This window comes from Stutzerimonas nitrititolerans (assembly GCF_003696285.1).
GTDB classification, from domain to species: domain Bacteria; phylum Pseudomonadota; class Gammaproteobacteria; order Pseudomonadales; family Pseudomonadaceae; genus Stutzerimonas; species Stutzerimonas nitrititolerans.
In genome coordinates, this window is sequence record NZ_RFFL01000001.1 from 336,708 (window position 1) to 392,515 (window position 55,808).

54 protein-coding genes (2 of these 54 cut by a window edge) are annotated in these 55,808 nt (G+C 64.8%); 31 read left to right on the forward strand and 23 right to left on the reverse strand.

What is annotated here, in order from left to right; all coding sequences use genetic code 11:
• Together ilvA and EA795_RS01565 are read left to right on the forward strand one after the other, a co-directional pair.
• On the forward strand, positions 1–38 hold the 3' end of the coding sequence (gene ilvA, locus EA795_RS01560; protein ID WP_376749613.1) for a threonine ammonia-lyase, biosynthetic. The gene continues 1,549 nt to the left of window position 1, outside the view; only the last 38 of its 1,587 coding nucleotides appear in the window; the start codon falls outside the window, past its left edge; the stop codon is at positions 36–38.
• 19 nt (positions 39–57) lie between these two features.
• Positions 58–498: a DUF2269 family protein gene (locus EA795_RS01565; RefSeq protein WP_014854364.1), complete on the forward strand. Its 441-nt coding sequence runs from the start codon at positions 58–60 to the stop codon at positions 496–498.
• A gap of 20 nt (positions 499–518) precedes the next feature.
• Here EA795_RS01565 and EA795_RS01570 read toward each other — a convergent pair whose 3' ends face one another.
• Both EA795_RS01570 and EA795_RS01575 read right to left on the reverse strand, forming a co-directional pair.
• Complete coding sequence (locus tag EA795_RS01570; RefSeq protein WP_122075159.1) at positions 519–1,745, reverse strand: MFS transporter; 1,227 nt, start codon at positions 1,743–1,745, stop codon at positions 519–521.
• A 15-nt stretch (positions 1,746–1,760) separates the two neighbouring features.
• A complete protein-coding gene (locus EA795_RS01575; RefSeq protein WP_014854362.1) occupies positions 1,761–2,414 on the reverse strand; it encodes a histidinol-phosphatase in 654 nt (217 codons plus the stop codon).
• Between the two features lie 179 nt (positions 2,415–2,593).
• Between EA795_RS01575 and EA795_RS01580 the strand changes: the two genes are divergently transcribed.
• Positions 2,594–3,073: an RNA pyrophosphohydrolase gene (locus tag EA795_RS01580; RefSeq protein ID WP_014854361.1), complete on the forward strand. Its 480-nt coding sequence runs from the start codon at positions 2,594–2,596 to the stop codon at positions 3,071–3,073.
• Between the two features lie 19 nt (positions 3,074–3,092).
• Positions 3,093–5,372: a phosphoenolpyruvate--protein phosphotransferase gene (ptsP, locus tag EA795_RS01585; RefSeq protein ID WP_058077898.1), complete on the forward strand. Its 2,280-nt coding sequence runs from the start codon at positions 3,093–3,095 to the stop codon at positions 5,370–5,372.
• 124 nt (positions 5,373–5,496) lie between these two features.
• Here ptsP and EA795_RS01590 read toward each other — a convergent pair whose 3' ends face one another.
• On the reverse strand, positions 5,497–6,258 hold the full coding sequence (locus EA795_RS01590) for an NRDE family protein (RefSeq protein ID WP_115028431.1): 762 nt from the start codon (positions 6,256–6,258) through the stop codon (positions 5,497–5,499).
• Positions 6,259–6,428: 170 nt separating this feature from the next.
• Between EA795_RS01590 and EA795_RS01595 the strand changes: the two genes are divergently transcribed.
• From EA795_RS01595 to EA795_RS01610, 4 genes are all read left to right on the forward strand, one after another.
• Entirely contained in the window at positions 6,429–7,211 is a 783-nt protein-coding gene (locus EA795_RS01595; RefSeq protein WP_014854359.1) for a sulfite exporter TauE/SafE family protein, read from the forward strand.
• Positions 7,212–7,221: 10 nt separating this feature from the next.
• On the forward strand, positions 7,222–8,022 hold the full coding sequence (gene lgt / locus EA795_RS01600; RefSeq protein ID WP_115028430.1) for a prolipoprotein diacylglyceryl transferase: 801 nt from the start codon (positions 7,222–7,224) through the stop codon (positions 8,020–8,022).
• A gap of 103 nt (positions 8,023–8,125) precedes the next feature.
• Complete coding sequence (locus EA795_RS01605) at positions 8,126–8,920, forward strand: thymidylate synthase (RefSeq protein ID WP_115028429.1); 795 nt, start codon at positions 8,126–8,128, stop codon at positions 8,918–8,920.
• A gap of 90 nt (positions 8,921–9,010) precedes the next feature.
• Positions 9,011–9,784 carry a ParA family protein gene (locus tag EA795_RS01610; protein ID WP_122075161.1) on the forward strand — a complete coding sequence of 258 codons (774 nt, stop codon included), beginning with the start codon at positions 9,011–9,013 and terminating at the stop codon, positions 9,782–9,784.
• 171 nt (positions 9,785–9,955) lie between these two features.
• Here the strand turns inward: EA795_RS01610 and EA795_RS01615 are convergent, their stop codons facing one another.
• From EA795_RS01615 to EA795_RS01640, 6 genes are all read right to left on the reverse strand, one after another.
• Positions 9,956–10,945: a branched-chain amino acid ABC transporter permease gene (locus tag EA795_RS01615; protein WP_065984439.1), complete on the reverse strand. Its 990-nt coding sequence runs from the start codon at positions 10,943–10,945 to the stop codon at positions 9,956–9,958.
• Positions 10,945–11,832: a branched-chain amino acid ABC transporter permease gene (locus tag EA795_RS01620; protein WP_065984438.1), complete on the reverse strand. Its 888-nt coding sequence runs from the start codon at positions 11,830–11,832 to the stop codon at positions 10,945–10,947. The genes EA795_RS01615 and EA795_RS01620 overlap by 1 nt, the downstream gene beginning before the upstream one ends.
• Positions 11,832–12,542 carry an ABC transporter ATP-binding protein gene (locus EA795_RS01625; protein ID WP_058077892.1) on the reverse strand — a complete coding sequence of 237 codons (711 nt, stop codon included), beginning with the start codon at positions 12,540–12,542 and terminating at the stop codon, positions 11,832–11,834. Before EA795_RS01625 ends, EA795_RS01620 begins: the two co-directional genes overlap by 1 nt.
• Entirely contained in the window at positions 12,535–13,344 is an 810-nt protein-coding gene (locus EA795_RS01630) for an ABC transporter ATP-binding protein (protein ID WP_205891462.1), read from the reverse strand. The genes EA795_RS01625 and EA795_RS01630 overlap by 8 nt, the downstream gene beginning before the upstream one ends.
• A 2-nt stretch (positions 13,345–13,346) precedes the next feature.
• On the reverse strand, positions 13,347–14,552 hold the full coding sequence (locus EA795_RS01635; protein WP_014854351.1) for an ABC transporter substrate-binding protein: 1,206 nt from the start codon (positions 14,550–14,552) through the stop codon (positions 13,347–13,349).
• A gap of 406 nt (positions 14,553–14,958) precedes the next feature.
• Positions 14,959–15,756, reverse strand: coding sequence for a universal stress protein (locus EA795_RS01640; RefSeq protein ID WP_058073936.1), 798 nt, complete (start codon positions 15,754–15,756; stop codon positions 14,959–14,961).
• A gap of 209 nt (positions 15,757–15,965) precedes the next feature.
• On the opposite strand from EA795_RS01640, the gene EA795_RS01645 reads away from it, so the two are divergent.
• Together EA795_RS01645 and EA795_RS01650 are read left to right on the forward strand one after the other, a co-directional pair.
• Positions 15,966–16,880, forward strand: a complete 915-nt coding sequence (locus EA795_RS01645; protein ID WP_122075163.1) for a response regulator — start codon at positions 15,966–15,968, stop codon at positions 16,878–16,880.
• A gap of 135 nt (positions 16,881–17,015) precedes the next feature.
• Entirely contained in the window at positions 17,016–17,912 is an 897-nt protein-coding gene (locus EA795_RS01650) for a peptidoglycan DD-metalloendopeptidase family protein (RefSeq protein ID WP_014854348.1), read from the forward strand.
• Positions 17,913–18,037: 125 nt separating this feature from the next.
• Here the strand turns inward: EA795_RS01650 and EA795_RS01655 are convergent, their stop codons facing one another.
• The 4 genes from EA795_RS01655 to rlmE form a co-directional block, all read right to left on the reverse strand.
• Positions 18,038–19,378 carry a hemolysin family protein gene (locus tag EA795_RS01655; protein WP_014854347.1) on the reverse strand — a complete coding sequence of 447 codons (1,341 nt, stop codon included), beginning with the start codon at positions 19,376–19,378 and terminating at the stop codon, positions 18,038–18,040.
• A 99-nt stretch (positions 19,379–19,477) separates the two neighbouring features.
• Complete coding sequence (phoR, locus tag EA795_RS01660) at positions 19,478–20,779, reverse strand: phosphate regulon sensor histidine kinase PhoR (RefSeq protein ID WP_058077888.1); 1,302 nt, start codon at positions 20,777–20,779, stop codon at positions 19,478–19,480.
• 70 nt (positions 20,780–20,849) lie between these two features.
• Entirely contained in the window at positions 20,850–21,539 is a 690-nt protein-coding gene (phoB, locus tag EA795_RS01665) for a phosphate regulon transcriptional regulator PhoB (protein ID WP_014854345.1), read from the reverse strand.
• 125 nt (positions 21,540–21,664) lie between these two features.
• On the reverse strand, positions 21,665–22,285 hold the full coding sequence (gene rlmE / locus EA795_RS01670) for a 23S rRNA (uridine(2552)-2'-O)-methyltransferase RlmE (RefSeq protein WP_014854344.1): 621 nt from the start codon (positions 22,283–22,285) through the stop codon (positions 21,665–21,667).
• Positions 22,286–22,671: 386 nt separating this feature from the next.
• Between rlmE and EA795_RS01675 the strand changes: the two genes are divergently transcribed.
• Together EA795_RS01675 and EA795_RS01680 are read left to right on the forward strand one after the other, a co-directional pair.
• Positions 22,672–24,288, forward strand: a complete 1,617-nt coding sequence (locus EA795_RS01675) for an NAD(P)/FAD-dependent oxidoreductase (protein ID WP_122075165.1) — start codon at positions 22,672–22,674, stop codon at positions 24,286–24,288.
• 11 nt (positions 24,289–24,299) lie between these two features.
• Positions 24,300–25,025, forward strand: a complete 726-nt coding sequence (locus tag EA795_RS01680) for a TrmH family RNA methyltransferase (protein WP_014854342.1) — start codon at positions 24,300–24,302, stop codon at positions 25,023–25,025.
• Positions 25,026–25,614: 589 nt separating this feature from the next.
• Here the strand turns inward: EA795_RS01680 and ubiA are convergent.
• From ubiA to glcC, 3 genes are all read right to left on the reverse strand, one after another.
• A complete protein-coding gene (ubiA, locus tag EA795_RS01685; RefSeq protein ID WP_014854341.1) occupies positions 25,615–26,511 on the reverse strand; it encodes a 4-hydroxybenzoate octaprenyltransferase in 897 nt (298 codons plus the stop codon).
• Positions 26,512–26,551: 40 nt separating this feature from the next.
• Entirely contained in the window at positions 26,552–27,091 is a 540-nt protein-coding gene (locus EA795_RS01690; RefSeq protein ID WP_122075167.1) for a chorismate--pyruvate lyase family protein, read from the reverse strand.
• A 195-nt stretch (positions 27,092–27,286) separates the two neighbouring features.
• Positions 27,287–28,057 (reverse strand): transcriptional regulator GlcC, encoded by a 771-nt coding sequence (glcC, locus tag EA795_RS01695; RefSeq protein WP_122075169.1) that lies wholly within the window; start codon positions 28,055–28,057, stop codon positions 27,287–27,289.
• 233 nt (positions 28,058–28,290) lie between these two features.
• Between glcC and glcD the strand changes: the two genes are divergently transcribed.
• The 10 genes from glcD to EA795_RS01745 all read left to right on the forward strand — a co-directional run bounded on the left by glcD (position 28,291) and on the right by EA795_RS01745 (position 39,298).
• Positions 28,291–29,790, forward strand: a complete 1,500-nt coding sequence (gene glcD, locus EA795_RS01700) for a glycolate oxidase subunit GlcD (protein WP_014854338.1) — start codon at positions 28,291–28,293, stop codon at positions 29,788–29,790.
• A complete protein-coding gene (gene glcE, locus EA795_RS01705; protein ID WP_115028426.1) occupies positions 29,790–30,848 on the forward strand; it encodes a glycolate oxidase subunit GlcE in 1,059 nt (352 codons plus the stop codon). The genes glcD and glcE overlap by 1 nt, the downstream gene beginning before the upstream one ends.
• 3 nt (positions 30,849–30,851) lie before the next feature.
• On the forward strand, positions 30,852–32,069 hold the full coding sequence (glcF, locus tag EA795_RS01710) for a glycolate oxidase subunit GlcF (RefSeq protein ID WP_122075171.1): 1,218 nt from the start codon (positions 30,852–30,854) through the stop codon (positions 32,067–32,069).
• Positions 32,070–32,241: 172 nt separating this feature from the next.
• A complete protein-coding gene (locus EA795_RS01715) occupies positions 32,242–32,646 on the forward strand; it encodes a heme-binding protein (RefSeq protein ID WP_122075173.1) in 405 nt (134 codons plus the stop codon).
• Positions 32,647–32,770: 124 nt separating this feature from the next.
• Positions 32,771–34,954, forward strand: coding sequence for a malate synthase G (locus tag EA795_RS01720; protein ID WP_122075175.1), 2,184 nt, complete (start codon positions 32,771–32,773; stop codon positions 34,952–34,954).
• Positions 34,955–35,154: 200 nt separating this feature from the next.
• Entirely contained in the window at positions 35,155–36,858 is a 1,704-nt protein-coding gene (locus tag EA795_RS01725) for an L-lactate permease (RefSeq protein WP_014854333.1), read from the forward strand.
• Between the two features lie 107 nt (positions 36,859–36,965).
• Entirely contained in the window at positions 36,966–37,133 is a 168-nt protein-coding gene (locus EA795_RS01730; protein WP_058073947.1) for a rubredoxin, read from the forward strand.
• 36 nt (positions 37,134–37,169) lie between these two features.
• On the forward strand, positions 37,170–38,354 hold the full coding sequence (locus EA795_RS01735; protein ID WP_014854331.1) for an NAD(P)/FAD-dependent oxidoreductase: 1,185 nt from the start codon (positions 37,170–37,172) through the stop codon (positions 38,352–38,354).
• 146 nt (positions 38,355–38,500) lie between these two features.
• Complete coding sequence (locus EA795_RS01740) at positions 38,501–38,773, forward strand: HU family DNA-binding protein (RefSeq protein WP_014854330.1); 273 nt, start codon at positions 38,501–38,503, stop codon at positions 38,771–38,773.
• Between the two features lie 150 nt (positions 38,774–38,923).
• A complete protein-coding gene (locus EA795_RS01745) occupies positions 38,924–39,298 on the forward strand; it encodes a helicase (protein ID WP_014854329.1) in 375 nt (124 codons plus the stop codon).
• Positions 39,299–39,806: 508 nt separating this feature from the next.
• Here the strand turns inward: EA795_RS01745 and EA795_RS01750 are convergent.
• Positions 39,807–40,715, reverse strand: a complete 909-nt coding sequence (locus EA795_RS01750; RefSeq protein WP_122075296.1) for a LysR family transcriptional regulator — start codon at positions 40,713–40,715, stop codon at positions 39,807–39,809.
• 173 nt (positions 40,716–40,888) lie between these two features.
• Here EA795_RS01750 and EA795_RS01755 point away from each other — a divergent pair, with 173 nt between their 5' ends.
• From EA795_RS01755 to EA795_RS01775, 5 genes are all read left to right on the forward strand, one after another.
• On the forward strand, positions 40,889–42,070 hold the full coding sequence (locus EA795_RS01755; RefSeq protein WP_014854327.1) for an acyl-CoA dehydrogenase: 1,182 nt from the start codon (positions 40,889–40,891) through the stop codon (positions 42,068–42,070).
• Positions 42,071–42,164: 94 nt separating this feature from the next.
• Entirely contained in the window at positions 42,165–43,385 is a 1,221-nt protein-coding gene (locus EA795_RS01760) for a CaiB/BaiF CoA transferase family protein (protein WP_122075177.1), read from the forward strand.
• A 191-nt stretch (positions 43,386–43,576) separates the two neighbouring features.
• Positions 43,577–44,185, forward strand: coding sequence for a LemA family protein (locus tag EA795_RS01765; RefSeq protein ID WP_058073952.1), 609 nt, complete (start codon positions 43,577–43,579; stop codon positions 44,183–44,185).
• Entirely contained in the window at positions 44,182–44,937 is a 756-nt protein-coding gene (locus EA795_RS01770) for a TPM domain-containing protein (RefSeq protein ID WP_122075179.1), read from the forward strand. Before EA795_RS01765 ends, EA795_RS01770 begins: the two co-directional genes overlap by 4 nt.
• 18 nt (positions 44,938–44,955) lie before the next feature.
• Positions 44,956–45,570, forward strand: a complete 615-nt coding sequence (locus EA795_RS01775; protein ID WP_065984423.1) for a TPM domain-containing protein — start codon at positions 44,956–44,958, stop codon at positions 45,568–45,570.
• Positions 45,571–45,785: 215 nt separating this feature from the next.
• On the opposite strand, the gene EA795_RS01785 is transcribed toward EA795_RS01775, so the two are convergent.
• A complete protein-coding gene (locus EA795_RS01785; protein ID WP_122075181.1) occupies positions 45,786–47,750 on the reverse strand; it encodes an AAA family ATPase in 1,965 nt (654 codons plus the stop codon).
• A 775-nt stretch (positions 47,751–48,525) separates the two neighbouring features.
• Here EA795_RS01785 and EA795_RS01790 point away from each other — a divergent pair.
• From EA795_RS01790 to EA795_RS01800, 3 genes are all read left to right on the forward strand, one after another.
• A complete protein-coding gene (locus EA795_RS01790) occupies positions 48,526–49,284 on the forward strand; it encodes a substrate-binding periplasmic protein (RefSeq protein WP_122075183.1) in 759 nt (252 codons plus the stop codon).
• A gap of 209 nt (positions 49,285–49,493) precedes the next feature.
• Positions 49,494–49,955 carry a FecR domain-containing protein gene (locus tag EA795_RS01795; protein WP_122075185.1) on the forward strand — a complete coding sequence of 154 codons (462 nt, stop codon included), beginning with the start codon at positions 49,494–49,496 and terminating at the stop codon, positions 49,953–49,955.
• Positions 49,952–50,536: an OmpA family protein gene (locus EA795_RS01800; protein ID WP_205891463.1), complete on the forward strand. Its 585-nt coding sequence runs from the start codon at positions 49,952–49,954 to the stop codon at positions 50,534–50,536. The genes EA795_RS01795 and EA795_RS01800 overlap by 4 nt, the downstream gene beginning before the upstream one ends.
• Positions 50,537–50,582: 46 nt before the next feature.
• Here the strand turns inward: EA795_RS01800 and EA795_RS01805 are convergent, their stop codons facing one another.
• The 5 genes from EA795_RS01805 to EA795_RS01825 all read right to left on the reverse strand — a co-directional run bounded on the left by EA795_RS01805 (position 50,583) and on the right by EA795_RS01825 (position 55,157).
• Positions 50,583–50,963, reverse strand: a complete 381-nt coding sequence (locus EA795_RS01805) for a RidA family protein (protein WP_122075187.1) — start codon at positions 50,961–50,963, stop codon at positions 50,583–50,585.
• Positions 50,964–51,064: 101 nt separating this feature from the next.
• Positions 51,065–53,173 (reverse strand): bifunctional GTP diphosphokinase/guanosine-3',5'-bis pyrophosphate 3'-pyrophosphohydrolase, encoded by a 2,109-nt coding sequence (spoT, locus tag EA795_RS01810; RefSeq protein WP_058074674.1) that lies wholly within the window; start codon positions 53,171–53,173, stop codon positions 51,065–51,067.
• Positions 53,174–53,234: 61 nt separating this feature from the next.
• A complete protein-coding gene (rpoZ, locus tag EA795_RS01815) occupies positions 53,235–53,498 on the reverse strand; it encodes a DNA-directed RNA polymerase subunit omega (RefSeq protein WP_014854314.1) in 264 nt (87 codons plus the stop codon).
• A gap of 122 nt (positions 53,499–53,620) precedes the next feature.
• Positions 53,621–54,241 carry a guanylate kinase gene (gene gmk / locus EA795_RS01820; RefSeq protein ID WP_014854313.1) on the reverse strand — a complete coding sequence of 207 codons (621 nt, stop codon included), beginning with the start codon at positions 54,239–54,241 and terminating at the stop codon, positions 53,621–53,623.
• A 52-nt stretch (positions 54,242–54,293) separates the two neighbouring features.
• Positions 54,294–55,157: a YicC/YloC family endoribonuclease gene (locus EA795_RS01825; protein WP_122075189.1), complete on the reverse strand. Its 864-nt coding sequence runs from the start codon at positions 55,155–55,157 to the stop codon at positions 54,294–54,296.
• Between the two features lie 216 nt (positions 55,158–55,373).
• On the opposite strand from EA795_RS01825, the gene rph reads away from it, so the two are divergent.
• Positions 55,374–55,808, forward strand: partial view of a ribonuclease PH gene (rph, locus tag EA795_RS01830; RefSeq protein WP_014854311.1) — the 5' portion only. 288 nt of this gene lie beyond the right edge of the window; only the first 435 of its 723 coding nucleotides appear in the window; its start codon is at positions 55,374–55,376; its stop codon lies off the right edge, out of view.

Here is a 55,808-nt window from a genome sequence, read left to right on the forward strand (position 1 = left end):
AGACGGACAATCCGGCCTACCGGCTGTTTCTCGGCTGAACCGGCCGCGCGAGGATCAATGGAACACTATCAGCTGCTGAACATTACCCATGCTGCGCTGGCGATATTGCTGACCCTCGGGCTGATCGCCCACATCGTCATCCTGTGGAAGGCCTGGCGCCGCGCCGATGCCGCGGTGTTGCAGCAGAAACTGCGCCGTACCCGGATGATTTCCCTGCCGCTGCTGGCATTGCTCGCCCTGCTGTTGCCGCTCAGCGGCTGGTGGCTGGCGCATCTGGCCGGCTGGCCGCTGGGCCAGCTGTGGTTGCTGGCCAGTTCCGTGCTCTTTCTGGTGCTGGTGCCGCTGGGCCTGCTGCTCGGCGGGCGGCTGCGTGCCTGGCAGGGATTGGGCGAGGCGCCTGCGCCGGCCCGGTTACCGCGCTTCGCGCTGGCCTATGCCGGGCTGATCCTGCTGATACTGGTGGTCATCATGGGCCTGATGGGGGCCAAGCCGGTCTGAATGGCGCCTGCTGGATTCGCTCAGCCAAGCAGCCGGACGGTGCGCGCTCTGCGCCACCAGTAAAGCGCCAGCGCCCCCAGCAGCAAGCTGCCGCCGGCGTAGAGCCAGCCGAAACCGCCCGTCAGGCTCAGCAGCAGATAGGCCAGCAACGGGCCGCATGCAGCGCCCAGATCCTGGCCGATGGAATAGCGAGTCATGAAACGCACCGCGCCGATCCGCCTGGCGGTATCGGCAGCCAGCGCATCTCCCAGCGTAGTCAGCGCGGTCGAGGTCAACAGCGCGACCAGGGTGATCACCAGCCATATCGGCAGGGGCAGACCCATCGCCATTGGCAAGAAGCTCGATGCGCCGAGTAGCAGAAAACCGACCAGCAAGGGCAGCCGCCCACGTGGCCCATCCGACCAGCGACCCATCCGGCTGGCCAGCCAGGGTTCCCAGGCCCAGCGCGCCGACGACAGCAAGCCGGAAAGCGCGGTGGCGCTGAGCAGCACGCCGAGCAGTTCGACTGTCGAGCCGTAATAGCGCTCGATCAGGGCGCTCAAGGTCGAGGCCATGATTCCCTGTATCAACAGTGCGATGCACGAGCCCGTGAGCAGTACCACCCAGGGGGCGTGAGCGGTTGCTTCGCATGCCTCCGGGGCGGTGTTTTGCCGATGCTCGGGCTCGGCAGTGGTGGGAAGATGAAAGCCGAACGCCAGCAGTGGCAAGCCCAGCAGCGACAGCAAGCCGAAGGCCCAGGCCAGTGCAGGTAAGCCATGGAAGGCCACCAGCAGGCCGCCGAGCAACATGCCGAACAGGCTGCCAAGCCGGTAAAGGCCGTTGTACATGCCCATGGCCTGGCCCTGGCCACTGCTCTCGGCGCAGCGCACCACAGCGGTCAGCCCGCCGATGCGAAACAGTGACCAGGCGACGCCCCACAGCGCACGCAGCAGCATCCAGGCCACGAACCCCTGCGCCCAGCCGTAGCCGCAGGTGCTGATGGCACCCAGCACGACGGCGATCAGCAGGCCGGTCTTGAGCGAAATGCGTTGGTAGAGAAGGCCGATCAGCGGATTGATCGGCAGGCGCACCAGGCGGTTGATCGCCAGTAGCGCACCGACTTGCCACAGTGAGTCGAGCCCCGCTTCGCGCCAATGCACGGGCAGGGCGATATACAACATCGAATCGCCCAGCAGGCTCAGCGCCGTGGCCAGGGAAATCACCACTACCGGCCGTATGTCGGCCTTGCTTGCGCCTTCCCTCGCCAACAGCGTGCTCCTTTCCTAGCGCAGGCTGAGAATCTTCCAGCCGCGGGCCTGGGCGATCTCTCGCAGGATCGGATCGGGATCCACCGCCACCGGATGGCTGACGCGCTCCAGCAGCGGCAGGTCGTTGCGCGAGTCGCTGTAGAAGTAGCTGTCATCCAGGCTCTGTCCGGTTTCCGCGAGCCAGCGTTCGATCCGCGTGACCTTGCCTTCCTGGAAGCAGGGGATGTCGGTCAGGCGGCCGGTGTAGCGACCGTCGAGCATCTCGCATTCGGTGGCCAACAGGGTGTCGACGCCCAATCGCGTGGCGATCGGCCCGGTGATGAAGCGGTTGGTGGCGGTGATGATCACCACGCGATCACCCGCTTCGTGATGCTGGCGCACCAGCGCCTCGCCCTTGGCGAGCACGATGGGCTCGATGAATTCGGCCATGAACTGCCGGTGCCATTCTTCCAGCTGCGCCATTTCGCTGCGCCCGAGCAGTTCCTGACAGAAGTTCTGGTAGGCCAGCACGTCCAGCTGACCGGCCAGGTAGTCCTGGTAGAAGGCATCGTTGCGTGCCCGGTAGCGGGTGGCGTCGACGATGCCGCGGCGGCAGAGGAATTCGCCCCAGGCGTGATCGCTGTCACCGGCCAGCAGCGTATTGTCGAGATCGAATAGAGCCAGGCGCACGCAGGAATCCTCACGATGGAAAAACGCGCAGCATAGCGGGAATCGCCATTCCCGACAGCCCGCAGGCAACGCTCGGGCGAGTCTGCGGCACCGGTCTAGAGCCTTCGAACATCCGGCTTTCGGCACCGCGCCTTTTTGTGGAACAATGCGGCGCACATGCGTCTGCGAGGTTGTATGCCGTGATCGACCCCGATGGTTTTCGCCCCAACGTCGGCATCATCCTGACCAATGATGCCGGGCAGGTCCTATGGGCGCGCCGGATCAATCAGAATGCCTGGCAGTTTCCCCAGGGCGGCATCAATTCGAACGAAACACCGGAGCAGGCCCTGTATCGCGAGCTCAACGAGGAAGTCGGGCTCGAGCAGCAGGATGTGAAGATTCTGGCCTGTACCCGCGGCTGGTTGCGCTATCGCCTGCCGCAGCGCCTGGTGCGTACCCATAGCCAGCCGCTGTGCATCGGCCAGAAGCAGAAGTGGTTCCTGCTGCGGCTGGTCTCCGATGAGCAGCGAGTGCGCATGGATGTCACCGGCAAGCCCGAATTCGATGGCTGGCGCTGGGTCAGCTACTGGTACCCGCTGGGCCAGGTCGTCACCTTCAAGCGCGAGGTTTACCGTCGCGCCTTAAAAGAACTCGCCCCGCGCCTGATGGCGCGGGACTGACGGGAGAAAGCCTCTGAGCATGCTCGGCACGCTGCGCAAGATTGTCCAGGAAGTGAACTCCGCCAAGGACCTCAAGGCGGCGTTGGGCATCATTGTGCTGAGGGTTCGGGAGGCCATGGCCAGCCAGGTCTGCTCGGTCTACCTGCTCGATCCGGAATCGGATCGCTTCGTCCTGATGGCCACCGAAGGCCTGAACAAGAAGGCCATCGGCAAGGTCAGCATGGCCCCCAACGAGGGCCTGGTCGGCCTGGTGGGCTCGCGCGAGGAGCCGCTCAACCTCGAGCATGCCTCCGAACATCCGCGCTACCGCTACTTCGCCGAGACGGGCGAAGAACGCTATGCCTCCTTCCTCGGTGCACCGATCATTCACCATCGGCGGGTGATGGGCGTGCTGGTCATCCAGCAGAAGGAGCGCCGCCAGTTCGACGAGGGCGAGGAAGCCTTCCTGGTGACCATGAGCGCGCAACTGGCCGGGGTCATCGCCCATGCCGAGGCGACCGGCTCGATCCGCGGCCTCGGCCGCCAGGGCAAGGGCATCCAGGAAACCCGCTTCATCGGCATTCCCGGCGCGCCCGGCGCGGCCGTCGGCACGGCAGTGGTGGTGCTGCCGCCAGCGGATCTGGACGTAGTGCCCGACAAATCGATCGAAAAGTCCGAGATCGAGGCCGAGCTGGCGCTTTTCGAGTCGGCGCTGCAGGCAGTGCGCGCCGACATGCGCGCCCTGTCCGAGCGGCTTGCCAGCCAGATGCGCAAGGAAGAGCGGGCGCTGTTCGACGTCTACCTGATGATGCTCGAGGATTCCGCGCTGGGCGGCGAGGTCACCCGGCTCATTCGCACCGGCCAGTGGGCGCAGGGCGCGCTGCGCCAGGTAGTCAGCGACCATGTCGTGCGCTTCGAGATGATGGACGATGCCTACCTCAGCGAGCGCGCCTCCGACGTCAAGGACATCGGTCGGCGCCTGCTCGGCTATCTGCAGGAAGCGCGCAAGCAGACCCTGACCTACCCCGAAAAAACCATTCTGGTCAGCGAAGAGCTGTCCCCGGCGATGCTCGGCGAGGTGCCGGAAGGCCGGCTGGCGGGGATGGTCTCGGTGCTGGGTTCGAGCAACTCCCACGTCGCCATCCTTGCTCGTGCCATGGGTATTCCCACGGTAATGGGCGCGGTGGATCTGCCGTATTCGAAGGTCGATGGTATCGAGCTGATCATCGACGGTACCCGCGGCGAGATCATCACCAACCCGGCCAAGGTGCTGCGCGAACAGTACCTGCAACTGGCCGAGCAGGAGCGTCAGCTCTCGGCGGGGCTCGACGTGCTGCGCGAGCTGCCCTGCGTGACCACCGATGGCCACCGTATTCCGTTGTGGGTCAATACCGGGCTGCTCGCCGATGTGGTGCGCGCCCAGGAGCGAGGCGCCGAAGGCGTGGGGCTGTATCGCACCGAAGTGCCCTTCATGATCAAGGAACGCTTCCCCAGCGAGAAGGAGCAGATGGCGATCTATCGCGAACAGCTCGAAGCCTTCCATCCGCTGCCGGTGACCATGCGAACCCTGGATATCGGCGGCGACAAGAGCCTGCCGTATTTTCCCATCAAGGAAGAAAATCCCTTCCTCGGCTGGCGCGGCATCCGGGTGACGCTCGACCACCCGGAAATCTTCCTGCTGCAGACCCGCGCCATGCTCAAGGCCAGCGTCGGGCTGAACAATCTGCGCATCCTGCTGCCGATGATTTCGGGTATTCGCGAGCTGGAAGAGTCTCTGCACCTGATTCACCGTGCCTGGGGCGAGGTACGCGACGAAGGCATGGACGTCGAGATGCCGCCGATCGGCGTCATGATCGAAGTGCCGGCAGCGGTCTATCTGACCCGCGAACTTGCCAGCCAGGTGGACTTCATCTCGGTGGGCTCGAACGACCTGACCCAGTATCTGCTGGCGGTTGATCGCAACAACCCGCGCGTCGCCGACCTGTACGACTATCTGCATCCGGCGGTGCTCGAAGCGCTGCAGCGGATCGTCAAGGAAGCCCATGAAGAGGGCAAACCGGTGAGCATCTGCGGCGAGATGGCGGGCGATCCCGCGGCGGCCGTACTGCTGCTGGCGATGGGCTTCGACAGCCTGTCGATGAACGCCACCAACCTGCCCAAGGTGAAATGGTTGCTGCGCCAGATCAGCATGCAGACCGCCCGGGAGCTGCTGGCCAAGGTCATGCGCATCGACAGCCCCGAGGTCACCCACGCCACCGTGCAGCTGGCGTTGCGCAACCTGGGCCTGAACAAGTTGATCAATCCGTCGGCGGCAGTCTGAGTTCGCGCGCGGCCTTTGCGGTCCATGGCCGAATGAATTCGGCTCTAAGGGCTGACCGCCAGGGCTGTGAACATCTCTTAGCCGGCAACGTGTAGGGCCGAACTTGTTCGGCCTTCGTCTCTCGCTACAGGTCAGGTGTTGCTGGGTGCAGGAACTGAACGTCGCCCAGGCAGCCTTCAGGACCGAAGCTGCGCTCGCGTATTTCCAGTGAACCGTCGCTGCGGCGAATCAGCGCCGTGCTGGCGCGGGTGCCATAGTCGCGGCTGGCGATGAATACGCTCGACAGCAACTGCTCGAGCTCCGGCGCCACACCGGTATTCGGTAGTTCGTGCCCGGTGGCCTGCTGGTCATCGGCCAGCAGTTGCAGCAAGGTTTCGGTGCAGAGGGTTTCGAGATGGCTGGAAAGCATCGTCCGAGCACGAACGAGTTTCGGCCAGGGCGTATCCAGTGAGGCATTGGAGAGCCCGTAGACGCCTTCCGTGAGCCTGCGCGGTATCCCTTCATGGGAGTTCAGGTGCCAGAGCGCCCGGTTGTCGCCCACCAGCAGGTTGAAACCCGAATATTCCCGGCGTTGCGCTGCCAGTCTGTCCAGGTATTCCTCGGGCGGCATGTCGGCGCGCAGGTAGCGTTCCGGCAACTCGCCACGGGAGCGACTGCCAAGTGGCTCACCCGGCGCGCGGATGTTGGTCAGTGCGGCGAAGCGGCCGGCCGGGGTGATCCCCATCCAGGTGCCGCCGGCCTGCAGATCACGCCCGGCGAACAACCCGGGCGCGTCTTCCCAGGGCGCCAGCGGCAGCGTCGGGCGGGCGTGGAATTCGTCACGATTGGCCGCGACTACCAGGGGCACGGCGTGCGATGGCCGCCAGGCGAAAACGATCAGGCACATAGGCGTCGAAAAAGGCGATGGAGGCTGGAGGCTAGACGAAAAGGCAGCTCGGGTCACGCCCTGTCGGCTGAGCAGAGGGCTCGCGAGTAATACCGGGTGACTCTGCCTCACCTCCAGCCTCCAGCCCGCTTTTCAGCTACCATGCCGCTTTGTTTTTCAGGATGACTCCGATGGAGTTCGTGCTTTATCTCGGTCTTGGCGCGCTTGCCGGTGTGCTGGCCGGGCTGTTCGGCGTTGGTGGCGGTCTGGTGATCGTGCCGGTGCTGGTGTTCAGTTTTACCCTGCATGGTTTCGCGCCCGAGATTCTGACTCACCTGGCTATCGGAACTTCGTTGGCGACCATCGTCTTCACCTCTTTCAATTCGATCCTCGCGCACCATCGCAAGGGAGCGGTGCGCTGGCCGCTGGTGCTCTGGATGACCGCGGGCATCGTCGTCGGCGCCGCGCTCGGCAGCCTGACCGCCGAGGCGATTCAGGGGCCTCAGCTGCAGAAGATCATCGGCGTGTTCGCCATTCTCATGGCCGTACAGATGGGCTTCGACTTTCTGCCCAAAGCCAGCGGCGACGTGCCGGGCAAGCCGGGGCTGTCCGTTGCCGGTGTGGTAATTGGCTGGGCTTCGGCGATCTTCGGCATCGGTGGCGGCTCGCTGACGGTGCCTTTTCTCTGCTGGCGCAGCGTGCCTATACAGCAGGCGATTGGTACATCCGCTGCCTGTGGGCTGCCGATCGCCATCGCCGGTGCGCTGAGTTTCATGGTGGTTGGCTGGCAGAATGAACAGTTGCCGGAATGGAGCCTGGGTTTCGTCTACCTGCCGGCCATGGTCGGCATCGCCGCGACCAGCATGCTCTTTGCGCGGCTGGGCGCTAATCTGGCGCACCGGTTGTCGCCGACGCTGCTCAAGCGGCTGTTCGCGTTGCTGCTGGTGACCGTCGGTATCAATTTTCTGATTTGAGGAGCGCTGGATGCTGCCTTATCCGCAAATAGACCCCGTGGCCGTTTCCCTCGGCCCGTTGCAGATTCACTGGTATGGCCTGATGTACCTGATCGGCATCGGTGGTGCCTGGTGGCTGTCGTCGCGCCGGGTGCAGCGCTTCGCCCCGGAGTGGAACAAGGACAAGCTGTCCGACCTGGTGTTCTGGGTGGCCATGGGGGTGATCGTCGGAGGGCGTCTGGGCTACGTGCTGTTCTACGACCTGGCGTCCTACCTCAACGACCCGAGCCTGATCCTGCAGGTGTGGAAGGGCGGCATGTCCTTTCATGGCGGCCTGATCGGGGTGCTGCTGTGCACCTGGATCTTCGCCCGGCGCAACGGCAAGCGGTTCTTCGAGCTGATGGACTTCATCGCGCCCTTCGTACCGATCGGGCTGGGCGCCGGGCGCATCGGCAACTTCATCAACGCCGAACTCTGGGGCAAGGCGACCGACGTGCCCTGGGCGATGGTTTTCCCCACCGATCCGCAGCAACTGGCGCGTCACCCTTCGCAGCTCTACCAGTTCGCCCTGGAGGGCGTCGCGCTGTTCCTGATCCTCTGGTTCTATTCGCGCAAACCGCGACCGACCATGGCGGTGTCCGGGCTGTTCGCCGTGTGCTACGGCATCTTCCGCTTCATCGTCGAGTTCGTCCGCGTTCCGGATGCACAGCTCGGCTACCTGGCGTTCGGCTGGCTGACCATGGGCCAGGTGCTCTGCGTGCCGATGGTGTTGCTCGGCGCCGGGATGATCGCCTGGGCCTATCGGCGCGAGGGCGCCAGCGCTTCAGCCTGATTGGTCCGTCCGGCTCGTCGCGCCAGCGAGACAAGCCGGGCCTGTGCTTTTACTATTCGCGCAGCCTTTTCACTTGCGCCTCGGCGCCCGCTTCGAGTCCATCATGAAACAGTACCTCGACCTGATGCGCCACGTGCGCGAGAACGGCACCTTCAAGAGCGACCGCACCGGTACCGGTACCTACAGCGTGTTCGGCTACCAGATGCGCTTCGACCTGGCCGACGGCTTTCCGCTGGTGACCACCAAGAAGTGCCATCTCAAATCCATCATCCACGAGCTGCTGTGGTTTCTGCAGGGCGATACCAACGTGCGCTATCTGCAGGAGAACGGCGTGCGCATCTGGGACGAATGGGCCGACGAGAACGGCGAGCTGGGGCCGGTGTACGGCTACCAGTGGCGCAACTGGCCGGCGCCCAATGGCGAATCGGTCGACCAGATCGCCAAGCTGGTGGAGATGATCAAAAGCAATCCGGATTCACGTCGCCTGATCGTCTCGGCCTGGAACCCCGCACTGGTCGATCAGATGGCGTTGCCGCCGTGCCACGCGCTGTTCCAGTTCTACGTCGCCGACGGCAAGCTCAGTTGCCAGCTCTACCAGCGCTCGGCGGACATCTTCCTCGGCGTGCCCTTCAATATCGCCAGCTATGCCTTGCTGACGCTGATGATGGCGCAGGTCTGCGACCTCGAACCCGGCGAGTTCATCTGGAGCGGCGGCGACTGCCATCTGTATGCCAACCATCTGGAGCAGGCCGACCTGCAACTGACCCGCGAGCCGCTGCCGTTGCCGACGATGAAGCTCAACCCGCAGGTGAAGGACCTGTTCGGCTTCCGCTTCGAGGATTTCGAGCTGGTCGGCTACGAGGCGCATCCGCACATCAAGGCGGCGGTAGCGGTCTGATCGAACTTTGGTCGAAAGGCGGCGTGTATTTAATCGCGCTGTCACATTTGCCCTATAGACTCGACCGCCAGGGTTTCGAGGAGGTGGGGCATGCGCAGGGTGGTGTTCAATCAGAAGGGCGGCGTCGGCAAGTCCAGCATCGCCTGTAACCTGGCCGCCGTCAGTGCCTCGCAGGGCTACCGCACGCTGCTGGTCGATCTCGACGCCCAGGCCAATTCCAGCCACTACCTCAGCGGTTGCACGGGCCCGGATATTCCCACCGGCATCGCCGATTTCTTCAAGCAGATACTGGCGGGCGGCGCGGCCGGCAAGAAGGCGCGCCCGCCGATTCATGAAACCCCGTTCGACAACCTGCACCTGATCACCGCGACGCCCGAACTGGCCGACCTGCAGCCCAAGCTCGAGGCCAAGCACAAGATCAACAAGCTCAGGAAGCTGCTCGATGGCCTGTCCTCGGAATATGAGCGGATCTACCTGGATACCCCGCCGGCGCTGAACTTCTTCACGGTGTCCGCGCTGATCGCGGCGGACCGTTGCCTGATTCCCTTCGACTGCGACAGCTTCTCCCGCCAGGCGCTCTACGGTCTGCTCGACGAAATTGCCGAGCTGCAGGAGGACCACAACGAGCATCTGATGGTGGAAGGCATCGTGGTCAACCAGTTCCAGCCGCGTGCTGCGCTGCCCCAGCAGATGATCGCCGAGCTGCTCGCCGAGGGGCTGCCGGTATTGCCGTCCTACCTGATGAGCTCGGTCAGGATGCGTGAATCGCACGAGGCGTGCACGCCGCTGATCTACTTCGACCCGCGACACAAGCTGAGCCAGCAATTCGTCGAGCTGCATGACCTGCTCGAAGGGCGGGGTTGAGTAGGGCAACTGAAACCGGAAGCTTGAAGGCTCTGCCTTTGCTCGCAGCTCGCTTCAAGCCTTTGGCAGTCCTTCGGCCTGCATCGCCGTGAGGGCGCGCCTCCTACAGGAAAGTTTGTGCAGGCTGCTTTTGTGGAAGTCCCGATCTCGCGGCGATGCTTTTGATCACCCTCAATCCTCTGCACGCCGTTCTAGCTTCTTGCCCAGCCGCGACGCATAGAGCTCTCCGATCATCCCGCGGCGGAACACCAGCACGCAGACCATGAAGATGACGCCCGTCACCAGCGTGACCGGCAGCTCGGACGTGGCGAAGTAATTGCCCAGCGTGGTGACCAGGGCAGCGCCGAACACCGGGCCGACCAGCGTGCCGATGCCGCCCAGGAGCGTCATCAGCACCACCTCGCCGGACATCTGCCAGCTGACGTCGGTCAGCGTGGCGAACTGGAACACCAGCGCCTTCAGCCCGCCGGCCAGCCCGGCCAGCGCGGCGGACATGACGAAGGCGCCGAGCTTGTAGCGCGACACGCTGTAGCCCAGCGAGATCGCGCGGTTCTCGTTCTCGCGAATCGAGCGCAGGATCATGCCGAAAGGTGAATGAATCACGCGCCAGATCACCAGCATGCCGGCGAGAAATACCCCCAGCACGAAGAAATACATGTACAGCGGATTCTCCAGGTCGATCAGGCCGAACAGTCGCCCGCGCGGAATCCCCTGGATGCCGTCCTCGCCGTGGGTGAAGGCGGCCTGCAGGCAAAAGAAGAAGAACATCTGCGCCAGTGCCAGGGTGATCATCGTCGAGTAGATGCCCTGCCGGCGTATCGCCAGGAAGCCGATCACCAGCCCCAGCAGCGCCGCGCCGGCGACGCCGACGAGAATCCCCAGCTCCGGCGACAGCCCCCATTCCTTCACCGCATGGGCTGTGAAATAGGCCGCACCGCCGAAGAATGCCGCATGCCCGAAGGAAAGGATGCCGGCATAGCCCAACAACAAGTTGAAGGCGCAGGCGAACAGCGCGAAACAGAGCACCTTCATGATGAAGATCGGATAGAAGTAGAAGGGCGCCAGTACCAGCGCGGCGACGCCGAGCAGGATCAGTACGGTTTCCAGGCGTATCAGTGGGCGTCGGGTAGAGGTGATGGTGCCGCTGGCTTGGCTGTTCATCAGGTATCTCTCCCCATCAGGCCGGCCGGGCGCACCAGCAGCACTATTGCCATGACCACGAAGATCACGATGTTCGAGGCCTCGGGGTAGAACACCTTGGTCAGTCCCTCGAGAACACCCAGCAGATAGCCGGTGATGATCGCGCCGAGAATCGAGCCCATGCCGCCGACCACCACCACGGCGAACACCACGATGATCAGGTTCGAGCCCATCAGTGGGCTGACCTGGTAGATGGGCGCGGCGAGCATGCCGGCCAGCCCGGCCAGCGCAGCGCCCATGCCGTAGGTGAAGGTCAGTAGCAGCGGCACGTTGATACCGAAGGTGCGTACCAGCGTCGGGTTCTCCGTGGCGGCGCGCAGGTAGGCGCCGAGCTTGGTCTTCTCGATCAGCAGCCAGCTGCCCAGGCAGATCACCAGCGAAGCCAGCACCACCCAGGCACGGTACTTGGGCAGGAACATGAAGCCCAGGTTGTAGCCGCCGGCCAGCTCCTTGGGTACCGCGTAGGGTTGCCCGGAAGATCCGTAGAAATAGCGGAAGGTGCCTTCCAGGGCCAGCGCCAGGCCGAAGGTGAAGAGCAGGCCATAGAGGTGGTCGAGGTTGTACAGCCGCGACAGCGCCAGCCGCTCGATCGCCGCGCTGGCGAGGCCGACGATCAGCGGTGCGAGGATTAGCGCCGGCCAGTAGCCGATGCCGAAGGTGGCCAGCAGCAGGTAACCGGCGAAGGCGCCGATCATGTACTGCGCGCCGTGGGCGAAGTTGATGATCTTCAGCATGCCGAAGATGATCGCCAGCCCCAGACTGAGCAGCGCATAGAAGGAGCCGTTGATCAGGCCGATCAGCAACTGGCCGAGGAACGCCTGGATGGGTATGTCGAAGATCGTCGTCATCAGACCCCCAGGGCTTCGTTGAGCCGGCTCATGCGGCCGGGCAGTTCCGCGGCGGCGAAACTGTCGGTGATCCTGCCGTGGTCGACCACGTAGAAGCGGTCGGCGACCTTGCTGGCGAAGCGGAAATTCTGTTCCACCAGCAGGATGGTCATGCCGCGCTGCTTGAGCGTCACCAGCACTTCGCCGATGCGCTGGACGATCACCGGCGCCAGGCCTTCGGTGGGCTCGTCGAGCAGCAGCAGGCGCGCGCCGGTGCGCAGGATGCGCGCCATCGCCAGCATCTGCTGCTCGCCGCCGGAGAGCTTGGTACCCGGACTGCTGCGGCGCTCCTCGAGGTTGGGGAACAGCGCGTAGATTTCCTTCAGGCTCATGCCGCCCTTGGCGATGACCGGCGGCAGGGTGAGATTTTCTTCCACCGTCAGGCTGGAGAAGATCCCGCGCTCCTCCGGCACGTAGCCGATGCCATGGCGCGCGGTGCGGTGCAGCGGTACGCGCAGCATGTCCTTGCCATCCACGCGGATGCTGCCGCTGCGTTTGCGGATGATGCCGACGATGGCTCGCAGCGCGGTGGTCTTGCCCACGCCGTTGCGCCCGAGCAGCGTCACCGTTTCGCCTTCGTGCACGTCCAGGTCGATGCCGTGCAGCGCATGGCTTTCGCCATACCAGGCGTTGAGTTCGCGTACCGCCAGTAGTGCCGTGCTTTCAGTCATCTTCGGTTCCCATGTAGGCGGTGCGCACACGTTCGTCCTGGCTGACGCTGCGGTAGTCGCCGCTGGTGAGGATTTCCCCGCGCTGCAGCACCGTCACCTCATGGCAGAGGTCGGCGACCACCTTGAGGTTGTGCTCGACCATCAGCACCGCGCGCTCGGTCGCCACCGCCCGGATGAGCTCGGCGACCACCGCCACATCCTCGTGGCCCATGCCGGCCATGGGCTCGTCGAGCAGCAGCACCTTCGGTTCCAGCGCCAGGGTGGTGGCCAGTTCCAGCACCCGCTTGCGGCCGTAGGACAGGTCGGCGGCGGCGTCGTGGCGCCTGTCCTGCAGACCGACCGACTCCAGCAGCTGCATGGCGCGCTCGTTCAGCCGGTCGAGCGAGCGCTTCGGCAGCCAGCATTGCCAGGCCAGGCCGGCCGGTCGTTGCAACGCCACGCGCACGTTGTCTAGCACGCTCAGGTGAGGAAACACCGCGGAGATCTGGAACGAGCGCACCAGCCCCATGCGCGCCACCTTGGCCGGCGCGGTGCGGGTGATGTCCTGGTCGAGCAGGCGGATGCTGCCGCTGGTGGGCTGTAGGAATTTGGTCAGCAGGTTGAACACCGTGGTCTTGCCGGCGCCGTTGGGGCCGATCAGGGCATGCACACGGGCGTGGCGCACGTCCAGATCGACATCGTTGACGGCTACGAAGCCGCCGAATTCACGGCGCAGGCCACGGGCCGAGAGCAGCACGGGCCAGTCCTGGCTGGCGGCCGAGGAACCGTGCCCTGCTGGCGTGCCGCCGGTCGTGGCCGCCATGCTCATTGCCCGGCCAGGTCGCAGCCGCTTTCGCTCGGGTCGATGTAGGCCTCGTCGCCCGGCACGGTGGCCAGCACCTTGTAGTAGTCCCAGGCGCGCTTGCTCTCTTCGGGTTTCTTCACCTCCATCAGGTAGACGTCGCTGATCAGCCGGCCGTTGGCGCCGACCTTGGCGTTGCGGGCGAAGACATCGTCCACCGGCATTTCGTGCATGGCCTTGGCCACCGGCTCGGTGGCGTCGGTACCGGCTTTCTCGATGGCCTTGAGGTACTGCAGCACACCGGAGTAGGTGCCGGCATGGATCATGTTCGGCATGCGCCCGGTACGCTCGAAGAAGCGCTCGCCGAATTCGCGCGACTGGTCGTCGCGATCCCAGTAGAAGCTTTCGGTCAGGCTCAGGCCCTGCGCGGCATCGAGGCCCAGGCCATGGACTTCGGCGAGGGTGAACAGCAGCGCGGCCAGGCGCTGGCCGCCGGCGACGATGCCGAATTCGGCGGCCTGCTTGATGCTGTTGGCGGTATCCAGCCCGGCGTTGGCCAGGCCGATGACCTTGGCCCCCGAGGACTGCGCCTGCAGCAGGAACGACGAATAGTCGGTGGTCGCCAGGGGATGGCGCACCGCGCCCTTGACCTCGCCGCCCTTGGATTTGACGAACTTGCCGGTCTGCTCTTCCAGTGAATAGCCGAAGGCATAGTCGGCGGTGAGGAAGTACCAGCTGTCGCCACCCTGAGATACCAGTGCGCCACCGGTGCCGACGGCCAGGGCGTGGGTGTCGTAGGCCCAGTGGAAGCCGTAAGGCGAACACTGTTTGCCGGTCAGCTCGGTGGTGGCGGCGCCGGTGACCAGGTTGATCTTCTTCTTGCTCTTGGAGAGCCCCTGGACGGCGAGCGCCACGGAGGAGGTGGTCAGCTCCATGATCGCGTCGACCTGCTCGCGGTCGTACCACTGGCGGGCGATGTTGGAGGCGATGTCCGGTTTGTTCTGGTGGTCGGCGGTGACGATCTCGATTGGTGCGTCCAGTACCTTGCCGCCGAAATCCTCGGCCGCCATCTTCGCCGCTTCGAACGACCATTTGCCGCCGAAATCGGCATAGACGCCGGACTGGTCGTTGAGGATGCCGATCTTCACCTTCCCGTCGGAAACCTCGGCCGAGGCGGGAGCGGCGATCGCCGCTGTCAGGGTTGCCGCTGCAATTGCTGAAAGCTTCATGCTTGTCTCTCCTGGCACGTTTGCTCGTCCGCCGCCCGCCCGAAGGCCTTCGCGGCTGACGCGGGGGTTTAGGCTGGCGGTTCGGCGCGAAAGCCATGTGTGCGATGAATTACCTGCGAACAGGCCTGCAGGGAAGAATTCGGGCGGGGCGGACGGCGATGGGGCGAGCTGAAGTCCATGTTTTCTTCGTCTTATTTATTGTTGTTCTTGGCCCAGAGCCTGTGCCGTCATCACCGCAACGTTGCGGTGAAATGACGCAGGCCACAGGAAATAAACGTAGCAGGGGATTCGGCGGAAGCAACGTCGCCTGGGCAAGAGGTTGCCAGCGGCCGATGGAGAGCGGTCGAGGAAGGGATATCACGCGGCGCCGCTCAGGGCGCTCGCAAGGACAGAGGTCAGGTGTGAATCAGCGTGCTACCAGCACGTCGCATGGTGGCTGTTCGAGAAACTGGCGAGTCAGGCTGCCGAGCAGTGCGCTGCTCAGCTCGCCGCGGCTGTGCCCGCCGAGCGCCAGCAATTGCGGGCGCATCTCGCGGATGGCCGAATCCAGGCAATTGCCGCGTTCACCCTGGCGCAGGCTGTAGCTCAGCTGCACGTCCTTCTCCGGCAGCCGGACCTGGATGTCTTCGACGAGTTGGTCGAACAGCTCCTGTTGCAGGGCCAGGTCTTCCGGGTCGGGGGCGTGGATCTCGGCCACCTCATGCACGTTCAGCGCATGCAGTTCTGCCCCGTCCGGCAGCAGTGCCCAGGCGCATTGCATGGCGCGGCTGGCACAGGGAGAGAAGTCCAGTGCCGCCAGTGCCTGGTCGTAGGGTGCATGCGTTTCGCCGATCACCAGCAGCAACGGCGCGGGCGTGGCGAGCAGGATGCGCTCCAGGGTGGTGCCGGCGAATCCCAGCGGCGATTGCCGATGGTGCTGACCGAGCACCAGCAGGTCGACCTCGAGCCCGCGTGCCTGGGTCAGCACCTCTTCGGCCGGCTGACCCCGGCGGATCCAGGGTTCCAGCGCGTCGTAGCCGCACGCCTGCAGGCGCTCCTGCAGATGATCGCGGGCCCGCTGTTCCCCGATGGGGCCGGCCTCCTTGGCGAGCACGTGCAGCAGGCTCAGCCGCGCCTGGCGCTGTCGAGCCAACTGGGCGGCCCGGTGCAGGGCCAGGTCGGCTTCGGGGCTGAGGTCGTGGGCGACGAGAATATGCTGAACCATGGTGATCTCGAACGGGAAACTGAGGCGAAGTATGCCGCGCCGGCCGCGGCTTGTCCCGCAGGCGTGCCCCGGCCATCAGGCCGCGAATGCCGCACCTCGCGGGTGCGCCGTGGCCGGCGCGGCTCAGACTTTCGGTCATCGGCGCACGCTCGCGCTTTTTTCGATCGTGTCCTGCCGCTATGCTGGCCGCCATCAAGCAGGAGCGAGCAATGAGCAAGGTCAATGTACTGGTGGTGGACGATGCGCCCTTTATCCGCGATCTGGTGAAGAAGGGACTGCGCAGCCACTTTCCCGGCATTCGCATCGAGGAAGCGGTCAATGGACGCAAGGCCCAGCAACTGCTCGAGCGGGAGCGATTCGACCTGATTCTCTGCGACTGGGAAATGCCCGAGATGTCCGGCCTGGAGCTGCTCACCTGGTGCCGTGGGCAGGAAAGGCTCAAGGTCGTCCCGTTCATCATGGTCACCAGCCGTGGCGACAAGGAGAATGTCGTCCAGGCCATCCAGTCCGGTGTGTCCGATTTCATCGGCAAGCCGTTTTCCAACGAGCAGCTGACCAGCAAGGTGCGCAAGGCGCTGGGCCGGGCCGGCAAGCTCGATGCCCTGGCGGCCAGCGCGCCCCAGCGCAGCACGACGACCGGCATGGCCAACGATTCGCTGGCTGCCTTGACCGGCGGCCGGGCGGAAGTGGTCAAGCCGGCTGCCAGCGCCGCGACGGTTGCGGCCGCTACCCAGCAGGCGCCGGCACCGGCGGCGATGCGGGTCGAAAAGCCGACGGCATCCAGCAGTGCTCGCAGCCAGGGCCAGTTGCGCCTGGGATCGGGCAGCCTCGCATGCGTGATCAAGGCCCTGAGCCTCAAGGAGGCCGCGCTGGTGGTCAGGCGCGGCGAGGTACTGCCGCAGGTACTGGAAGGCGCGGTACTCGATCTGGAGCAAGGCGAGGGCGGTGAAGTGGCACGGTTGAATGGCTACCTGCATTCGGTGGCGGCCTTCGAACCCAAGCCCGACAGCGAATGGCTGCAGTTGATCTTCCGCTTCGTCGACCGCGATCCGCAGAAGCTCGACTACCTGTCCCGGCTGATCGCTCGCGGCACTGCGCAGCGGCATTTCACCCCCGGCGCGTGATTTCCGAGGACCGTCGGTCGCCCGTGATACAGACCGAAAATGATGCGCTTCACACCCCGACGGTCGGTGGCTCGCGCAGACTGAGTGGCGCTGCTAGGCTGCGATCCTCTGCACATGTCCATGAAATCGGCCGTTATGTTAGGGCGCATTCTCTTCCTGCTCGGATTATCATCGCTGGCGCTGCCGGCGATGGCGCTGACCATCTACAAGTACACCGATGCCAACGGCGTGGTCACCTACAGCGATCAGGCCGCGCCCGGCGCCCAGGTGTTCGTGTTCAACGACCGTATGGTCGAGAAGCTCGATAACCGGGTGAAGCTGGAAACGCGAAAGCATGCCGGCGGTGAAACGCTGTTGGTGCGCAACGACCTCTACGCGCCGGTGGACGTCGAGCTGAAGTTCGAAGGCGTGCAGAATGCGGTCGGCGTGCCGGACAAGCCGATCCGCTGGGTACTGCCGCCGCGCAGCCAGATCCGGCTCGCCACCCTCGCACCGCGTGATCCCGCCCAACCGCTGCGCTACACCCCTCGACTGCGCCATGCGTTGGGTGATCCGCGTCTGCTGCCCAAACCCTATCGTTATCCGCTGCCCTGGCGTGGCGGCCCGTTCCGGCTGACCCAGGGCGCCAACGGCAAGTACAGCCACTTCACGCCCAAAGGGCGTTACGCGGTGGATATCGCCATGCCCGAGGGTACGCCGATCGTCGCTGCGCGTGGCGGCATGGTGGTGCGGGTGGAAAACGACCAGAGCGGGCGTGGCGACAACCCCTCCGGCAACTTCGTCCGCATCCTGCACGACGACGGCACCATGGGCGTCTACCTGCACCTGATGAAGGGCTCGGTGGCCGTGCGCGAAGGCCAGCGGATCGACGCCGGCAGCCGTATCGCGCGCTCGGGGAACACCGGCAACAGCACCGGCCCGCACCTGCATTTCGTGGTTCAGCGCAACGTCGGCCTGACGGTCGAATCGATTCCCTTCGAGTTTTCCCAGCCGGTGGGCAGCCTGCCGAATTTCGCGGTCGGAGGGGAGTGAGAGCAGCTGGAAGCCCTAAGCTAGAAGCTTGAAGTAAAAGCGGAAAGTACTTGACCGTACTTTGGTATCAGCCCGCTACTGATTGCTTCCAGCTTCCAGCTTCCAGCTTCCAGCTTCCAGCTGCTTTATTCCTGCTTCAACACCTTGGCCAGGATGATCTTCGGCCCGCGCATCTTCTTGATGACGATCTGCAGCCCTTCGACCTGCAGTTCCTCGTTCTCTTCCGGCACCCGTTTGAGGGTCTCGTAGATCAGGCCGGCGAGGGTGTCGGCCTCGATGTGGTCGAGGTCGACGTCGAGTAGCCGTTCCACCTTGAACAGCGGTGTATCGCCTCGTACCAGCAGCTTGCCCGGCTGGTAGGTGAGAATGCCGCGTTCGGTCTTGCGGTGTTCGTCCTGGATGTCGCCGACCAGCACTTCCAGCACGTCCTCCATGGTGAGGAAACCCACCACCTTGCGATCGCCTTCCTCGACCAGCACGAAGTGCGCGCCGCCCTGGCGGAACTGCTCCAGCAGGTCGCTCAGCGGCAGGTGCTTGGAGACCCGCTCCAGCGGGCGCAGCAGTTCATCGAGACGAAAGTCGTCCGCCAGGTTCTGATCGCTGGCCAGGGCCAGCAGCAGGTCCTTGATATGCAGCAGGCCGGTGTATTCGCCCTGATCCCGGTCGTAGACCGGATAGCGGCTGTACTTGTGGAAGCGAATCACGTCGAGGATCTGCGCCAGCGGTGCGTCGTGATCCAGCTGCAGGAGGTCTTCGCGGGAGTTCGCCCAGTCGGCGACTTCCAGCTCGCTCATCTCGACCGCCGAGGCGAGCACCTGGATCTGCGAGTTGGTGGGGTCCAGCGCGCGGTTGGAGTGCAGGATCAGCTTCAGCTCCTCGCGGCTGTAATGGTGCTCGTGCTGTGCGCCGGGCTCGCCCTGGCCGGCGATGCGCAGGATGGCGTTGGCGCTGGCGTTGAGCAGGTAGATCGCCGGGTACATCAGCCAGTAGAACAGGTACAGCGGCACCGCCGTCCACAGCGACAGCAGCTCGGGCTTGCGGATCGCCCAGGATTTCGGCGCCAGTTCGCCCACCACGATGTGCAGGTAGGAAATGATGAAGAAGGCGGTGAAGAAAGCGATGCCGTGGACCAGCGCCGGCGTGTCGATGCCGGCCATGGCCAGCAGCGGTTCGAGCAGGTGCGCGAATGCCGGCTCGCCGACCCAGCCAAGCCCCAGCGAGGCCAGGGTGATGCCCAGCTGGCAGGCGGACAGGTAGGCATCCAGTTGTTCGTGCACGGTGCGCAGGATCTTGCCGCGCCAGCCATGCTGGCTGGCGATAGCCTCGACCTTGGTCGCGCGCAGCTTGACCATGGCGAATTCGGCCGCGACGAAGAATCCGTTGAGCAGTACCAGCAGCAGGGCAAAGAGAATCAGGCCGAAATCGGCGAAATAGGACGGGGCGTTATAAGCGGGGGAGGGGTCCATGAGGGTTTCGTGAGGCTTCTGATCGCCACAGGATGGGGACCGGATCGGTGCTTTTCAAGAGCGCCTGCCTGCTTCGCGACGAAAGAAGGCGGTTAGCCGCTAGCGGCTTTCCGTCAGGGAAAGCGGAAAACTGCAGACGAACGTGCTGCCCTTGCCGAGGCTGCTGTCGATATCCAGGCGTCCCTGATGGCGCAGCAGCACGTGCTTGACGATGGCCAGGCCGAGCCCGGTGCCGCCGGTGCTGCTGGCGCGGCTGGAGTCGACCCGGTAGAAGCGCTCGGTCAGACGCGGCAGGTGCTTGGCTTCGATGCCGATGCCCGAGTCCTGCACGGCGAGGTGCGCGCCATACTCGTCTCGCCACCAGCGCAGCCGGATCTGCCCGCCGGCGGGCGTGTACTTGACGGCATTGAACACCAGGTTGGAAAAGGCGCTACGCAATTCGGACTCGCTGCCACGCAGCGCCAGGCGCCGGTCGACGTCCAGTTCGATGCCGTGCTGCCGCTCGGCGGACAGCGCGAGCGCATCGTTGCTGATCGACTGCAGCAGGGCCGCCACGTCCACCGGTTCGGCCGTCGCCGGCGGGGTGGTGGCTTCGAGCTTGGCCAGCAGCAGGAGGTCGTTGAGCAGGTGCTGCATGCGTCCCGCCTGCTGGTTCATCTGCTGCAGCGGCCGCGACCAGCGGGGATTCAGCTCTTCGCTGTGTTCGAGCATGGTTTCCAGGTAGCCGGCGATCACGGTCAGCGGAGTTCGCAGCTCGTGGGATACGTTGGCGACGAAATCCTTGCGCATCTGTTCCAGCTGGTGGAGACGGGTGATGTCGCGGACCACCATCAGGTGTTCGGCGTTGCCGTAACGGGTGATGTTGTATTGCAGCCAGAGACGGTCGTTGGTCGGCGAAGGCAGCTCCAGCGGTTCTTCGTGCCGACCGCTGTCGAAGTAGTCCTTGAAGGCCGGGTGACGAACCAGGTTGGTGACCAGGTGACCGGTATCCTGCGGCTTCTTCAGGCCCAGCAGCCGCTCGGCGGCCGGGTTCCACCACTCCAGATTGCCTTCGCTGTCGAGCATGACCACCGCTTCCTTGAGCGCGGAAGTGGAGCCCTGCACGCGATCGATGACGGTCTGTAGCTGGGCGCGCAGGCGCAGGTCCCGGCGCTGCAGATGGTAGAGGCTGTCGAAGATGTCGCCCCAGATGCCATGGCTGTCCGGCGGTGGTGCATCGGTCTCGCTGCTCTTGAGCCATTGCTGAAGACGCCAGAGCTGCCGGAGCGTCCAGCCGAGATAGCCGGCCAGCCCCAGTACCAGCGCCCAGGCGTATTCGCCGGAAATCAGCCCGAGCAGCAGGCAACCGCCCAACAGTAGCAAGAGACGACGTATCAAGGTGCCTAGCCAGTCCTGATTCACCCGCCGATGCTCCTGGGGTTGGTTGATGTGTTTCGGTCTGCCGCGTCACCGCGGCGGATGGCCTGGCCGTTCAGCTCTTGGTGGAGAAACGATAGCCGGTGCCGCGCACGGTCTGCACCAGGTTCTCGTAGGTTTCGCCCAGCGCCTTGCGCAGCCGGCGGATGTGCACGTCCACGGTGCGCTCCTCGACGTACACGTTGCCGCCCCAGACCTGATCGAGCAATTGCCCGCGCGTGTAGGCGCGCTCCTGGTGGGTCATGAAGAACTGCAACAGGCGGTACTCGGTGGGGCCCATCTCGGCCGGGGTGCCGTCGATGGTGACGCGATGGCTGACGGGGTCCAGCAGCAGGCCGCCGATCTCGATCGGCGTCTCGTTGTCGCTGGGCGCGGCGCGGCGCAATACCGCCTTCAGGCGGGCCACCAGCTCGCGGGGGGAGAAGGGCTTGGTGATGTAGTCGTCGGCGCCGACTTCCAGGCCCTGGATCTTGTTGTCCTCGGCATCCTTGGCGGTAAGCATGATGATCGGCGTGTCGGCCGTCATCTCGTCGCGCTTGAGGCGCCGCGCCAGCTCGATGCCGGATGTGCCGGGCAGCATCCAGTCGAGCAGAATCAGATCCGGTTGCCGGTCGACGATCAGCGAATGCGCCTGCTGCGCATTTTCCGCTTCCAGGCACTCGTAGCCGGCCATCTCCAGGGCCACCACGATCATCTCTCTGATCGGCGCTTCGTCATCGACGATCAATATGCATCTGCCGTTCATGTCCGCTCTCGGTCCGCTCTTGGTCGTTCGGCATTAGATAACGGAAATATTGCAGGGATGTTACAGGGCGCAGCGAGTGGAGGCGCGAGGAAAGCGGCACGCCCGCGCTTCAGCGCTGCGGGCCTTTACTCCTTGAAGCCTTTCCCCACCAGATAGACTTCCCTCGAGCGCGGGCGCGAGGCCTCCGGCTTGCGTATCACCACCTTCTCGAACGAGGTGCGAACGTCTTTCAGGAACTGATCCGAGCCTTCGCCCTGGAACACCTTGACCACATAGTTGCCACCGGGCTTGAGCACCTGGCGGACCATGTCGAGGGTGAGTTCGACCAGGTACATCGAGGACGCCTGATCGGCGGCGGCGATGCCGCTGATGTTGGGGGCGATATCGGAGACGATCAGGTCGGGCTGCCTGCCGTCGAGCCTGGCGAGAATCTGCTGGAACACGGCGTCGTCGGTGAAGTCGCCCTGGATGAAGTCGACGTTATCCAGTGGGTCCATCGGCAGAATGTCGGTGGCGATGACCCGCCCCTTCTCGCCGACCAGCCCCCCGGCCACCTGCGACCAGCCACCGGGCGCGGAGCCGAGGTCCATGACCAGCATGCCGGGGCGTATCAGCTTGTCCTTCTCGTTGAGCTCGACCAGCTTGTAGCTGGAGCGAGAGCGCAAGCCGTCCTTCTGCGCCTTCTTGACGTAGGGATCGTTGACGTGTTCATCCAGCCAGCGGCGGCTGCTTTTGGATCGTTTCATGGGAGGAGGTGACCATGGAGAATCAGGTGAGGACCAACGGAGGCGGTTGGACGCAAAATGGCGGCAATTATAGGCCGATAATGCGGCGCAGGTTAAATCGGCGGGACCGGGACGATCGCCGCACCTTCCGGAGTGCCATCCGGTCCGGCCTGACAGCGGCGCGTGGTGCCGGGTACAATTCGCCCCTCACTTCCCCTCTCTAGCAGGCCATTGAAAAACTACCTACGTTGCCATTGCTGCGTTAAAAACAGGCTCAAAATGCTCATTTAGAACGCCTAAACTGCGCTTTTTCGCCTGTTTCTGCCTTGCACTGGCTGCCTCGCCTACATTTTTCAACGGCCTGCTAGTTGCTTCCTTTGCCGGAGTCACCGGCCAGGACTACCGCCATGATTCGCATCAACGAACTGTCTCTGCCCCTCGATCACACCGCCGACGAATTGCGCGCGGCCATCGTCAAGCGCCTGGGTATCGGCGACGCCGATCTGCTCGATTTCAGCGTGTTCAAGCGCAGCTACGATGCGCGCAAGAAGAACAGCGTCATCCTGTTCATCTACATCATCGATCTGCAGGCCCGGGGCGAAGGAGCGATCCTGGCGCGCTTCGCCGATGACAACAACGTCCGCCCGGCGCCGGACACCCGCTACCACCCGGTGGGGCAGGCGCCCGCCGATCTGAGCGAGCGGCCGCTGGTCGTGGGCTTCGGCCCCTGTGGATTGTTCGCGGCGCTGTTGCTCGCGCAGATGGGCTTCAGGCCCATAGTGCTTGAGCGCGGCAAGGACGTGCGCAGCCGCACCAAGGACACCTGGGCACTGTGGCGCAAGAAGGTCCTGACGCCGGAATCCAACGTGCAGTTCGGCGAGGGCGGGGCCGGCCTGTTCTCCGATGGCAAGCTCTACAGCCAGATCAAGGATCCCAGGTTCTACGCACGCAAGGTGGTGCAGGAGTTCGTTCGCGCCGGTGCGCCGGAAGAGATCACCTACGTGAGCAAGCCGCACATCGGTACCTTCCGCCTCACTGGCGTGGTCGCCGCCATGCGCGAGGAGATCATCGCCCTCGGCGGCGAGGTGCGCTTCGAAAGCAAGGTGACCGATCTGCTGGTCGCCGACGGCCAGCTCGAAGGCGTGGTGCTGGCCAATGGCGAAACGATCCGCAGTCGCCATGTGGTTCTGGCGCTGGGCCACAGTGCCCGCGATACCTTCCGCATGCTGCACCGTCAGGGCGTATTCATGGAGGCCAAGCCCTTTGCCGTGGGTTTTCGCATCGAGCATCCGCAAGGCATGATCGACCAGGCCCGGCTGGGCAAGTACGCCGGCCATCCGGAACTCGGCGCCGCCGACTACAAGCTGGTGTATCACGCCAGCAATGGTCGCGCCGTCTACAGCTTCTGCATGTGCCCCGGCGGCACCGTGGTGGCGGCCACGTCAGAGCCGGAGCGCGTGGTGACCAATGGCATGAGCCAGTACTCGCGCAACGAACGCAATGCCAACGCCGGCATCGTCGTGGGCATCAATCCGGAGCAGGACTTCCCCGGCGGTCCGCTGGCCGGCGTGGAGTTCCAGGAGCGCCTGGAGTCCCGCGCCTATGAACTGGGCGGCAGCGACTATTGCGCACCCGCGCAACTGGTCGGTGACTTCATTCGCGGCGTGCCCTCGAGCGCGTTCGGCGAGGTGGAACCCTCCTACAAGCCCGGCGTGCGCCTGGGTGATCTGGCGCCTTCGCTGCCGGAGTACGCGATCGAGGCCATCCGCGAGGCACTGCCGGCGTTCGGCAAGCAGATCCGCGGTTTCGATCGCGCGGACGCGGTGCTCACCGGCATCGAAACCCGCACGTCCTCCCCAGTGCGTATCACCCGCGATGCCGAGACCTTGCAGAGCCTCAACCTGCGCGGCCTGTATCCGGCCGGTGAGGGCGCTGGTTATGCGGGGGGCATTCTCTCGGCGGGCGTGGACGGCATCAAGGTCGCCGAGGCGGTGGCCAAGTCGCTGCTGTCCGGGACCCACTGAGTGCCGCGCCGATGAAACTCGACGACATCAAGAAACTTCACCAGAAGAAATACCGGGCCGAGTTCGGCCACTTTCTGGTGGAAGGCGAACACCTGTTGCTGGAGCTGCAGAAAGCGGCCTTGCAGAATCCGCTGCTGCAGCGCAGCGAGCTGTACGTGACCGCCGCCTACGCGCACTGGCAGAGCCCATTCAGGACCCATGTGGTCAGCGACCGCCAGATGGCGCAGATCGCCGATACCAAGGCGCCGCAGGGCATCGTGGCCGTGGTGCCGATGCCGGCGACCGTCGCACCGGCAGCCGAACCTGGCGAGCGAGCCATCTACCTGCACGAGATCCAGGACCCCGGCAACCTCGGCACCATCCTGCGCACCCTGGCCTGGTTCGGCAATTTCCGCTGCCTGCTCAGCCCCGGCAGTGTCGACCCCTACAACCCCAAGGTCGTGCGCTCCAGCATGGGCGCCATTTTCCACGCGCCGATGGAGCTGGATGTGGAACTGGACGCCTTGCGCACGCGCTTCGAGCGCATCGCCTGTCTGGACATGAATGGCGACAGCCTGCAGTCGGCCGGCTTCAGAACCTTCGATTGCTACCTGTTCGGCAACGAGGCCCGCGGCGTGCCCCGCGAGCAACTGGCCGCCCTCGACGCGCGGCCTTTCACGATTCCTGGCTGTGGTGCCATCGAATCGCTGAACCTGGCGGCGACAGTCAACATCTGCGCGTACGAATTGAACCGCTAGCGATTGCTGCTGTGGGCTAGGGTCTGTTGCCGTTTCGTCCGCGGCCGCGCCGGCGCCTGTTTTTACGCGAGGCAAGGCACGAGAAGCGAAGTTTGGTATTCCAAATAAGCGACGAGTAACGCCGCATCGCGTAAAAACAGGCCCGGCCCGAAGGGTTTGTGCGGGAAATGGCGCCAGCTGTCGTTGTAGGACTTGGTAAGGGAATGACGCGGCCGGCCGAGGCCATTACCTGCGTCCTACGCCTAACCTGGCGCCATTTCTCGCAGCAACGCGGCTCGCGACGAAACGGCAACAGACCCTAGGGTCTGTTGACGTTTCGCTCGCGGACACGCCGGAGCCTGTTTTTGCGCGGAGCAAGGCATGAGGAGAGAAGTTTGGTCATTCCAAATGAACGACGAATAACGCCGCGCCGCGCAAAAACAGTCCCGGCCCTTCGGGTGGGGCCGCCTAGGTTGCGCGGCAAATATCGCCATGCGGCGTTGCGGGACTTGGCAAGGGAATGACCATTGCCTGTGTCCCGCGCCTTGCCTGGCGATATTTGGCGCAGCAACGTGGCTCGCGACGAAACGTCAACAGACCCTAGGTACGGTCAGCTCGCTTTCGTCGCGTAATCGAGCACGATTCCCACCAGTATCGCCAGGCCGGCCCAGTGGTTATGCAGGAAGGCCTTGAAGCAGATCTGCGGCTTGCGCGAGCGGGTGCTCCAGAACTCCCAGGCGAAGCAGACAGCGGCGATGAACAGGCCGAAGTGGAACCACTGGCCCAGTTCGAAGCGCACTCCGGCCAGAATCAGGCAGAACAGCGCCAGGCCCTGCAGCGTGAGAATGATGATGCGGTCGGCTTCGCCAAACAGCACGGCGGTGGACTTGATGCCAATCTTCAGGTCGTCCTCGCGATCGGCCATGGCGTAGTAGGTGTCGTAGCCGACGGTCCAGACCAGGTTGGCGATAAACAGCAGCCAGGCTTCCGGTGGCAGGGCGCCGGTCTCGGCGGTGAAGGCCATCGGGATGCCCCAGGAAAAGGCGGCGCCCAGCACCACCTGGGGGTAATAGGTGTAGCGCTTCATGAAGGGGTAGAGCGAGGCGACGGCCAGCGCGCCGAAGGACAGCCAGAAGGTCGGCGCGTTGGTCAGCAATACCAGCACGAAACTGATGGCGACCAGCACCGCGAACAGTATCCAGGCTTCCTTGACGGTCACCTTGCCGGTGGCCAGCGGGCGGCTGCGGGTGCGGCTGACGTGCCCGTCGAAATTGCGATCGGCGAAATCGTTGATCACGCAGCCGGCGGCGCGCATCAGGATCACGCCGAGGACGAAGATGACCAGGTTCTTGAGGCTGGGCGCGCCTTCGCCGGCGATCCACAGGGCCCAGAGCGTCGGCCAGAGCAGCAGGTAGGTGCCGATCGGGCGGTCCAGGCGCATCAGCTGGATGAAGTCCCAGGCGCGCGGGTGCAGGCGATTGCTCGATTGCAGAAGCTTCTGATACATCGGCGGGTCTCCAGAAAGATGCGCGATTATAAGCGGGCGGCTACTGATCGATCCGGGCCGCGCGCCATAGGGCCGGCAGGAAGATTTCGGCCACCAGCACGTCCAGGCTGCCCTGGCTGAAGCAGGAGCGCCGCGCCCAGAGCCCATCCTGGCGGGCCTCCTCGGGCAGCCAGGCAGCGGGATAGTGCCTGGCTTCGAGCGGGCCGCGGGCGAAGGCGCGGTCGCTGAACAGCAGCTCGCCCAGGGAGCGGCTCCCGAGGTGCTGCAGGTCCAGCGACGAATCTTCCAGCGCCTGGCGCGCCGCCACGCTGCGGGCGAACACCCAGGGTTGCCGATGACCGCACAGGTAGACCTCGCGAACCCAGCCCTGACTGCCGGTTGCTACGCCCAGCGCGGTGCACTCGTCGTCGCGCAGTCGCTGCCAGCCTTGTTGCAGCGGCGTCACGCTGAAAGCGCCTTCGGCCAGCGCGGTCAGGCGGCGAGTCAGCGAGCCTTTGTCGACGAACAGCCAGTCATGCAGCAGGGGATCGAGCGGGGCGGGGACTTGGTTGGCGGTGAGCCATTCAGGGAAATCGAGCACGAGAGTAGCCGGGCACAGCGGGAAAGCGGCGAGTCTAGCATGGGGGATGAAAGCCGATAGAAGCGCTCGAGGCTGGAAGGCTGGACGATAAAAGTAGATAAGAGCGCTTGAAGCTGGAAAGCTGGACGAAAAACTTGACCCGCAGTGTCCCGGAACGATCCTGTCCAGCCTCCAGCCTCCAGCCTCCAGCCTCCCTTAAACCCACCCTTCCAGCCGCATCGTCGCTCGCACCAGGCGCTGTTCCTCCTGTTCGATCTCCTTGAGGTTGTCGCGAATGCTCTGGATGTGATCGCGCGCGGCCCGCTGGGCCTGGTCTGGCAGGCGCTCGGTGACGGCGTGGAACAGTCGCGAGTGCTGCCGGTCGATCTGTCGTTTCTGGATCGGTCGGTGATAGAGGTTGTTCACCGAGGCGAATACGGTGCTCAGCATCAGGTCGGTCAGCGACTGCAGCGTGTGCACCAGCACCGGGTTGTGCGAGGCCTCGCACACGGCGAGATGGAAGGCATGGTCGAGGCGGGCATGCTCGCGCGGGTCGGCGCTCTCCTCGGTGTGCGCGGCGAGCATTTCCTCGTAGCGCCGGCGCAGCAGAATGAAATCCGCCTCGGTGCCGCGCAGGGCCGCCAGCCGCGCGGATTCGCCTTCCAGCAGCGCGCGGACTTCGAGCAGGTCGAACAGCGTGCGCGGCTGCGAGTTGAACAAGTGCATCAGCGGCGAGGTGTCCTGCGCGCCGGACAGTTGTGCCACGAAGGAGCCGCGACCATGAGCCGTTTCGATGATGCCGCGCCCGCGCAGCACGCGCAGGCCTTCGCGCATGGCCGAGCGGGAGATGCCGAGCTTCTCGCACAGGCGTCTTTCCGACGGCAGGGCCTGGCCGACCTTGAGTACGCCATCGACGATCAGGCGCTCGATGCGTTCGGCGACCACGTCGGCAACCTGGCGTTTCTCGATGGCGGTTTCGCTGATCATGGGCTTTTCCAGGTGGTAGGACCAGTGGCGAGCCAGTATAGCTACTTTCGCGCTTTAGTCACGCCAGCCCCGTGCTCGCTGCATTCGGGGCGGTCAAGGACTGGCTCCAGCTTTCACAAACTGGTACGACCAGTGGTTTCGAGGGTGGACTGGCCGATCCGTTCAGGCTAATGATGCGTCACTCCGCCGCAGCTGGTCGCGCTGCCGGTGAACAACGAGAGCATCCGACTGCCATGAATATTCTCTACGACGAACGTGTCGACGGCGAGTTGCCCAGGGTCGACAAGGCCGCGCTACTGGCCGAATTGCAGGCGTTGTTGCCTGACCTGGACATCCTGCATCGCCTCGAAGATCTCAAGCCCTACGAGTGCGACGGCCTTTCCGCCTACCGCACCACGCCGATGCTGGTGGTGCTGCCCGAGCGCATCGAGCAGGTCGAAGCCCTGCTCAAGCTCTGCTACGAGCGCGGCGTGCCGGTGGTCGCCCGTGGCGCCGGCACCGGCCTGTCCGGCGGCGCGCTGCCGGTGGAGCAGGGCATCCTGCTGGTCATGGCGCGTTTCAACAAGATTCTCGAAGTCGACCCCGCCGGTCGCTTCGCCCGCGTCCAGCCCGGCGTGCGCAACCTGGCGATCTCCCAGGCCGCGGCGCCCTACGAGCTTTATTACGCGCCCGATCCGTCGTCGCAGATCGCCTGTTCCATCGGCGGCAACGTCGCCGAGAACGCCGGTGGCGTGCATTGCCTGAAGTACGGCCTGACCGTGCACAACCTGCTGCGCGTGGAGATCCTCACCGTGGAAGGCGAGCGCATGGTGCTCGGCTCCGAGGCGCTGGATTCGCCCGGTTTCGACCTGCTGGCGCTGTTCACCGGCTCCGAAGGCATGCTCGGCATCGTCACCGAAGTGACCGTCAAGCTGCTGCCCAAGCCGCAGGTGGCCAAGGTGCTGCTGGCCGCGTTCGACTCGGTGGAGAAGGCCGGGCGCGCGGTGGCGGACATCATCGCGGCGGGCATCATTCCCGGCGGGCTGGAGATGATGGACAACCTGGCGATCCGCGCCGCCGAAGACTTCATCCACGCCGGTTACCCGGTGGATGCCGAGGCGATCCTGCTGTGCGAGCTGGATGGCGTCGAGGTCGACGTCGCCGAGGACTGCGAGCGCGTCAGCGAAGTGCTCAAGCTGGCCGGCGCCACCGAAGTGCGCCTGGCCAGGGACGAAGCCGAGCGTGCGCGTTTCTGGGCAGGGCGCAAGAATGCCTTCCCGGCCGTGGGGCGGATCTCGGCGGACTACTACTGCATGGACGGCACCATCCCGCGCCGCGAGCTGCCGGGCGTGCTCCGGGGCATCGCCAACCTGTCGGAAGAGTACGGTCTGCGCGTGGCCAACGTGTTCCACGCCGGCGACGGCAACATGCACCCGCTGATCCTCTTCGATGCCAACGTCGAGGGTGAGCTGGAACGCGCCGAGGCGCTGGGCGGCAAGATTCTCGAACTCTGCGTCGAGGTCGGCGGCTCAATCACCGGCGAGCATGGCGTGGGTCGCGAGAAGATCAACCAGATGTGCGCCCAGTTCAACGCCGACGAGCTGACGCTGTTCCACGCGGTGAAGGCCGCCTTCGACCCGACCGGGCTGCTCAACCCCGGCAAGAACATCCCGACCCTGCACCGTTGCGCCGAATTCGGCCGCATGCACGTGCATGGCGGTCAGCTGCCCTTCCCTGAACTGGAGCGCTTCTGATGACGGTTTCATTCGACGCCAGCGAGCAGTTGCTGGATCAGGTCAACCAGGCGCTCGCCGCCAACACGCCGCTGCGCATCCAGGGCAGCGACAGCAAAGCCTTTCTCGGCCGTACGGTCGAAGGGCAGGTGCTCGACACCCGCGCGCACCGCGGCATCGTCAGCTACGACCCCACCGAACTGGTGGTCACCGTGCGTGCCGGCACGCCGCTTACCGAGCTGGAAGCCGCGCTCGATGAAGCCGGGCAGATGCTGCCCTGCGAGCCGCCCCATTTCGGCGAAGGCGCCACCGTGGGCGGCATGATCGCGGCCGGGCTGTCCGGGCCGCGTCGGCCCTGGAGCGGTTCGGTGCGTGATTTCGTGCTCGGCACGCGCATCATCACCGGCCATGGCAAGCACCTGCGCTTCGGCGGCGAAGTGATGAAGAACGTCGCCGGCTACGACCTGTCGCGCCTGATGGCCGGCAGCTTCGGCTGCCTGGGCGTACTGACCGAGGTGTCGCTCAAGGTGCTGCCCAAGCCGCGCCGCTGCAGCGGGCTGCGGGTGGAGATGACGCTGGATCAGGCCCTGCTGAAACTGGCCGAATGGGGCCAGCAGCCGATCCCGATCAGCGCCGCCTGTCACGACGGCCAGGCCCTGCACCTGCGCCTGGAAGGCGGCGAAGGCTCGGTCAATGCCGCGCGCGAACGCATCGGCGGTGAAGACCTGGACGCTGCCTACTGGGACGCGCTGCGCGAACAGCGCCTGGCCTTCTTCGAGGACCCGCGTCCGCTGTGGCGCCTGTCGCTGCCCATCAACACCCCGGCGCTGGCGCTGGAAGGCGAGCAGTTGGTGGATTGGGCCGGTGCCCAGCGCTGGCTGAAGTCCACAGAGGATGCCGAGCGCATTCGCGCCATCGTTGGCGAAGTCGACGGCCATGCGATCTGCTACAGCGCGGGCGCCACGACCAGTCCGTTCCAGCCGCTGGGTGCGCCGCTGCTGCGTTACCACCAGCAGCTCAAGGCCCAGCTCGACCCGCAGGGCATCTTCAACCCCGGCCGCATGTATTCAGAGGTTTAAGCCGTGCAGACCAATCTGAGCGAACAAGCCAAGCGCCTGCCGCGCGCCGAGGAAGCCGAGAGCATCCTGCGCTCGTGCGTGCACTGCGGCTTCTGCAACGCCACCTGTCCGACCTATCAACTGATCGGCGACGAACTGGATGGCCCGCGCGGGCGCATCTACCTGATGAAGCAGATGCTCGAGGGCGGCGAAGTCACCCAGAGTACCCAACTGCATCTGGACCGCTGCCTGACCTGCCGCAACTGCGAAACCACCTGCCCGTCCGGCGTGCAGTACCACAACCTGCTGGATATCGGCCGCGACTTCATCGAGCAGCAGGTGCCGCGCACCCTGAGCGAGCGCCTGGTACGCAGCGGCTTGCGCACCGTGGTGCCGCGCCCGGCGCTGTTCAAGGCGCTGCTGAGCACCGGCAACGCGTTGCGGCCGTTGATGCCGGCCAGCCTGAAGGCGCACCTGCCGCGTGAAGTGCGCGCGCCGAAAGCGCGCCCGCAAACCCGCCATGCGCGCAACGTGCTGATGCTCGAAGGCTGCGTGCAGCCGAGCCTGTCGCCCAGTACCAACGCGGCCGCCGCACGAGTGCTGGATCGCCTCGGCATCGGCGTGACGCCCGCGCGCGAAGCCGGTTGCTGCGGTGCGGTGGACTATCACCTGAACGCCCAGGAAGCCGGACTGGATCGTGCCCGACGCAACATCGACGCCTGGTGGCCGGCCATCGAAGCCGGTGCCGAAGCCATCGTGCAGACCGCCAGCGGCTGCGGTGCCTTCGTCAAGGACTACGGCCACCTGCTGCGCGACGATCCGGTTTACGCGAGCAAGGCCGCGCGGGTCAGCGCCCTGACCAAGGACCTGGTCGAGGTGCTGCGCTTGACGGAGCTCGAGCAGCTCGACGTCAAGGCCGACAAGCGCATGGCCTTCCATTGCCCCTGCACGCTGCAGCACGCACAAAAGCTCGGTGGCGCGGTCGAAGACGTGCTCAAGCGGCTGGGCTTCCAGCTCACCGCAGTGCCGGACGCGCATCTGTGCTGCGGCTCGGCCGGCAGCTATTCGATCACCCAGCCGGCGCTTTCCAAGCAGTTGCGCGACAACAAGCTCACTGCACTGGAAAGCGGCAAGCCGGAAGTCATCGTCACCGCCAACATCGGTTGCCAGACCCACCTCGACGGGGCGGGTCGCACGCCGGTGCGGCACTGGATCGAGATCGTCGAAGAGGCGATGCAATAAGGCCGAAAAGAGCGCTTGAGGCTGAACGAAAAAGCAAAACCATAGGAGCGAGGGGGACGCCGAGTCCTTGCTCGCGAATTATCGCAGCTCGAAGTCGTTTTGGTTCGCGAGCAAGCTCGCTCCTACAAAGACACCTGCGCCCTGGCGCACCCCGAATTCGAAAGGAGAGAACATGAAAACCAAAGCCGTACTGGGTCAGGCCGAAGTTGCTGCCATCCTCGCCGCTGCGCGCAGCGAAGCGCAGGCCAACGGCTGGAACGTGACCATCGCCGTCGCCGATGACGGTGGACATCTGCTGGGCCTGGAGCGCCTGGATGGTTGTGCCCCGATCGCCAGCTACATCGCCACCGAGAAGGCCCGCAGCGCCGCCATCGGCCGCCGCGAAACCAAGGGCTACGAGGACATGGTCAACGGCGGCCGCAACGCCTTCCTGTCCGCGCCGGTGGTCTGCTCGCTGGAAGGCGGCGTGCCGGTGATCGTCGACGGCCAGGTGATCGGCTCGGTGGGCGTCTCCGGCGTGACCGCCACCCAGGACGCCCAGGTGGCCAAGGCCGGTGTCGCAGCCGTCGGCAACTGAGCGGCTGAGCCAGAGGACAAGTGCTGGCGGTTGAACGAGGTGCGGCCATCGCGCATGTAGCGCCTGCCGCACTGCAGCCCGCCGCCATCCGGCATGGGCCGGTAACGAACGAAGAGGTTTTGTCATGAGCGAACGTGTAACCCTGGGCCGCCTGCAAGTCGCGGCCAACCTGCAGCGCTTCATCGAAGACGAAGTGCTGGCCGGCACCGGCGTCGAAGCCGCGGCCTTCTGGAGCGGCTTCGATCGGCTGGTCCACGACCTGGCGCCGAAGAATCGCGCGCTGCTCGCCGAGCGCGACCGTCTGCAGGCCGAGCTGGACACCTGGCACAAGGCCAATCCGGGCCCGATCGCCGACATGCCGGCCTACCGCGCCTTCCTCGAATCCATCGGCTACCTGCTGCCGGAGCCGGGCGAGGTGAAGGTCAGCACCAGCAACGTCGACAGCGAAATCGCCAGCCAGGCCGGCCCGCAGCTGGTGGTGCCGATCGGCAACGCCCGCTACGCGCTGAACGCCGCCAACGCCCGCTGGGGTTCGCTGTATGACGCGCTCTATGGCACCGACGCCATCTCCGAAGAGGGTGGCGCGCAGAAAGGCCCGGGCTACAACGAAGTGCGCGGCGCCAAGGTCATCGCCTTCGCCCGCAACGTCCTCGACCAGGCTGCGCCGCTGGCCGAAGGCAGCCATGCCGATGCGACCAACTACCGCGTGCAGGACGGCCAGCTCAAGGTCACCCTGGAGAACGGCAGCGTCACGGGCCTCGAGCAGCCGGAAAAATTCATCGGCTATCAGGGCGAGGCCGTCGAGCCCACTGCCGTGCTGCTGAAGAACAATGGCCTGCACATCGAGATCCAGATCGACCCGAACAGCCCCATCGGCCAGACCGATGCCGCGGGCGTCAAGGACCTGCTGATCGAAGCCGCCGTGACCACGATCATGGACTGTGAAGACTCCACCGCCGCGGTCGACGCCGACGACAAGGTGCTGGTCTACCGCAACTGGCTGGGCCTGATGAAGGGCGATCTGACCGATACCTTCCAGAAGGGCGGCCGGGCGATGACCCGCCAGCTGAATCCCGATCGCCAGTACACCGCCGTCGATGGCTCCAGCCTGACCCTGCATGGTCGCTCGCTGTTGTTCATCCGCAACGTCGGCCACCTGATGACCAACCCGGCGATCATCGACGGCGAGGGCCACGAGATCCCCGAGGGCATCCTCGATGGTGTGGTCACCAGCCTGATCGCCAAGCATGACCTCGAGCGCCGCGGCAACTCGCGCACCGGCAGCGTCTACATCGTCAAGCCGAAGATGCACGGCCCGGCCGAAGTCGCCTTCACCGACGAGCTGTTCGGTCGCGTCGAAGACCTCATCGGTCTGCCGCGCCACACCCTCAAGGTCGGCATCATGGACGAAGAGCGCCGCACCAGCGTCAACCTCAAGGCTTGCATCGGTGCCGCGCAGAACCGCGTGGCGTTCATCAACACCGGTTTCCTCGACCGTACCGGCGACGAGATGCACAGCATCATGGAAGCCGGCGCCGTGCTGCGCAAAGGCGACATGAAGGGCACCGCCTGGATTCAGGCCTACGAACGCAACAACGTGCTGGTCGGCCTGAACTGCGGCCTGCGCGGCAAGGCTCAGATCGGCAAGGGCATGTGGGCCATGCCGGACCTGATGGCCGCCATGCTCGAGCAGAAGATCGCCCATCCCAAGGCCGGCGCCAACACCGCCTGGGTCCCGTCGCCCACCGGCGCCACCCTGCATGCGCTGCACTACCATCAGGTGAACGTACAGGCGGTCCAGGCCGAGCTGGAGAAGATCGACCTGGCCAGCGAGCGCGAGCAACTGACCAACGACCTGCTGACCATCCCGGTGGCGCCGCAGCGCAACTGGAGCGCCGAGGACATCCAGCAGGAACTGGACAACAACTGCCAGGGCATCCTCGGCTACGTGGTGCGCTGGGTCGAGCAGGGTGTCGGTTGCTCCAAGGTGCCGGATATCCACGATGTTGGCCTGATGGAAGACCGCGCTACCCTGCGGATCTCCAGCCAGCACCTGGCAAACTGGCTTTACCATGGTGTGGTCGGCGAAGCACAGGTTCGCGAAACCCTGGAGCGCATGGCCAAGGTGGTCGATCAGCAGAACGCAGGCGATCCGCTCTATCGGCCGATGGCGAGCGATTATGCGCAATCCAGTGCTTTCCAGGCGGCCTGCGATCTGGTATTCAAGGGGCGCGAACAACCGAGCGGTTACACCGAACCCCTGCTGCATGCCTGGCGCCAACGCTTCAAGCAGCAGAACGGCGGTTGAAGATCGCTGATGGCCAGCTTCTAGCTGGTTATTGGTAAGACCAAGCCCCGAAGGCCTGATAAGCCTTCGGGGCTTTCGAGCATGGGGGAGTCGATCGTCGAGAGTCGGTCGGCGCCTGTGGATGACCTGCGTCATTCATGCGTGGCACCGGGTTATCCCGGAATGAAAGCGGTTCAATACAAAAAACAAGGAACCCAACAATGAGTCAGACTCTGCTATCCATCCTGGCCTTCGTGCCACTGGTGCTGGCGGGCGTATTGCTGATCGGCTTTCGCTGGCCGGCCAAGTATGCGATGCCGCTGGTTTTCGTCCTCACCGCACTGATCGGCCTGCTGGCCTGGGACATGACGCTCAATCGCGTCATTGCCTCGACCCTGCAAGGCCTGATTCTCACCGCCGCGATCCTCTGGATCATCTTCGGTGCGATCCTGCTGCTCAACACCCTCAAGCATTCCGGCGGCATCGCCGCAATTCGCCGAGGTTTCTCCAACATCAGCCCGGATCGTCGCGTCCAGGCGCTGATCGTGGCCTGGCTGTTCGGCTGTTTCATCGAGGGTGCCTCGGGCTTCGGTACGCCGGCCGCGGTGGCCGCGCCGCTGATGGTGGCACTGGGCTTCCCGGCCCTGGCCGCGGTCGTGATGGGCATGATGGTGCAGTCCACGCCGGTTTCCTTCGGCGCGGTGGGTACGCCGATCATCGTCGGCGTAGGCGGCGGCCTGGACCAGACCGGTATCGGTGCGCAACTGGCTGCAGTCGGTAGCAACTGGGACGTGTTCTTCCACCTGATCTTCTCGCGCGTCGCGATCATCCACGCGATCTGCGGGATTCTGATGCCGCTGATCATGCTGTGCATCCTGACCCGCTACTTCGGGCGTAACAAATCCTGGTCCGAAGGCCTGGCAATGGCGCCGTTCGCGGTCTTCACCGGCCTGGCGTTCGTCATCCCCTACGCCGCCGCCGGTATCTTCCTCGGCCCTGAGTTCCCCTCGATGATCGGCGCCCTGGTAGGCCTGGCCATCGTGGTGCCTGCCGCCAAGGCGGGTTTCCTGCTGCCCAAGGACACCTGGGATTTCGCGCCGGCCAGCGAATGGCCTGCCGACTGGATGGGCAAGATCGAGATGAAGATCGAGGACGTGGCCGGCAAGACGCCGATCTCCGTTCCGATGGCCTGGGCGCCCTACCTGCTGCTGGCCGCCTTCCTGGTGATCTCCCGCGTCTTCCCCGACGTCAAGGGCCTCCTGATGGCCGTCAGCTTCGGCTGGAAGGACATTCTCGGCGAGACCGGCGTGTCCGGCACCCTCGAACCGCTGTTCCTGCCGGGCGGCATCCTCTGCATGGTGGTGCTGGTCACCTTCTTCCTGCACCGGATGAAGGCCAGCGAGCTGGGCGCGGCCCTTTCCGAGTCGAGCAAGACCCTGCTCGGCGCGGGCTTCGTGCTGATCTTCACCATCCCGATGGTGCGGATCCTGATCAACTCCGGCGTCAATGGCTCGGATCTGGTTTCCATGCCGGTGGCCATGGCACAGCTGGTGGCCAACAGCGTGGGCGACATCTATCCGTTCTTCGCCCCGGCCGTCGGTGCGCTGGGAGCCTTCATCGCCGGTTCCAACACCGTTTCCAACCTGATGCTCTCGCAGTTCCAGTTCAACACCGCGGGCCTGCTGGGCCTGTCCGGCGCGTTGATGGTGGCGCTGCAGTCGGTGGGCGCGGCGGCGGGCAACATGATCGCCATCCATAACGTCGTCGCGGCATCGGCGACCGTGGGCCTGCTGGGACGCGAAGGGATCACCCTGCGCAAGACCATGCTGCCGACACTGTACTACCTCATCCTGGCCGGCAGCATCGGCCTGATCGGGTTCTACGTGATGGGTATCAGCGATCCGCTGGCCGGCATCGCCGGCTAAGCGACAGCGCTGACTGCAACGGGCGGCCTAGGCCGCCCGTTGTGTTTGCGTTTGGCGCAACGCCGCGTTCTGGTATAGCGTGCGGCAATCGACAAGCCGAGGTGGACATGAAGAAATGGCAATGCGTGGTGTGCGGTTTCATCTATGACGAAGCCCTGGGCCTGCCTGACGAGGGCATTGCCCCTGGCACCGCTTGGGAAGATGTACCGGAAGACTGGCTGTGCCCCGACTGCGGTGTGGGCAAGATGGATTTCGAAATGATCGCGATCGACTGATCCGCTATCGATACGGCAACGAAAGAGGTAAGCGACATGACGGCACCCCTGGTAATCATCGGCACGGGGCTGGCGGGCTACAACCTGGCCAGGGAGTTTCGCAAGCACGACAGCGAAACGCCGTTGCTGCTGATCACCGCCGACGATGGTCGCTCGTATTCCAAGCCGATGCTTTCGACCGGCTTCGCCATGGGCAAGGATGCCGACGCGCTCGGCATGCTTTCCGCCGGCCAGATGGCCATTCAACTCAACGCCGAAATCCGCACCCACACCCGGGTGACCCGGCTCGACCCGGACAATCGCCGGATCTGGATCGGTAACGAGCCGGTGTGCTATCGCGATCTGGTGCTTGCCTGGGGCGCACAGCCCGTTCGGGTTCCGCTGGCGGGCGATGCCGCCGATGCGGTCTTTCCTATCAACGATCTGCTCGACTACGGGCGTTTTCGCGAAGCGGCGAAGGGCAAGCGCCGAGTGTTGATATTCGGTGCGGGGCTGATCGGCTGCGAATTCGCCAATGATCTGCTGCAGGGCGGTTACGCAGTCGAGCTGGTGGCCCCCGATGCGCAGGTCATGCCGACCCTGTTGCCGCCCGCAGCCGCAACCGCCGTGCGGCGGGGGCTGGAATCGCTGGGCGCCCGTTTTCATTTCGGCGTGGTGGCGGAGCGATTGGAGCGCACCGCCAGCGGCTTGCAGGCGCGGCTTTCCGATGGGCAGTGCCTGGAGTGCGATCTGGTGGTCAGCGCGGTCGGTTTGCGGCCACGCACCGAGCTGGCCGAGGCCGCCGGCCTGGAGGTCGGGCGCGGCATCGTGGTAGATCGCTTCCTGCGTACTTCGGCCGAGCATGTCTATGCGCTGGGGGATTGCGCCGAGGTCGGCGGGCTCAATCTGCTCTACGTCATGCCGCTGATGAGCGGAGTGCGAGCCCTGTCGCGCACGCTCAGCGGGACTGCCGTGTCGGTCAGCTACGGGCCGATGCCGGTTACAGTGAAGACCCCGGTGTGCCCGCTGGTGGTATCGCCGCCGGCCGCCGGTAGCGAGGGCAGCTGGGACATCGAGGGCGACGGCAACGATGTCACCGCACTGTTTCGTTCGGCCGACGGGCGCTTGCTGGGCTACGCGCTGACTGGCACGGCCGTGCAGCGGCGACTGGCCCTGAACAAGGAATTGCCACCGCTGCTGGCGGAACTACCGCAAGCTCTGGCGCTAACGCCTTCGACTTGAGTCTACAAAGCACCTCTTGGGGCTGGCGCCAGTGCTAGCAGCGTGCCATTCTCCTCGAGCCTGCGGCGGTCTTGAGCTGTCGCAGCGCCTTGAAACGCTGTTCGGAGAACAGCAGACACAACAACAAGAAAGCATCAGAGGCTACCATGCGCAAACCGGAACTCGCGGCCGCCATCGCCGAAAAGGCTGACCTCACCAAGGATCAGGCCAATCGTGTACTCAATGCCGTTCTGGATGAAATCACCAACGCGCTGAACCGCAAGGACAGCGTGACCCTGGTTGGTTTCGGCACCTTCCTGCAGCGCCACCGTGGGGCGCGCACCGGCAAGAATCCCCAAACGGGGGAGCCGGTGACCATCAAGGCCAGCAATACCGTGGCGTTCAAGCCTGGAAAAATGCTGAAAGACGCGATCAACTGATCCCGCGCTACCCGGAGCCGCCCGGCTCCGGGTAAATCCCTGACCGCCCGGTCCGCTACCGACCGCTCTGTTCTCACCACGCAAAGTCCTTTTCCTGTTCCGACGAGCCGCTACAATGCGCGAACGTTCTTCATCTGTCGGAAAAACAACATGAAATTCCGCTTTCTTCTCTGGATGCTGGGCCGCCTGATGGGCAAGGCCAGCCGCACCAATCCCGATTTCCAGCAGCAACTGGGCGACAAGGACCTGACCTTTCAACTGCATACGCTGGATGGCAAGGTGGCGCGGCATTTCATCGTCAAGGACCAGCGCATTACCAGCAAGAGCGGTCCCGCGGTCGAGCCGGCTTTTTCGCTGGGCTTCAAGGATGCCGCCTACGGGTACGCGACCATGACGGCGAAGAACAAGCAGCTGGCGTTCATGCAGGGGATTCAGGACAAGCACATCCAGATTCAGGGGAATCCTGCGTTGGTGATGTGGTTTCAGGGACTGACCAAGTATCTGAAGCCGCGCAAGAAGAAGTGATTTTTGGGGCGTCGAGTTTTGGCTCAGGGCTTTGGGTGGGACCTTTCGCTTTCTTCGGCGCGGGACTACAGGTTGCGCCTTGCACGGCGCCTTACTTTTCTTTGTTTGCGCAAAGAAAAGTAAGCAAAAGAAAGCGCACCCCTACATTCGGGTCAGGGGGCTTCGCCCCCTGACTTCCCTCCTTCCGCCACCACTTCGGGGTCGGCATACAAGGGCCGTCCCTGGCCCTTTATGCCTCTCGCGGCATCCATGCCGCTCGCCCCCTGCGTGCTGGCTCCATTCGGCCTCCTGCAAGGGGAGGGCGGTGTTGCCTGTCAGCCCGTGCGAAGGAAAAAGCAAAGCCGGCTCTCGCCCCGTCAGACGACTCGGACTCAAATTCCCTTCAGGAGGCCGAACGCAAGTGTTGCGTAGGACGCGAGGCATGGACGCCGAGCGTGGAGCGAAGGGACAGGATAAAGCGCCACGGGTCAACACAGCCCTCGATGCCGGTAACGTTCGCCGGAAGGCTTCAGGAGCCGGCCTGGTCCCGCCAAACCCGCGCCTCTCCCGCAACCCAATCGCGAAACGCCACCAACCCCGCCGACTCCACCTTGCGCTCGGGAATCATCAGGTAATACGCCCGCGTCTCGCTGCGATAGGCCTGCGGATGCGCCAGCACCAACCGCCCCTCGGCCAGCTCCCTCTGGATCAGGAACGGCGGAATCAACGCCACCCCCATCCCATGCTCCGCCGCCTGCGCCAGCATCGAAAACAGCTCCAGCCGCGGACCGGTCATGTCCCGGGCGACCTTCATCCCCAGCGCATCGAACCACTGGCGCCAGGCATAGGGCCGGGTGGTCTGCTGCAGCAGCGGCATTTGCGCCAGCGCCTCCGCATCCAGCGGCTTGCCATCGGGCAACAGTGCGGGGCTGCAGACCGGCTGCAGGTCCTCGGGCATCAGGAAGTGCGCCTCGGTGCCCGACCATTCCCCATCGCCGAAATAAATGGCGGCATCGAAATCGGTATCGGCGAAGAGAAAGGGCCGTGTGCGGTTGGTCAGGTTGAGGGTGATCTGCGGATGCTGCGCCTGGAAATGCTTCAGCCGAGGAACCAGCCACTGCGTGCCGAAAGTGGGCACTACGGCCAGTTCCAGGCTCATCGCGCCCTGCTGGCCCATCACCGAGAGGGTGTCGCGCTCCACCGCATCCAGTTGCGCGGCGATGCGTCGGGCATAGGACTGGCCGGCTTCGGTCAGCTGCACGCCACGCCGCGAGCGGCGAAACAGTGCCAGCCCGAGGAAGGTCTCCAACCCGCCGATCTGGCGGCAGATGGCGCTCTGGGTCAGCGCCAGCTCATCGGCGGCGCGGGTAAAACTTCCATGCCGGGCTGCGGCCTCGAAGGCGATCAGCGCGGCGGTGCTGGGTATCTTGCGACGCATCTGTGCGTAAGCCTCATCGCTCATGCGGATGGAGAAAGCGCTCAGCTTATCCTGGAGTGAGGAAATCGCACAGATCGTTGCGAAATTCTCGTTTGTCGGTAGTGCAGGTAGCGCCTAGGATCTTTACATCCCGCCCGCGCCCGAAGCGGGCCACGACTACGAGAGGAGCCTCTATGGCCGGCAACGCACGCTTCAACTGGATCGACCCGCTGCTGCTCGATCAGCAACTGACCGAGGAAGAGCGCATGGTGCGTGACAGCGCTGCGCAGTTCGCCGCCGACAAGCTGGCGCCGCGGGTGCTGGAGGCCTTCCGCCACGAGCGTACCGATCCGGCGATCTTCCGCGAGATGGGCGAGACCGGCCTGCTTGGCGCGACCATTCCCGAAACCTATGGCGGCAGCGGTCTGAATTACGTGTGCTACGGCCTGATCGCCCGCGAAGTGGAGCGCATCGATTCGGGCTATCGCTCGATGATGAGCGTGCAATCCTCGCTGGTGATGGTGCCGATCAACGAGTTCGGCAACGAGGCGACCAAACAGAAGTACCTGCCCGGACTGGCCAGCGGCGAGTTCATCGGCTGCTTCGGCCTGACCGAGCCCAATCATGGCTCCGACCCGGGCTCGATGGTCACCCGTGCGAAGAAGGTAGACGGTGGCTATCGGCTTTCCGGTAGCAAGATGTGGATCACCAACAGCCCCATCGCCGACGTCTTTGTGGTCTGGGCCAAGGATGACGAGGGTGCCATTCGCGGCTTCGTGCTGGAAAAAGGCTGGGAAGGCCTGAGTGCACCTGCGATTCACGGCAAGGTCGGCCTGCGTGCTTCCATCACCGGCGAGATCGTGATGGACAACGTGTTCTGTCCCGAGGAAAACGCCTTCCCGGATGTGCGCGGTCTGAAAGGGCCCTTCACCTGCCTGAACAGCGCCCGTTACGGCATCAGCTGGGGCGCGCTGGGCGCCGCCGAGTTCTGCTGGCACACCGCGCGCCAGTACGTGCTGGACCGTCAGCAGTTTGGCCGCCCGCTGGCAGCCAACCAGCTGATCCAGAAGAAACTCGCCGATATGCAGACCGAGATCACCCTGGCCCTGCAGGGCTGCCTGCGCCTGGGCAGGATGAAGGACGAAGGCACGGCGGCGGTGGAGATCACTTCCATCATGAAGCGCAACAGCTGCGGCAAGGCGCTGGACGTGGCGCGCATGGCGCGCGACATGCTCGGCGGAAACGGCATCAGCGACGAGTTCGGTGTGGCGCGGCATCTGGTTAATCTCGAGGTGGTTAATACCTACGAGGGCACCCATGACGTGCACGCGCTGATCCTCGGGCGGGCGCAGACCGGCATCCAGGCGTTTTTCTGAAGCCGTAGGGTGGAAAACCGCGCCAGCGTTTTCCACCGCCAACCACTGGTGGAAAAGACCTGCGGTCGTTTTCCACCCTACGCAGGAATCCAGCATGTCCGCGTTATCCCATATCCGCGTTCTCGATCTGTCTCGCGTGCTCGCCGGACCCTGGGCCGGGCAGATCCTCGGTGATCTCGGCGCCGAGGTGATCAAGGTCGAACGCCCCGTTACCGGCGACGACACGCGTCACTGGGGCCCGCCGTTCCTCAAGGACGCGCAGGGTGAAAACACCGCCGAGGCGGCCTACTACCTCAGCGCCAACCGCAACAAGCAGTCGCTGACCCTCGATTTCACCCGGCCCGAAGGCCAGCGCATCGTTCGCGAGCTGGTGGCGCAGAGCGACGTGCTGCTGGAGAACTTCAAGGTCGGCGGGCTGGCGGCCCATGGGCTGGATTACGCAAGCCTGAAGGCGATCAATCCGCGGCTGGTCTACTGCTCCATCACCGGCTTCGGCCAGGACGGACCCTATGCCTCACGCGCCGGCTACGATTTCATGATCCAGGGCCTCGGCGGGCTGATGAGCCTGACCGGCCGCAGCGATGCCGAGGAGGGCGCCGGGCCGGTGAAGGTCGGCGTGGCGCTCACCGACATCCTCACCGGGCTCTACGCCACGGTCGGCGTGCTGGCGGCACTGGCCCACCGCGAGCGCACGGGTGAGGGCCAGCATATCGATACGGCGCTGCTGGACGTGCAGGTCGCCTGTCTCGGCAACCAGGCGTTGAACTACCTCACCACCGGCGTCGCGCCGCGGCGCATGGGCAATGCCCATCCGAACATCGTGCCCTACCAGGACTTTCCCACGGCCGATGGCGACATCATTCTCACGGTCGGCAACGACGGGCAGTTCCGCAAGTTCTGCGAAGTCGCCGGTCATCCCGAATGGGCCGCCGACCCGCGTTTCGCCAGCAACAAGGCGCGGGTCGCCCATCGTGCCGAGCTGATTCCGCTGATTCGCCAGGCCACGGTGTTCCGCACCACCGCCGAATGGCTGGCGGCGCTGGAGCGGGCTGGAGTGCCTTGCGGGCCGGTCAACGACCTTGCCCAGGTGTTTGCCGACCCGCAGGTACGGCATCGTGGCCTCAAGGTCGACGTGCCGCACCCGCTGGCCGGTAGCGTGCCGCAGGTGGCCAGCCCGTTGCGCCTGTCCTCCTCGCCGGTGGCCTACCGCAACCCACCGCCACTGCTGGGCGAGCACAGCGAGGCGCTGCTGCAGAGCTTGCTGGGGCTGAATGAAGAGCAGATAGCGGCCTTGCGGTACGCCGGAGTGATTTGACGACCGAGACGTATAGAAGCTTCGCCAGCAAGCTGGCTCCTACACACCATACCCGCCCGTAGGAGCGAGCTTGCTCGCGATCCGCTGCAGTGATTCGCCGATGCGGAACGCGGGCCTCCGCCAGGCGAGCTGAACTCTCCGGTCGTCCGGCCATTCTTATGGGAGGTAACCCTTTAGCGGACGAGCGCATCATGCAGAGGCAGCATTCCCGATTCACCTGGCAACTGGCGGCCGTGCTTTTCATGTCCTGGCTGCTGACCGGCTGTGGCATCAACAACATTCCGCAATACGACGAGCAGGTGAAAGCCGCCTGGTCCCAGGTGGAAAACCAATACCAGCGCCGCGCCGACCTGATTCCCAACCTGGTCGAGACGGTCAAGGGCTTCGCCCGCCAGGAGCAGGAGACCCTGACGGCGGTGGTCGAGGCGCGAGCCAAGGCGACCTCCATCCAGGTCGATGCCAGTACGCTGGACAATCCCGAACAACTGCAGCAGTTCCAGCAGGCGCAGAACCAGCTGACCGGCGCCCTGAGCCGACTGATGATGGTCTCCGAGCGCTACCCGGAACTGAAGTCGAATCAGAACTTCCTCGCCCTGCAATCGCAGCTGGAGGGTACCGAGAACCGCATCGCCGTGGCGCGGCGCGACTTCATCGCGGCGGTGGAGCGCTACAACACCGAGATCCGCACCTTCCCCGGACGCATCTGGCACACACTGATGTACAGCGACATGCCGCTTCGCGAGAACTTCGAGGCCACCGCCGAGAACGCCGAGCAGGCGCCGCAAGTGCAGTTTCAATGATTCGTAGCCTGCTACTGAGCCTGGTCCTGCTGGGTTGGGCCGGCGGTCTGGTGGCCCAGGAACCCGAGCTGCCAAGCCTGACAGGCCGGGTGGTGGATAACGCCGAACTGCTCGATACCCAGGCCGAGGCGAGGCTGACCAGCATGCTCGCCGCGCACGAGCAGGCCACCCGCGAGCAGGTGGTGGTCGTTACCGTGCCGAATCTGCAAGGGCGCAGCATCGAGGAATTTGGCGTGCAGCTGGGGCGGGCCTGGGGCATCGGCCAGCAGGGCGAGGACAACGGCGCGCTGCTGATCGTCGCCCGGGATGACCGGAGGGTGCGCATCGAGGTCGGCTACGGACTCGAAGGGCGCCTGACCGATGCGCAGTCTTCGCTGATCATCAACGGCATCATCGTGCCCGCGTTCCAGCAGGGCGACTTCGCCCGGGGCATCACCGATGGCACCGAGGCGATGATCCAGGTCCTCGGTAGCGACCCGCTGCAGAGCGCGGCGATGCGTCCGGCGATGCCGATGGGCACGCAGGAGCCGAGCGGTTTGGGCATCCTCGGCTTCTTCCTCATGCTGGTGGCGATTTTCGTCATCGGCGGGGGGCGCGGCGGACGCGGGGGCGGACGTCGCGCCCTGCTGCTCGGCGCGCTGCTGGGTGGCATGGGGCGTGGCGGCGGTTTCGGCGGTGGCGGTTTTGGAGGGGGTGGCTTCGGCGGCGGAGGCGGCGGCTTCGGTGGCGGGGGCGCCTCGGGTGGCTGGTAATCGGATGATGGAAGCGCAATGACTCTACTGACACTCAGCGAGCAGCAGCAGGTGGTCGAGGCCATCGATCGCGTCGAGCGCGAAACCGATGCCGAACTGGTAACGGTGCTGGCCGAGCAGGCCGACGACTACCGCTACATTCCGTTGCTGTGGGCCGGGCTGATCGCGCTGGTGGTGCCCGGTGCGGCGCTGTTCTTCACCACGGCCCTGAGCGCCTGGCAACTGCTGCTGGTGCAGTGGGCGACCTTCATCGTGCTGGCGCTGGCGTTTCGCCTGCCCAGCCTGACGACCCGCCTGATTCCGCGCCAGGTCCGTCATTGGCGCGCCTGCAACCTGGCGCGGCGACAATTCATCGAATGCAACCTGCACCATACCGAGGGCGGCACCGGCATCCTGATCTTCGTTTCGGAAGCCGAGCGCTACGTCGAGATCCTGGTGGACCGTGGTATCGCCAGCCGTATCGACAATGGCGCCTGGGAAGCCATCGTCGCCAACTTCACCGAGCGGGTGCACGATGGCCAGGTGCTGGAAGGTTTCCTCGGTTGCATCGAGGCGTGCGGCTCACTGCTCAAGCAGCATGTCCCGGCGACCCAGGTGCGCAACCAGTTGCCGAACCGGCTGGTGATGATCTGAGTGCGGTCGACGAGGCACGGTCCGACGGTTCGCTCCCCTATCAGACCGTAGGGTGAAAAACTCGCGCAGCGATTTTCCACGCGTAGCGCGCCGGTACATGCCCCGCGCCGAAGCTGAGGTTCGTGCCGGCCTGCGCATCGTTCGCGTGGATGGCTTCGGCCATCCACCCTACGGGAGCGAGAACGGCAACCTGGCGTTTACCGTGCCGGGCATTCTCAGGCCATGCCGGGGCCATCATCCGCTTGAGGCTCCTCCGGCAGATTGAGGCCGAAGTCGTTCTCCATGGTATTGGCCGCGACGCGGTCGATGGCGCTCAGCGCCGGCGCAAGCAGTGGGCTGACCTTGGCCTCGTGGACAGGGTGCGCAAGCCTGGCGATCGCGGCCAGCACGTCCTCGCCAGGCACGGTTTCCTCGGCCAACAGGCGCTCGGAGACTTCGTCGAGCGCCGGCTTCATGCGTTGCAACAGCGTCTGGCACTCGCGGTCCAGCTGCTTGAGCAGCTCGTCGGCGGCACGAATCGACTCGCCCGAATCGAACTCGATATGCGCCTCGCGCACCGCCTGCAGGCTCAGCAGCGAGCCGTTCGGCCCCATGCCCAGCGCGCCGACCATCGACAGTGCGATCTTCGAGGCTTCCTGCAGATCCTGCCCGGCGCCGGAAGAAACCTCGTGGAAGTAGAGCAACTCGGCGCCGCGCCCTGCCAGCAGCATCTGGATCCGGTTGCGCAGCTCGGAGGCCATGTGCAGACGCTTGTCCTCCACCGGGGTGACCAGGGTGACGCCCAGTGCCTGGCCACGTGGCAGGATGGTGACCTTCTCCACCCGGCCGACCTTGAGCGCGGCGGCGACCAGGGCGTGGCCGGCCTCGTGCACGGCGATGCGCTTGCGGTCGGTGGCCGACAGCGGCGTGACACCGCTGGGCTGTTCGCCGATGCGGCAGGTCTCGATGGCATCGACGAAATGGCTCATGTCCACGCAGCTGGCGCCGGCGCGCGCGGCCAGCAGCGCCGCATGGTTGACGATATGAGCAATGGCGGCGGGCGTCAGGCCGACGGTGTTGCGCGCCAGCTGCGCATGGTCCAGCCCGTCGCTGGCGCGGACCTTGCCGGCATAGAGGCGGAACAGCGCTTCGCGGTCTTCCAGGCCCGGCAGGCCGACGGCGATGGAGCGGTCGAAGCGACCTTCGCGCACCAGCGCCGGGTCGAGGGAGTTGGGGAAGTTGGTCGCGCCCAGCACCAGCACGCCGCTGGCGGCATCGAAGCCATCAATCTCGGCCAGGAACTGGTTGATGATGCGGTTGTTCTCGGCGTCGCTGGAGCGCTGCTGCTCGGCGCGCTTGCCGATGCCGTCGATCTCGTCGATGAAGATGATGCACGGCGCCTGCTTGCGCGCGGTGCGAAACAGCGCCTTGACCTTCTGGATGCCGACACCGAAGTACATCGAGGAAAAGTCGCTGCCGGTCACCTGGATGAAGCTGGCGTTGGATTCGGTTGCCAGCGCCTTGGCCAGCTGGGTCTTGCCGGTACCGGGCTCGCCGGTCAGCAGAACGCCCTTAGGCGGGCGGGCGCCCAGCGCGGCGTAGGCGGCCGGGTCGCGCAGGTAGGCGGTGATGTCGTTGAGCGCCTGCTTGGCTTCGTGCGCGCCGATGACGTCGGCGAAACCGATGCCGCTGCCCTTGCGTTGCACGGCGAAGTTGCGGGTCTTCATGACGAAGAACAGCGCCGCGCCGATCAGCAACAGGGCGATCGGCGAGTACGGCAGCAGGAACCTGTAGAACGGCTTCTCCGCGTCGGTCTGGAACATCGTCAGCGGGAACAGCTCGCCATCGCTTTGGGCGTACTGCTCGAGCAGCAGCCGGGCGACGTGTCCGGACTGGTCCGGTATCCAATAGCGTAAGCCATCGTTCAGGCTGACATAGACCGCATCCTTGCCCAGCGCGGCGCTGGCGATGGCGGCGCCACGCAGATCGCTCATCAATACCGAGAGGTCACGGCGATTGGCCTGCCAGGGCTCGGTGGAGTCCTGCAGGGCTTCAAGCATGCTGGCCGCCGCGCCGGTGACCGGCGTCGACGGGGCGGTTGGGCGCAACTGCCAATAGGCCACGCAAGCGGCGATCAGCAGGAGCAGCAAAACGGAGAGCACAGGGCCGCGGCGACCTTGTAGCAGACGTGGTGTTTTCATTTCACATCCAATCGGGAAGGCCCGATGTTTCGACAAACCACCGCCCGGGAGGCGGACCACAGTTGTTTGCGGAGATCCCGCGGCGCCAATGGCATGGCGCACCACAGTTCGGATCCTTTGGATGCGATTTATATGCCCGACTGTGTCTCGGGTCGGCAGACTCCGATAGCCGGCGAGAATACGGCAAGTGCCACCATGGGAGCGGCTGCGCGACGAACGGACGGCAGGTTTTCGACGAATGACCGGTTGCCCGTGCAAGCGGAGCGTATGGCGCAAACCGCGTCGCGGCGTCTGTCTCGCCGCACATTGAGGGCACGCTACGAATGGCTTCAGTCGCATAAGTGATCCGATGCAGAGTTTGTCGTGCGATGGCCTGTTAGGGTCTGTTCCCGTTTCGTCCGCGGCCGCGCCGGAGCCAGTTTTTGCGCGAAGCAAGGCGCGAGGAGGGAAGTTTGGTCATTCCATATGAGCGACGAGAAACGCAGCATCGCGCAAAAACTGGCCCGGCCCAAAGGGTTGCGCGGCAAGTGGCGCCCTGCGGCGTTGCGAGACTTGGCAAGGGTTCACCATTGCCTGCGTCCCGCGCCTTGCCTGGCGCCACTTGGCGCTGCAACGCGGCTCGCGACGAAACGGGAACAGACCCTAGGATTCATCGCCGGGCGCGGTCGCTCAATTACGAACCGCCGTGGCAACGAAAACCTGCCGACAGCCGAGCTGGGCCGCTGCCCGGGGAGGCACAGAAAAATAACGTCCGATCGACCCGAGACCTCCAGACATGCCAACCCACAACAAATGTATCCGCTCCGCTTTTCTGGGCGCGCTGATGGCCCTTCTGCCTTTCGCCCCGGCCAATGCCGCCGAAGAGACGATCAACCTGCTCACGCAGAATTTCCCGCCGTTCAGCATGGCCGTCGATGGCAAGAACTTCGCCAGGGAGGATGCGATCGGCGGCATCGACGCCGAGGTGGTCGCCGCCCTGTTCAAGCGCGCGGGCGTGCCCTACGCGATGACCCTGCGTTTCCCGTGGAGCCGCTTGCAGCAACTGGCCGAGAAGACCCCCGGCTTCGCCGTGTTCTCCCTCAGCCGTACGCCCGAGCGCGAGCCCAGGTACAAGTGGGTCGGTCCGCTCAGCGAGATTCAGATCGTGCTGCTCAAGACTCCCGACAGCCCGATCCAGGTCTCCAGCCTGGACGATGCCAGGCAGTACCGGATCGGCTCGAAGGATGGCAGCGTAGGCAGTCAGTACCTGATCAACCGCGGTATCGAGGTGCAGAGTTCCCTGATCGATACGCCGGCCAAGCTGAAGACTGGCCAGTTCGACCTGTGGGCGACCACCAATCCGTCCGGTGAGTACGAGGCGAAACAGGCCGGGGTCGGTCCTCTTGCTGTCGCATTGACCCTGAGCCGGGTCGATCTGTACCTGGCGATGAACAAGGAAACGCCCGACGCCGTCGTCGAGAAGCTTCAGCGCACCCTGGATCAGATGAAGCAGGAAGGGCTGCTGCAACAGGCGGCGCGCCGCTACGTGAACTGAGATGCTTCGCATCAGCAGACCCTAGAGCGGAGTCGGCGCTTGCAGGTGTAGTCGAGCGCGCTGAGTCGGTCCTGGCCCGCATGAGGCCCGGCTATTGGCAGACTGAACGGAAAACGAAACGGTAGGGGATTTTTTGCCGGTCTGGGCTGCCTTAGCCTGTGGAGCGAGGAGATCGCTCCAACTGCACTCCCGACGATTCGAGAATTTCGATGAGCTGTCTCAACAACTACATGCTGCGTGCCTTCTGCTTGGTTGCCGCAGCCTGGATAGTGCCGGCCTCGGCCGAAAACCTGCCGGAACCGGTAGGACATGTCGCCCGAGTGGAAGGCGCTGCCTACATCAGCAGCCGTGGCTACACCAACGCCGCCAAGGTCGGCCAGGCGATCGTGCCGGGTGTGGCATTGAGCACCGGCGCAAAAGGAGCGCTGGGCGTGATCCTCGGTGACGGCAGCGTATTGTCGTTCGGTCCGCATAGCGAGCTGACCCTCGACGACTACCGCTTCGCCCCGGCAGCGGATGAGCTGCGTCTGCGCGCGACGCTCAATCGCGGCACCTTGAATCTGATCACCGGCGACATGGCCCGACTCGATCCGCAGGCGGTCGCCGTCGAGACCCCAGAGGGCCGGGTCGGGGTGCGCGGTGGCCAGGTATTGATGAAGGTGACTCCATGAAGCGGCTATCGCTGACCAAGACGCTGGCGCTGCTGATGATGGCGGCGCTGGGTGGCTGTGCGCAGCATTCCTACGTGATGCTGGCGGACGATGCGAACGGGAATGGAGGAGTCATGCTTGGCGACGAGGGGCAGCGGCTGCTCGAGACGTCTGGCGAGGCTATGGCGATAGCGGGGAGTGGTCAGCCCTATGTCGTATCCGACATGCGCCGCAAGACGGATTTCGACCGGGCGCTGGCCGCCCAGCCGGCCCTGCCCGAACGGTTCATCCTGCATCCGGCCTCATCCGGTGAGCCGGACAGCGCCACGGAGCAACTGCTGGACGGCATTCTGCTGGCCGCCCGCCATCGGAATTATCCGGTGGTCACGGTGATCGGCCACACCGACACCCTGGGCCATCGTGCCGCCAACGAGCAGGTCGGTTTACGCCGCGCCCAGGCTATCGCCGAGCTGCTGCGGGCCAGAGGGCTGGAGGCGATGGAATTGCACGTGGAATCCCACGGGGAGCGCAATCTGCTGGTGGCCACACCGGATGCCACTGCCGAGCCGCGCAACAGGCGGGTCGAGGTGCTGGTGCGCTGATAAGCATGCGCCGGCTCGGTGTTGCACCGCGCCGGCCTGGAGCCGGTCAGTCGATGACCAGAACCGCGTCCATTTCCACCTGCGCACCTTTGGGCAGTGCGGCAACGCCGATGGCGGCACGTGCCGGATACGGCTGCTGGCAGTAGCGGCTCATCACTTCGTTGACGGTGGCGAAGTTGCCCAGGTCGGTCAGGAAGATGTTGAGCTTGACGATATCCTTCAGCGAACCGCCGGCCGCTTCGGCCACGGCCTTGAGATTCTCGAACACCTGTACGGCTTGCGCTTCGAAACCTTCCACCAGCTCCATGTTCTTCGGGTCCAGCGGGATCTGCCCGGACAGGTAGACGGTGTCGCCGACCTTGATGGCCTGCGAATAGGTGCCGATGGCGGCGGGGGCTTTGTCGGTGCTGATCACGGTGCGTGGCATGGGGAGTCCTCGTTCGAGCGCTTGAAGCGGAAAGCCTGAAGCTGGAGTAGAGGCGAGATGCTAGACGAAGCCAAGCCGATGTGACCAGCCTCTTGCGGCTGTCAGGCCCTGACCCGGGTAATCCGCATCACGCCCTTGATCGCCCGCAGCTTACGGATGACGCGAGCCAGGTGGACGCGGTCGTGCACGCTGACCACCAACTGGACGACGCTGATGCGGCCGTCGCGCTCGTCCATGCCGATCTTCTCGATGTTGCCGTCGGCGGCATTGACGCTACCGGCCAGTAGGGCGATCAGGCCGCGCTGGTGCTCGAGCTCGACGCGCAGCTCGACGTTGAATTCGCCGGTGACGTCCTTGGCCCAGGAAAGCTGGATGCACTTGTCCGGGTTGTGGCGGATTTCGGCGATGTTCCGGCAGGTATCCAGGTGCACCACCATGCCCTTGCCGGCGGACAGGTGACCCACGATGGGGTCGCCGGGGATCGGTGTGCAGCACTTGGCGTAGTTGAGCACCAGGCCCTCGGTGCCGCGGATCGCCAGCGGTCCTTCGGCGGTCGGCGCCTGTTCGCCGTCGCTGGCCAGCAGGCGGCGGGCGATGACGTAGGCCATGCGGTTGCCCAGGCCGATGTCTTCGAGCAGGTCTTCGATGACATCCTTGTTGTATTCGCCGAGCACCACCCTGATGCGTTCGGGCGAGATGGCGTCCAGGCTGGTCTCGAAACCGGTGAGCACCTTGTTCAGCAGGCGCTCGCCCAGGTTGATCGATTCCGAACGACGCTGCAGCTTGAGCGCATGACGGATGTGCGTGCGGGCCTTGCCAGTGACCACGAAGTTCAGCCAGGCCGGATTCGGGCGTGCGCCGGGCGCGGTGACGATCTCCACTGTGGAACCGCTTTCCAGCGCCTGCGACAGTGGTGCCAGGCGCCGATTGACCCGGCAGGCGATGCAGGTGTTGCCGACGTCGGTATGCACCGCGTAGGCGAAGTCGACGGCTGTCGAGCCCTTGGGCAGCTCCATGATGCTGCCCTTGGGGGTGAAGACGTAGACCTCGTCGGGGAACAGGTCGATCTTGACGCTCTCGATGAACTCCAGCGAGTTGCCGGCGCGCTGCTGCAGCTCCAGCACGCCCTTGACCCATTGCCGGGCGCGGGCGTGGGTGCCCTTGGTCGGCTCGCCTTCGTTGGACTTGTACAGCCAGTGTGCGGCGATGCCGTTGTTGGCCATCTCTTCCATCTCGCGGGTGCGGATCTGGATCTCGATGGGCACGCCGTGCATGCCGAACAGCGTGGTGTGCAGCGACTGGTAGCCGTTGGCCTTGGGTATCGCGATGTAGTCCTTGAAGCGGCCGGGCAGCGGCTTGTACAGGCTGTGCACGGCGCCGAGCACGCGGTAGCAGGTATCGGCCTTGTCCACCACGATGCGGAAGGCGTAGACGTCCATGATCTCGTTGAACGCCTTGCGCTTGCCGCGCATCTTCTTGTAGATGCTGAACAGGTGCTTCTCGCGGCCCATCACCTCGCCTTCGAGGCCTTCGCGTTCGAGGCAGTGGATCAGCGACTGCTCGATCTTCTCGACGATCTCGTTGCGGTTGCCGCGGGCACGCCGCACCGCGGCGCGGATGCGCTCGGAACGCATCGGGTGCATGGCCTTGAAGCCCAGGTCCTCGAATTCCACGCGCATCGAATGCATGCCCAGGCGGTTGGCGATGGGGGCGTATATTTCCAGGGTTTCCTTGGCGATGCGGCGGCGCTTCTCGCCGGCCAGCACTTCCAGGGTACGCATGTTGTGCAGGCGGTCGGCGAGCTTGACCAGGATCACGCGGATGTCGCGGGCCATGGCCATGGCCATCTTCTGGAAGTTTTCGGCCTGGGCCTCGGCCTTGGTCTCGAAGTTCATCTGGGTCAGCTTGCTGACCCCGTCGACCAGCTCGGCCACGGTCTCGCCGAACTGGGCGATCAAAGCTTCCTTGGGAATGCCGGTGTCCTCGATGACGTCATGCAGCATCGCGGCCATCAGGCTCTGATGGTCCATGTGCATGTCGGCGAGGATGTTGGCTACCGCGAGGGGATGGGTGACGTAGGCTTCACCGCTGCGCCGGCGCTGGCCGTCGTGGGCCTGTTCGGCATAGAAATAGGCGCGGCGAACCAGGTTGACCTGGTCCGGGCCGAGGTAGGTCGACAGGCGATCCGCGAGAGTGTCTATGGCTGGCAAGGTGTTGCTCCTTGCCGGCGGGACCGGATGTTCGCAGCTCGACTTCGACCTGGCATTTACTTCAAAGGGCCTCGTTGGGCTCTTCCTCGTACTGGATGAACAGCGGCTCGTCGTCGACGATTTCTTCCTGGGCGATGACGTCGTAGTCCACCAGGCCGGACGCGATTTCACGCAGGGCGACCACGGTCGGCTTGTCGTTTTCCCAGGCTACCTTGGGGTCCTTGCCGCCGGTCGCCAGCTGGCGCGAGCGCTTGGTGGCGAGCATGACCAGCTCGAAGCGGTTATCTACGTTGTCCAGGCAGTCTTCAACGGTAACGCGGGCCATGGTGTTCCTCATCAAATTCGGTAAAGCGTGCCCGAGTGGGCGAGCGGACGGGATAGTTTAAAAAATCACCAGCTGTTAGGGAAGCGGTAAAAGTGAAAAGCCGCTTCCCGGTTTGCCGGTCTTCAGGCCAGCAATTGCTCGAGCAATCCGGCGAAACGCTGTTGCTGGGTGCCTTGCAGCAGGCGATTGGCGCGGAAGATGGCCTGCAGGTCGCCCAGGGCATGGGTGAAGTCGTCGTTGATGATCAGGTAGTCGTATTCGACGTAGTGGGTCATCTCGCTCACCGCCTCGCGCATGCGCCCGTCGATCACCTCGTCGCTGTCCTGGCCGCGGTTGGTCAGGCGCTGGCGCAGGGCTTCCTGGGTGGGCGGCAGGATGAAGATGGATCGGGCCTGGGGCATCAGTCGGCGTACCTGCTGTGCGCCCTGCCAGTCGATCTCGAGGATCAGGTCGTAGCCCTCGTCCAGCGTCTGTTCCAGCCAGCGCTGCGAGGTGCCGTAGAGGTTGCCGAAGACCTCGGCATGCTCCAGGAACTCGTCGCGCTCCAGCCGCTCGAGGAACTCCTCGCGGCTGACGAAGTGATAGTTCACGCCGTCCACTTCGCCGGGGCGGATGCCGCGCGTGGTGTGGGAAACGGAAACCCGGACCTGCGGCTGCGCATCGAGCAGGGCCTTGACCAGGCTGGTCTTGCCGGCCCCTGAGGGTGCGGAAACGATATAGAGCGTACCGGTGGAAGCGGACATGGGGCGTTCTCTGCAAGCGGTGACGGGGTGGTGAGGCCTGAGCGAATCAAGCTTATTCGATGTTCTGGACTTGTTCGCGCATCTGCTCGATCAGGACCTTGAGGTTGACCGCTGCCTGAGTGCTGCGCGGGTCGAACGCCTTGGAACCGAGGGTGTTGGCTTCGCGGTTGAGCTCCTGCATGAGGAAGTCCAGCCGCCGACCGGTGGCGCCGTCGGACTTGAGTACACGGCGCACTTCGCCGACATGGGTGGTCAGCCGGTCGAGTTCTTCGGCGACGTCGCTTTTCTGCGCCAGCAGTACCATTTCCTGTTCGAGGCGCTGCGGGTCCAGTTCGGCACGCATCTCGGCGCAGCGATCGAGCAGTTTCTGCCGTTGCAGGGCAAGCATCTGCGGCACCTGCGCGCGCAGGGTGGCGGTTTCCTCGGTGATGGCATCCAGGCGCTCGTCGATCAGCCGGGCCAGTTCCTCGCCTTCACGCTGGCGGCCGTTCCTGAGTTCGGCCAGCGCCTGGTGAAACAGCGCCAGGGCGGTGTTGTTGAGCGCCTGCGGATCGGCCGCATCGCCGACCAGCACGCCCGGCCAGCCCAATACTTCCAGCGGGTTGAGCGGCGCGGGCTGTTTGATCAGGGCCGCCACGGTCTCGGCTGCGGCGATCAGTTGGCTGGCGCGCTGACTGTCGACCTGCATGGCGCGGCCGCTGCTGTCTTCGGCGAAGCGCAGCGTGCATTCCACCTTGCCGCGCGAAAGCCCCTTGCGCAGGGCGTCGCGCACCGGGCCTTCGAGATCGCGAAAGGCTTCCGGCAGGCGCAGATGGGGTTCGAGGTAACGATGGTTGACCGAGCGGATTTCCCAGCTGAGGGTGCCGTGGTCACCGGCCTGTTCGGCGCGGGCGAAGGCGGTCATGCTGTGGATCATCGGGTAAACCTCTCGGTGGTATAGCGAAAGGCGAAGGATTGTAAATCAAAACGACCGGCAAGGCGCTGCGGGCTGGAGGTCGCAGGCAACAGGCGGTCGCCGTTCGGCGCTTCGTGCCCGGCGCGACTTTTCCGCGTACGGTCGATTGGCCGGTAATTGCGCCGCAAAGCCTCCTATAATGCCGGCACCTCGAAACCATAGAAGTAGGAAAAGTCCATGAAGCGTCCCAGTGGCCGCGCCGCCGACCAGCTGCGTTCGATCCGCATCACCCGCAACTACACCAAGCATGCCGAGGGGTCGGTGCTGGTGGAGTTCGGTGATACCAAGGTGGTATGCACCGCCAGCGTCGAGGCCGGCGTGCCGCGCTTCCTCAAGGGCCAGGGGCAGGGCTGGCTGACCGCCGAATACGGCATGCTGCCGCGCGCCACCGGCTCGCGTAACCAGCGCGAAGCCAGCCGCGGCAAGCAGGGCGGGCGCACCCTGGAAATCCAGCGTCTGATTGGCCGCTCGCTGCGTGCGGCGCTGGACATGAGCAAGCTGGGCGAGAACACCCTCTACATCGATTGCGATGTGATCCAGGCCGACGGCGGTACCCGCACCGCGTCGATCACCGGCGCGATGGTGGCGCTGGTGGACGCGCTGGCGGTGCTG

Coding starts and splice junctions, on each gene's coding strand:
- glcE (WP_115028426.1), top strand. CDS start 29,790: ATGACGGTTTCATTCGACGCCAGCGAGCAGTTGCTGGATCAGGTCAAC.
- EA795_RS01630 (WP_205891462.1), bottom strand. CDS start 13,344: ATGGCGGCCACGACCGGCGGCACGCCAGCAGGGCACGGTTCCTCGGCC.
- EA795_RS01650 (WP_014854348.1), top strand. CDS start 17,016: ATGTTAGGGCGCATTCTCTTCCTGCTCGGATTATCATCGCTGGCGCTG.
- EA795_RS01760 (WP_122075177.1), top strand. CDS start 42,165: ATGTCCGCGTTATCCCATATCCGCGTTCTCGATCTGTCTCGCGTGCTC.
- rpoZ (WP_014854314.1), bottom strand. CDS start 53,498: ATGGCCCGCGTTACCGTTGAAGACTGCCTGGACAACGTAGATAACCGC.
- EA795_RS01745 (WP_014854329.1), top strand. CDS start 38,924: ATGAAATTCCGCTTTCTTCTCTGGATGCTGGGCCGCCTGATGGGCAAG.
- EA795_RS01800 (WP_205891463.1), top strand. CDS start 49,952: ATGAAGCGGCTATCGCTGACCAAGACGCTGGCGCTGCTGATGATGGCG.
- EA795_RS01735 (WP_014854331.1), top strand. CDS start 37,170: ATGACGGCACCCCTGGTAATCATCGGCACGGGGCTGGCGGGCTACAAC.
- phoB (WP_014854345.1), bottom strand. CDS start 21,539: ATGAACGGCAGATGCATATTGATCGTCGATGACGAAGCGCCGATCAGA.
- EA795_RS01795 (WP_122075185.1), top strand. CDS start 49,494: ATGAGCTGTCTCAACAACTACATGCTGCGTGCCTTCTGCTTGGTTGCC.
- EA795_RS01720 (WP_122075175.1), top strand. CDS start 32,771: ATGAGCGAACGTGTAACCCTGGGCCGCCTGCAAGTCGCGGCCAACCTG.
- lgt (WP_115028430.1), top strand. CDS start 7,222: ATGCTGCCTTATCCGCAAATAGACCCCGTGGCCGTTTCCCTCGGCCCG.
- EA795_RS01615 (WP_065984439.1), bottom strand. CDS start 10,945: ATGAACAGCCAAGCCAGCGGCACCATCACCTCTACCCGACGCCCACTG.
- EA795_RS01750 (WP_122075296.1), bottom strand. CDS start 40,715: ATGCGTCGCAAGATACCCAGCACCGCCGCGCTGATCGCCTTCGAGGCC.
- EA795_RS01785 (WP_122075181.1), bottom strand. CDS start 47,750: ATGAAAACACCACGTCTGCTACAAGGTCGCCGCGGCCCTGTGCTCTCC.
- EA795_RS01635 (WP_014854351.1), bottom strand. CDS start 14,552: ATGAAGCTTTCAGCAATTGCAGCGGCAACCCTGACAGCGGCGATCGCC.
- EA795_RS01625 (WP_058077892.1), bottom strand. CDS start 12,542: ATGACTGAAAGCACGGCACTACTGGCGGTACGCGAACTCAACGCCTGG.
- EA795_RS01610 (WP_122075161.1), top strand. CDS start 9,011: ATGCGCAGGGTGGTGTTCAATCAGAAGGGCGGCGTCGGCAAGTCCAGC.
- EA795_RS01775 (WP_065984423.1), top strand. CDS start 44,956: ATGACTCTACTGACACTCAGCGAGCAGCAGCAGGTGGTCGAGGCCATC.
- EA795_RS01765 (WP_058073952.1), top strand. CDS start 43,577: ATGCAGAGGCAGCATTCCCGATTCACCTGGCAACTGGCGGCCGTGCTT.
- EA795_RS01740 (WP_014854330.1), top strand. CDS start 38,501: ATGCGCAAACCGGAACTCGCGGCCGCCATCGCCGAAAAGGCTGACCTC.
- EA795_RS01755 (WP_014854327.1), top strand. CDS start 40,889: ATGGCCGGCAACGCACGCTTCAACTGGATCGACCCGCTGCTGCTCGAT.
- EA795_RS01640 (WP_058073936.1), bottom strand. CDS start 15,756: ATGGTTCAGCATATTCTCGTCGCCCACGACCTCAGCCCCGAAGCCGAC.
- gmk (WP_014854313.1), bottom strand. CDS start 54,241: ATGTCCGCTTCCACCGGTACGCTCTATATCGTTTCCGCACCCTCAGGG.
- EA795_RS01655 (WP_014854347.1), bottom strand. CDS start 19,378: ATGGACCCCTCCCCCGCTTATAACGCCCCGTCCTATTTCGCCGATTTC.
- EA795_RS01620 (WP_065984438.1), bottom strand. CDS start 11,832: ATGACGACGATCTTCGACATACCCATCCAGGCGTTCCTCGGCCAGTTG.
- EA795_RS01825 (WP_122075189.1), bottom strand. CDS start 55,157: ATGATCCACAGCATGACCGCCTTCGCCCGCGCCGAACAGGCCGGTGAC.
- ptsP (WP_058077898.1), top strand. CDS start 3,093: ATGCTCGGCACGCTGCGCAAGATTGTCCAGGAAGTGAACTCCGCCAAG.
- EA795_RS01605 (WP_115028429.1), top strand. CDS start 8,126: ATGAAACAGTACCTCGACCTGATGCGCCACGTGCGCGAGAACGGCACC.
- ubiA (WP_014854341.1), bottom strand. CDS start 26,511: ATGTATCAGAAGCTTCTGCAATCGAGCAATCGCCTGCACCCGCGCGCC.
- glcD (WP_014854338.1), top strand. CDS start 28,291: ATGAATATTCTCTACGACGAACGTGTCGACGGCGAGTTGCCCAGGGTC.
- EA795_RS01595 (WP_014854359.1), top strand. CDS start 6,429: ATGGAGTTCGTGCTTTATCTCGGTCTTGGCGCGCTTGCCGGTGTGCTG.
- glcC (WP_122075169.1), bottom strand. CDS start 28,057: ATGATCAGCGAAACCGCCATCGAGAAACGCCAGGTTGCCGACGTGGTC.
- EA795_RS01770 (WP_122075179.1), top strand. CDS start 44,182: ATGATTCGTAGCCTGCTACTGAGCCTGGTCCTGCTGGGTTGGGCCGGC.
- EA795_RS01645 (WP_122075163.1), top strand. CDS start 15,966: ATGAGCAAGGTCAATGTACTGGTGGTGGACGATGCGCCCTTTATCCGC.
- EA795_RS01675 (WP_122075165.1), top strand. CDS start 22,672: ATGATTCGCATCAACGAACTGTCTCTGCCCCTCGATCACACCGCCGAC.
- EA795_RS01590 (WP_115028431.1), bottom strand. CDS start 6,258: ATGTGCCTGATCGTTTTCGCCTGGCGGCCATCGCACGCCGTGCCCCTG.
- EA795_RS01715 (WP_122075173.1), top strand. CDS start 32,242: ATGAAAACCAAAGCCGTACTGGGTCAGGCCGAAGTTGCTGCCATCCTC.
- EA795_RS01680 (WP_014854342.1), top strand. CDS start 24,300: ATGAAACTCGACGACATCAAGAAACTTCACCAGAAGAAATACCGGGCC.
- EA795_RS01790 (WP_122075183.1), top strand. CDS start 48,526: ATGCCAACCCACAACAAATGTATCCGCTCCGCTTTTCTGGGCGCGCTG.
- EA795_RS01730 (WP_058073947.1), top strand. CDS start 36,966: ATGAAGAAATGGCAATGCGTGGTGTGCGGTTTCATCTATGACGAAGCC.
- rlmE (WP_014854344.1), bottom strand. CDS start 22,285: ATGAAACGATCCAAAAGCAGCCGCCGCTGGCTGGATGAACACGTCAAC.
- EA795_RS01725 (WP_014854333.1), top strand. CDS start 35,155: ATGAGTCAGACTCTGCTATCCATCCTGGCCTTCGTGCCACTGGTGCTG.
- EA795_RS01565 (WP_014854364.1), top strand. CDS start 58: ATGGAACACTATCAGCTGCTGAACATTACCCATGCTGCGCTGGCGATA.
- EA795_RS01805 (WP_122075187.1), bottom strand. CDS start 50,963: ATGCCACGCACCGTGATCAGCACCGACAAAGCCCCCGCCGCCATCGGC.